This window comes from Candidatus Ozemobacteraceae bacterium, assembly GCA_035373905.1.
Classification (GTDB): Bacteria; Muiribacteriota; Ozemobacteria; order Ozemobacterales; family Ozemobacteraceae; genus MWAR01.
Map to the genome: position 1 here is coordinate 1 of DAOSOK010000029.1, position 57,671 is coordinate 57,671.

42 protein-coding genes, 1 tRNA gene and 2 pseudogenes (1 of these 45 running past the window's edge) are annotated in these 57,671 nt (G+C 62.1%); 29 read left to right on the plus strand and 16 right to left on the minus strand.

Annotated features, from left to right (window positions below):
* Nucleotides 1-86 precede the first annotated feature (86 nt).
* The 7 genes from PLU72_14190 to PLU72_14220 form a co-directional block, all read right to left on the minus strand.
* A complete protein-coding gene (locus PLU72_14190; protein ID HOT29330.1) occupies nt 87-1,523 on the minus strand; it encodes an FAD-dependent oxidoreductase in 1,437 nt (478 codons plus the stop codon).
* Nucleotides 1,520-2,383 carry a hypothetical protein gene (locus PLU72_14195; protein ID HOT29331.1) on the minus strand — a complete coding sequence of 288 codons (864 nt, stop codon included), beginning with the start codon at nt 2,381-2,383 and terminating at the stop codon, nt 1,520-1,522. The genes PLU72_14190 and PLU72_14195 overlap by 4 nt, the downstream gene beginning before the upstream one ends.
* Before the next feature lie 568 nt (nt 2,384-2,951).
* Nucleotides 2,952-3,794: a DUF2877 domain-containing protein gene (locus tag PLU72_14200; protein ID HOT29332.1), complete on the minus strand. Its 843-nt coding sequence runs from the start codon at nt 3,792-3,794 to the stop codon at nt 2,952-2,954.
* Between the two features lie 24 nt (nt 3,795-3,818).
* A complete protein-coding gene (locus PLU72_14205; GenBank protein HOT29333.1) occupies nt 3,819-4,262 on the minus strand; it encodes a superoxide dismutase [Ni] in 444 nt (147 codons plus the stop codon).
* Between the two features lie 238 nt (nt 4,263-4,500).
* Nucleotides 4,501-6,903: a xanthine dehydrogenase family protein molybdopterin-binding subunit gene (locus PLU72_14210; GenBank protein ID HOT29334.1), complete on the minus strand. Its 2,403-nt coding sequence runs from the start codon at nt 6,901-6,903 to the stop codon at nt 4,501-4,503.
* Entirely contained in the window at nt 6,893-7,390 is a 498-nt protein-coding gene (locus tag PLU72_14215; protein HOT29335.1) for a (2Fe-2S)-binding protein, read from the minus strand. The genes PLU72_14210 and PLU72_14215 overlap by 11 nt, the downstream gene beginning before the upstream one ends.
* Before the next feature lie 23 nt (nt 7,391-7,413).
* Complete coding sequence (locus PLU72_14220) at nt 7,414-8,229, minus strand: FAD binding domain-containing protein (protein ID HOT29336.1); 816 nt, start codon at nt 8,227-8,229, stop codon at nt 7,414-7,416.
* A 139-nt stretch (nt 8,230-8,368) separates the two neighbouring features.
* Here PLU72_14220 and PLU72_14225 point away from each other — a divergent pair, with 139 nt between their 5' ends.
* From PLU72_14225 to PLU72_14280, 12 genes and pseudogenes are all read left to right on the plus strand, one after another.
* Nucleotides 8,369-14,491: an adenylate/guanylate cyclase domain-containing protein gene (locus PLU72_14225; GenBank protein HOT29337.1), complete on the plus strand. Its 6,123-nt coding sequence runs from the start codon at nt 8,369-8,371 to the stop codon at nt 14,489-14,491.
* A 291-nt stretch (nt 14,492-14,782) separates the two neighbouring features.
* Nucleotides 14,783-16,315, plus strand: coding sequence for an acyl-CoA synthetase FdrA (gene fdrA / locus PLU72_14230; GenBank protein HOT29338.1), 1,533 nt, complete (start codon nt 14,783-14,785; stop codon nt 16,313-16,315).
* A 5-nt stretch (nt 16,316-16,320) separates the two neighbouring features.
* Nucleotides 16,321-17,797 (plus strand): annotated as a pseudogene (locus PLU72_14235) (DUF1116 domain-containing protein).
* Between the two features lie 140 nt (nt 17,798-17,937).
* Nucleotides 17,938-18,729, plus strand: coding sequence for a cyclase family protein (locus PLU72_14240; GenBank protein HOT29339.1), 792 nt, complete (start codon nt 17,938-17,940; stop codon nt 18,727-18,729).
* Between the two features lie 95 nt (nt 18,730-18,824).
* Nucleotides 18,825-19,082, plus strand: coding sequence for a type II toxin-antitoxin system HicA family toxin (locus PLU72_14245; GenBank protein HOT29340.1), 258 nt, complete (start codon nt 18,825-18,827; stop codon nt 19,080-19,082).
* A complete protein-coding gene (locus tag PLU72_14250) occupies nt 19,075-19,284 on the plus strand; it encodes a type II toxin-antitoxin system HicB family antitoxin (protein HOT29341.1) in 210 nt (69 codons plus the stop codon). The genes PLU72_14245 and PLU72_14250 overlap by 8 nt, the downstream gene beginning before the upstream one ends.
* Nucleotides 19,285-19,374: 90 nt before the next feature.
* The gene (locus tag PLU72_14255) at nt 19,375-19,728 is read left to right on the plus strand and encodes a PAS domain-containing protein (GenBank protein HOT29342.1); all 354 of its coding nucleotides are present in this window, start codon (nt 19,375-19,377) and stop codon (nt 19,726-19,728) included.
* Nucleotides 19,729-19,980: 252 nt separating this feature from the next.
* Nucleotides 19,981-21,615, plus strand: a complete 1,635-nt coding sequence (locus PLU72_14260) for a YiiX/YebB-like N1pC/P60 family cysteine hydrolase (GenBank protein HOT29343.1) — start codon at nt 19,981-19,983, stop codon at nt 21,613-21,615.
* Between the two features lie 68 nt (nt 21,616-21,683).
* The gene (locus tag PLU72_14265; GenBank protein ID HOT29344.1) at nt 21,684-22,895 is read left to right on the plus strand and encodes an MFS transporter; all 1,212 of its coding nucleotides are present in this window, start codon (nt 21,684-21,686) and stop codon (nt 22,893-22,895) included.
* Between the two features lie 91 nt (nt 22,896-22,986).
* Nucleotides 22,987-24,144 carry a hypothetical protein gene (locus PLU72_14270; GenBank protein HOT29345.1) on the plus strand — a complete coding sequence of 386 codons (1,158 nt, stop codon included), beginning with the start codon at nt 22,987-22,989 and terminating at the stop codon, nt 24,142-24,144.
* A 144-nt stretch (nt 24,145-24,288) separates the two neighbouring features.
* Nucleotides 24,289-27,186: a PP2C family protein-serine/threonine phosphatase gene (locus PLU72_14275; protein ID HOT29346.1), complete on the plus strand. Its 2,898-nt coding sequence runs from the start codon at nt 24,289-24,291 to the stop codon at nt 27,184-27,186.
* On the plus strand, nt 27,183-30,245 hold the full coding sequence (locus PLU72_14280; protein HOT29347.1) for a SpoIIE family protein phosphatase: 3,063 nt from the start codon (nt 27,183-27,185) through the stop codon (nt 30,243-30,245). Before PLU72_14275 ends, PLU72_14280 begins: the two co-directional genes overlap by 4 nt.
* 9 nt (nt 30,246-30,254) lie before the next feature.
* Here PLU72_14280 and PLU72_14285 read toward each other — a convergent pair whose 3' ends face one another.
* From PLU72_14285 to PLU72_14300, 4 genes are all read right to left on the minus strand, one after another.
* Nucleotides 30,255-32,309: a HEAT repeat domain-containing protein gene (locus PLU72_14285; protein ID HOT29348.1), complete on the minus strand. Its 2,055-nt coding sequence runs from the start codon at nt 32,307-32,309 to the stop codon at nt 30,255-30,257.
* The gene (locus PLU72_14290) at nt 32,296-32,592 is read right to left on the minus strand and encodes a hypothetical protein (GenBank protein HOT29349.1); all 297 of its coding nucleotides are present in this window, start codon (nt 32,590-32,592) and stop codon (nt 32,296-32,298) included. The genes PLU72_14285 and PLU72_14290 overlap by 14 nt, the downstream gene beginning before the upstream one ends.
* A gap of 181 nt (nt 32,593-32,773) precedes the next feature.
* Nucleotides 32,774-33,712, minus strand: a complete 939-nt coding sequence (locus tag PLU72_14295; protein HOT29350.1) for a serine acetyltransferase — start codon at nt 33,710-33,712, stop codon at nt 32,774-32,776.
* A gap of 86 nt (nt 33,713-33,798) precedes the next feature.
* Nucleotides 33,799-34,566, minus strand: a complete 768-nt coding sequence (locus PLU72_14300) for a hypothetical protein (protein HOT29351.1) — start codon at nt 34,564-34,566, stop codon at nt 33,799-33,801.
* A gap of 179 nt (nt 34,567-34,745) precedes the next feature.
* Here PLU72_14300 and PLU72_14305 point away from each other — a divergent pair, with 179 nt between their 5' ends.
* The 5 genes from PLU72_14305 (at nt 34,746) to PLU72_14325 (ending at nt 39,832) form a co-directional block, all read left to right on the plus strand.
* A complete protein-coding gene (locus tag PLU72_14305; protein HOT29352.1) occupies nt 34,746-34,979 on the plus strand; it encodes a hypothetical protein in 234 nt (77 codons plus the stop codon).
* 2 nt (nt 34,980-34,981) lie between these two features.
* Nucleotides 34,982-36,478, plus strand: a complete 1,497-nt coding sequence (locus tag PLU72_14310) for an AAA family ATPase (protein ID HOT29353.1) — start codon at nt 34,982-34,984, stop codon at nt 36,476-36,478.
* A 294-nt stretch (nt 36,479-36,772) separates the two neighbouring features.
* Nucleotides 36,773-37,024, plus strand: coding sequence for a FeoA family protein (locus PLU72_14315; protein ID HOT29354.1), 252 nt, complete (start codon nt 36,773-36,775; stop codon nt 37,022-37,024).
* An 11-nt stretch (nt 37,025-37,035) separates the two neighbouring features.
* Nucleotides 37,036-39,333 (plus strand): ferrous iron transport protein B, encoded by a 2,298-nt coding sequence (gene feoB / locus PLU72_14320; protein HOT29355.1) that lies wholly within the window; start codon nt 37,036-37,038, stop codon nt 39,331-39,333.
* 16 nt (nt 39,334-39,349) lie between these two features.
* The gene (locus PLU72_14325) at nt 39,350-39,832 is read left to right on the plus strand and encodes a metal-dependent transcriptional regulator (GenBank protein HOT29356.1); all 483 of its coding nucleotides are present in this window, start codon (nt 39,350-39,352) and stop codon (nt 39,830-39,832) included.
* A 135-nt stretch (nt 39,833-39,967) separates the two neighbouring features.
* On the opposite strand, the gene PLU72_14330 is transcribed toward PLU72_14325, so the two are convergent.
* Nucleotides 39,968-40,420: a hypothetical protein gene (locus PLU72_14330; GenBank protein ID HOT29357.1), complete on the minus strand. Its 453-nt coding sequence runs from the start codon at nt 40,418-40,420 to the stop codon at nt 39,968-39,970.
* Between the two features lie 190 nt (nt 40,421-40,610).
* Entirely contained in the window at nt 40,611-40,769 is a 159-nt protein-coding gene (locus PLU72_14335) for a hypothetical protein (GenBank protein ID HOT29358.1), read from the minus strand.
* Between the two features lie 231 nt (nt 40,770-41,000).
* On the opposite strand from PLU72_14335, the gene PLU72_14340 reads away from it, so the two are divergent.
* The 6 genes from PLU72_14340 to PLU72_14365 all read left to right on the plus strand — a co-directional run bounded on the left by PLU72_14340 (nt 41,001) and on the right by PLU72_14365 (nt 51,313).
* Nucleotides 41,001-41,678, plus strand: coding sequence for a cytidylate kinase-like family protein (locus tag PLU72_14340; GenBank protein HOT29359.1), 678 nt, complete (start codon nt 41,001-41,003; stop codon nt 41,676-41,678).
* A gap of 14 nt (nt 41,679-41,692) precedes the next feature.
* The gene (locus PLU72_14345) at nt 41,693-43,126 is read left to right on the plus strand and encodes a PQQ-binding-like beta-propeller repeat protein (protein HOT29360.1); all 1,434 of its coding nucleotides are present in this window, start codon (nt 41,693-41,695) and stop codon (nt 43,124-43,126) included.
* Between the two features lie 19 nt (nt 43,127-43,145).
* Entirely contained in the window at nt 43,146-43,817 is a 672-nt protein-coding gene (locus PLU72_14350) for a cobalamin-dependent protein (protein ID HOT29361.1), read from the plus strand.
* Complete coding sequence (locus PLU72_14355) at nt 43,814-44,848, plus strand: uroporphyrinogen decarboxylase family protein (GenBank protein HOT29362.1); 1,035 nt, start codon at nt 43,814-43,816, stop codon at nt 44,846-44,848. Before PLU72_14350 ends, PLU72_14355 begins: the two co-directional genes overlap by 4 nt.
* The gene (locus PLU72_14360; GenBank protein HOT29363.1) at nt 44,845-46,716 is read left to right on the plus strand and encodes a SpoIIE family protein phosphatase; all 1,872 of its coding nucleotides are present in this window, start codon (nt 44,845-44,847) and stop codon (nt 46,714-46,716) included. The genes PLU72_14355 and PLU72_14360 overlap by 4 nt, the downstream gene beginning before the upstream one ends.
* A 256-nt stretch (nt 46,717-46,972) precedes the next feature.
* Nucleotides 46,973-51,313 carry an acyl-CoA dehydratase activase gene (locus PLU72_14365; protein HOT29364.1) on the plus strand — a complete coding sequence of 1,447 codons (4,341 nt, stop codon included), beginning with the start codon at nt 46,973-46,975 and terminating at the stop codon, nt 51,311-51,313.
* Between the two features lie 309 nt (nt 51,314-51,622).
* Here PLU72_14365 and PLU72_14370 read toward each other — a convergent pair whose 3' ends face one another.
* Nucleotides 51,623-53,047 (minus strand): hypothetical protein, encoded by a 1,425-nt coding sequence (locus PLU72_14370; GenBank protein HOT29365.1) that lies wholly within the window; start codon nt 53,045-53,047, stop codon nt 51,623-51,625.
* Between the two features lie 9 nt (nt 53,048-53,056).
* Nucleotides 53,057-53,689 carry a hypothetical protein gene (locus tag PLU72_14375; protein HOT29366.1) on the minus strand — a complete coding sequence of 211 codons (633 nt, stop codon included), beginning with the start codon at nt 53,687-53,689 and terminating at the stop codon, nt 53,057-53,059.
* A gap of 294 nt (nt 53,690-53,983) precedes the next feature.
* Here PLU72_14375 and PLU72_14380 point away from each other — a divergent pair, with 294 nt between their 5' ends.
* Entirely contained in the window at nt 53,984-54,364 is a 381-nt protein-coding gene (locus PLU72_14380) for a desulfoferrodoxin (GenBank protein ID HOT29367.1), read from the plus strand.
* Between the two features lie 245 nt (nt 54,365-54,609).
* Here PLU72_14380 and PLU72_14385 read toward each other — a convergent pair whose 3' ends face one another.
* Nucleotides 54,610-55,686, minus strand: a complete 1,077-nt coding sequence (locus PLU72_14385) for a hypothetical protein (protein ID HOT29368.1) — start codon at nt 55,684-55,686, stop codon at nt 54,610-54,612.
* Between the two features lie 200 nt (nt 55,687-55,886).
* Between PLU72_14385 and PLU72_14390 the strand changes: the two genes are divergently transcribed.
* The 5 genes and pseudogenes from PLU72_14390 to arsM all read left to right on the plus strand — a co-directional run.
* Nucleotides 55,887-55,959, plus strand: a tRNA-Ala gene (locus PLU72_14390).
* Between the two features lie 221 nt (nt 55,960-56,180).
* Nucleotides 56,181-56,459: pseudogene (locus tag PLU72_14395) on the plus strand (metalloregulator ArsR/SmtB family transcription factor).
* A gap of 193 nt (nt 56,460-56,652) precedes the next feature.
* Nucleotides 56,653-56,892 carry a thioredoxin family protein gene (locus PLU72_14400; protein ID HOT29369.1) on the plus strand — a complete coding sequence of 80 codons (240 nt, stop codon included), beginning with the start codon at nt 56,653-56,655 and terminating at the stop codon, nt 56,890-56,892.
* Nucleotides 56,893-57,023: 131 nt separating this feature from the next.
* Nucleotides 57,024-57,467, plus strand: coding sequence for a thioredoxin family protein (locus PLU72_14405; GenBank protein ID HOT29370.1), 444 nt, complete (start codon nt 57,024-57,026; stop codon nt 57,465-57,467).
* 92 nt (nt 57,468-57,559) lie between these two features.
* Nucleotides 57,560-57,671, plus strand: the start of a protein-coding gene (arsM, locus tag PLU72_14410) for an arsenite methyltransferase (protein HOT29371.1). The gene runs 755 nt beyond the window's last position; only the first 112 of its 867 coding nucleotides appear in the window; the start codon lies at nt 57,560-57,562; its stop codon lies off the right edge, out of view.

The window sequence follows — 57,671 nt, forward strand, 5'->3', positions numbered from 1 at the left end:
CTCAGGGCGAACGGGTGGCTTTCATTCTGCAGGAATCAATAACATATGAGACGAGGAGTAACCGGTCACGTCCCCGGGGCTTCAGCTTATTTCCGAGAGGCGTTTTCCTGGTATTCGTCGTCGGTATTGAGGGACCAGACGTCGGCTTCGGGCGCCACGCCGACGAATTTTCGCGCAGCCGTCAGGCCGGTGGCAATCGAATGGTCCATGTTGTTGTATTTGTACAGGCCCGCCCGGCCGACGCAGGAGAGGTTCTCGAGGCCGGATGCGAAGGTTTTCACCTTCTCGTATGCCTCCTGGAAGCCAAGGAAATACGTCGGGTAGCTTTCGGTCTCGCGCGTGACGAAGCTTCCGAGAATCCGTTCAGGGCGCAGGAGGTTCATCATCGCGAGTTCGCCGGCGGCGAGGGTCTTGAGTTCGTCGTCCGGGCGGTTCCACAGATCGTCGCCCCTGAACGCGAAATACTCGATGCTGATCACGCTCGTGCCGGGCCTTGCGGCCATGCGAGGACTGAAGTTGTTGAAGTTCGCCATGCGGGCCATGCGGACCTCGGGGGCGTGAACGTAGATCCACTGGTCGGGAAAGAGATCCGTCCCCTCCGCTACAATATTAACCGTTATATGATCTCGGTAATACAACGTATCGATCGCCCGGCGCACGTCTTCGGGAACCGCCGGCTCGAGCATGCCGAGCATCAGCGTCAACGGGATACCGGTGAACACGTGCCCGGGGCTCACGACAAGCGTGGTTCCGTCGGCCGCGCGGGCCTCGATCTCCGTGACGCGCATCCCTTCCCGGCGGATTTTCGTCACATCCGTTTTCAGGAGGAGTTCCCGCCGGGCGCCGGATGCGCGCTCCCACATGCGCTCGTACATCATGCCGGCGCCAAGCAACGGGTAATCGAACTCGTCGACGAGGGTTTTCGCCTGCACCCGCTGCTTGAACAGGGCGTTCGTGACGACCGTCTTCAGGTCGATGCCCTTGATGCGCTGGGAGGCCCACTCGGCGCCGATCTCGCGGCAGGGAATCCCCCAGACCTTTTCGGTGTAAGTCTTGAAGAACGTCTCGTACAGTTTCGTTCCGAATCGGCCCGAGACCCACTCTTCGAAGGTCTTCGCCTCGCCTTTCGCCCCCCGGAACTGCGAGGCGGCATAGGAGAGCATCGACGTCACGGATTCCCGAAGGCCCAGATTGCGAAGGGCATCGACGGCTTCGAGCGGGTATCTGAACAGTTTCTTTTTGTAGAAGATGCGCGTCAAGCGCTGAACCGGCAGGAACTCGTCGCCGAGCAACTCGTGCCAGAGGGCATTGATCTCGCGGCTTGCGGTGAAAAAGCGGTGAGGGCCGACGTCGAACCGGTTCCCATCGAAAACCTCCGTGCGCGAGAGGCCTCCGGGGATGGGGTGCCTGTCGAGCAGCAGCAGTTCGTCGCGACCGTGGCGGGCCAGTTCCAGCGCAGCGGCAAGCCCGGCCGGGCCTGCGCCGAGAATGGCAATTTCGGTCGATCGTCGGGAAACGTTCATGGCCGGCTCATGAATTCACTGCGAATGCGCTGTTCGAGGCCGACATGGTTACCGCCGCCGAAATCGAGCTTCGACCGGGAAACCGATTCGGAATGCTGCGGGATTCCGTCGGACAAGCGGACCCGGATCTTCCCTTCGGCAGTCCCGTTGATGGAGGCGGCGCCCGGACTGGCGGGCGGCAAGCTCACGAGCTGCGTCTCGAACGTAATGTCGGCCACCCCCGCGGTCCGGTCGACGGAGGCCAGCGTGAACGTCGCAAGGGACTGGCAATCGACCGTTTCGCTGTTCGGATCGGGCGATACGGGAATGACATGGGAAGCGACCCAGGAATCGCCTGGACAGACGCGCCCTTCAGGATATTCGAGAAGGGAGACCTCATAGAATTTCCTGAATTTCTCCGGCACGCCCTCGGCGGATGCAATTACGCACTTACTGTCCAGCGTCAGCCGCACGGGGTAACCGGGCGCAGGAAGTCCGCTCGCGAACAACGTTTCCGTGATCTGCTCCTGCGAGATGTCCTTGTTCGCAGCCCCGGGTTCGTAATAGGCCATCGAGGCGGTATGCGCCGTCAGAGTCTGAATGACGGCATTCCCGATACCGGGGCCAGTCTCTGAGTCCCCGCCGAGCGTCATGAGGCCCATCAGGGTCGTCTTCGGGATCAGCAGCATGTCTACTTCCATCCGCGACTGCACCTCGATCGAAAACGAGCTGACGCTGAATAAGGCCGGAGAAAGTCTCAACAGCAGGGTTTCCGTCGCTCCAGACGGAACCGAAAGACCGTCCGAGGCGAAACACGCGCCGGCACCGAGGCACCAGATCACCGCAAGGACAGTTTCAACCGCTAGTCGAAATGATTTCACTGGTGAACGTCTCCCATTTTTCATCTGAAGAAAAGAAGCATACCAATTTTTCGCACGCTCCGCGAATCATTTCTCCCGACCGATTCCTGCTCGTCTCACGAGTTATTGAGTCCTGCATATCAAAACCAGCTTCGCGTCTCCATTCGTGCTGAGCTTGTCGAAGCACGAACAGCCACTTGCCGATGGTTCCTCATTTCGCCCTTCGACAGGCTCAGGGGGAACGGGGTCATCATTCGATGCGGATACAATATATATTACACTTGATACGAGTCGCCCAACATATGAAACTCATAGTCATAGCATTCCGGGCAGGACCTCATGGTTCTGGCGCAGTCGCAGGGCGGAAAATTCGCCAGGGTGAGATCGAACGTCGCCCCCAGGAGTTCGGCTCGTGCCCTTTCCCTCACCTCCGCCCACGACGGCGGACACCGTTACGATCGCCCACGCCGTTCTCGGACTGATCCCTGGCGGCATTGCCCTGAGGAGGAAGCCGTTCATTCCGACCGGGTGCAGGGTATCGACCTGTTCAGCCTTGCCTGCCACGATCTTCGCCGTGACACGCGACAACTCATTCCCGCGCAGATTCCCCCGGGGAATACGATTTCGGCACGCCGGCCTCGAGCCTGAGGCAGACGCCAGCGAGAAGGTCGGTTCCGGATGTGTGCCCGATGCCGGCGACGCGCAACACGTCGGCGGAGCGGCATGTTCTGCCCGCCAGCGAGGCGAGAAACCGCTCGACGAGGAGAGAAGATCGGCCTCGCTCGGCGAAACGCAGTTGCCAGATGCTCTGGATTGTCGTCTTCCCAGCAAGGCGCTCGATCAGGTTCGATGCCGGCGCGATCAGCTCGCCGCCAAAGAATCTGTCGGCCAGGAGGGCTCCGCAACAGAAGTCGTCCCAGGCGGGAGTGAGCCCGGCTCCGCCGCCGAACCAGCCTTCGACGCCGGCGAGATCCGCAGCACCCCGTGCGAGGGCCTCCCTGAGATGCGAAACGGGCGCCAGGAACTCGGTATCCTCTCCTTCGAGAAACGCTTCTCCAACGTGTGAACGTCTGCCGCAGAGCCTGAGCGCCTTCCGTATCGCGGCGGCGATTTCGGCCTCACGCGCAGGCGAAAGCCGTCGTTCGACGAGCGCGGGTGCCGGCAGGGATTCGCCCCAGGCAGACTCCGACCTGCCGATGCGGAGTCCCGATGCGTCCGCGACGACCGGCATGCCGGGCTCGAGCATCGCGAAGAGGGAGTCTTCGATTCTGATCGCCAAGGGGTGCAGATACGCCTCCTCGGTCATCAGCGTGAGAAGGAACCCGTCGCACGGGACATCTGCCGCGCGACGAAAGACCGCACCCACGCGGCCCGCAAGAGGAAAGGCCGACTCCGCAACGAAGTCGGCCCGTCTCGCGCACGTCGGCGCCACGATCAGTTCAGCGCCTTGTCGTCACTACTTCGAGAAGTACAGCGCACGGAACTCCTTTGCGAGTGTCCTGAGGTTTTCGACGTTCTTCAGGTCGGTGGTCTGTTTGCATTTCATCGCGGCGATCAGCATCTGGTGAAGAATCGCTATGCGCTTGTCATACTGCTTGTCCTCGGGTTTCACCCGTTGGGTCATGAAGTAGTAGGTGACGATCTCGCTCAGCTCGTCGGCATGCTGGTCCTTGTTGTTCACCCAGCGGACGATCTGGTTGTAGTCGGTTTCCTTCGCCTTTCCCAGCTCGATGACGAGATTCATCGACTTTTCGATCGTGCCGATATGCTCTTCGATCAGATTCATCCGAAGCTCGTCATCATAGATGCCGCACGGGATCTGGCAGTGGGCCGAAACCGGCGCGCCCGAGGCCAGCGCGAACGAGAAGATCGCCAACAGACACACGAGAACCCTCTTCATAGTATCTCCTTTATATTTTGAATGATATTTCATTTTTGCACGACAAAGCCAATTGTACGTTCCCATTCGTGCTGAGCCTTTCGAAGCACGAGAATGCTCTCTCCTCCGTCGGCAGGATCAGGACAGGCTTCGACAAGCGCAGGGCGAACGGGCGTTTTCATTCTGCGAAACTCAACCGTAAAAGACCGGACGGTCAGGCGCCGCCCCTTCATCGGGGGCGACGCCCTCAGTGATCAGATCACTTTTTCTTTTTCTGGACGGACGGAACGGTGGCGACCTTCTTTTTCCCGTGAAGGGCGCGCCAGACGTCCTCGACCCGGATGGGCATGTGGCTCAGGTCGGCGCCGCACGCGTTCTGGATCGAGTTGCCGAGAGCGCCGCCGATCGCGATCATCGGGTGCTCGCCGACGCCGCGCGCGCCGTAGGGGCCGTCGACCTGAGTCGTCTCGATCGAGAAGCACTCCATCTCTTCGGGCAGGTCGAGCGAGGTCGGGATCTTGTTGTCGGTAAACGACGGGTTGAGAAGCCGGCCGGCCGCATCGTAGATGTAGCCTTCGCACATCGCAGTGCCGAGGCCTTGCATCACGCCGCCAATGATCTGGCCGCGCACGCAGACGGGGTTGATGGCCCGGCCGCAATCGAACGCCGAGGCAATCTTCAGCACGTCGTATCTGCCGGTCTTCTCGTCGACGGCGACGATCATCCCGTGCGCGCCGTAGGTCCAGTCGAGGGCGGGCTTCCCCTGGCCCGTCGCCTTGTCGAGAAACGTCAGGCCCTGGGCGATATATCGGCCGACCCCGACGAGCGGACCGCCGACGCCGTTACCGTTCGGATACGCATAACCGACAGACATCGACTTGAACGTGACGAACTGGTCGGGATGATGTTTCAGGAAGACCTTTTCATGGTCGTGATCGAGATCGCAGACGTTGGCCCGAAGCACCTGGGCGGCGCACTCGTAGGCCTTCGCCAGGAGATCCTTCGCGGCGAGGATGCAGGCGTTCCCGGACAGGACGAGGCCCTTTGAGGCGACGGTCTGCCAGTCGTACGGGTCGTGGTCGGTATCCTTTTCCATCGGCAGGCGAACCATCGAGACCGGGAATTTGAGCGCCTCGGCGACGATCTGCACGAGCGAGGTGTAGGTGCCAGCGCCGATCTCGGTCAGCGACAGGCTGACATTCACGGTGCCGTCCTCGTTCATCTTGAGGATCGCGCAGGTGCCGGTGAACGACGGCATCGCGGGGGCCTTGTGGAGCCCGACGACGGCCTTGCCGATCTTCAGCCCCTCCTTCTGCATGCGTGCCTTCTCGGCGGGCGTGATCTTCCCGTAATGTATAGCTTTCGCTACAGTCTCGAGGCACTTCGAGACGTTGCCGGTATGGTCGGTGATCTTCTCGCCGGTGATGGTCACGGAGCCCGGCTTCAGGGCGTTGGCCAGCCGGAACGAGAGCGGGTCCATGCCGATCGTGCGGGCGCACAGGTCCATGTGGCGTTCGAGTCCCCATGAGAACTCGACGTGGCCGAAGCCGCGATACGCGGTTCCCCAGGGTTTGTTCGTGTACATCGTATAGGCGTCGACCCAGGCGTTGGGATACTCGTACGGCCCGCCGGCCGAGTACCCCGAGGCGCGCGTAACGTTCACGGCGTAGTCGGCGTAGGCGCCGGCGTCCCAGTACATCGTCATCTTCTGGGCGACGATTTTTCCGTCCTTCCTCACGCCGGTCTTGATGTTGTAGGTGAGGCCGGAGCGGCACGGAAGCAGGCTGAACTCCTCCTCGCGCGTCGCCGTGATCTTCACGAACCGGCCGCCCGCCGCCCGGGAAAGGCAGCTCGCGAGAGGCTCGAGATGGATGCCGGCCTTTCCGCCGAAGCCGCCGCCGACGTAGGGAATAATGACCCGTATATTATTGTGCGGGATCTTGAACGAGTAGGCGAACAGGTTCCGGACGGTGAAGGGCGATTGGGCCGAGGTGTAGATCGTGACGCGGTCCTTCACTTCCCAGCGGCAGACGCAGACGTGGGTCTCCATCGGCACGTGCTGGACGTTCGGGTTCGTGTATTCGCGTTCGATGACGTAATCGGCATCCTTGAACCCCTGTTCGACGTCGCCCTTGCGCAGCTTCGTGTGGTTCGCGATGTTCGTTCCGGGAACCGGCGTGAAGGCGGCTTCGACGAACGAGTAGTCCTTGAGATCGGGGTGGACGAGCGGCGCCTTTTTGTCGAGGGCCTTCTTCGGGTCAAGCACGGCCTCGAGAGGCTCGTATTCGATCTCGATCAGCCGGGCCGCTTCCTCTGCCAGCTCGGGCGTCTCGGCGGCGACGGCGGCGACGGCCTCGCCGAAGTGTCGCACGACATCCTTGGCGAGGATGTATTTGTCGACGATATACAGGCCGACGCGGTAATCGAGATCCTTCCCGGTCAGGACGGCGTGAACGCCGGTCAGTTTCGCGGCTTTCGCCGTGTTGATGCGCTTGATGCGGGCGCGCGCGTGGGGGCTGCGCACGACTTTTCCATACAGCATGCCGGGCATCACGAGATCGCCCGTGTAGAGCGCGGCGCCGGTCAGCTTCTCGACAGTATCGATGCGGCCGAAATCGCGGCCGACGGTTTTGAGGTCCTTGTGCGGCACGTCATGAAACACGCTTCAGTTCCTCCTTCTTCTTCAGCTGGCCGGTGGCGTCCTGGACGGCCTCGATGATCTGGCGGTAGCCGGTGCAGCGGCAGAAGTTGCCTTCGATGGCCTCCTTGATCTGCTCTTCGGTCGGCTTCGGATGGACCTTCAGCAGGGACTTCACCGACATCAGCATGCCGGGCGTGCAGAAGCCGCACTGGACGGCGTGGTTCCGGTGGAAGGCGTCCTGGAGCTTGCTCAGCTTGCCGTTTTTCGCCTCTCCCTCGACCGTCTCGATCTCGGCTCCGTCGCACTCCGCGGCGAGCGCGAGGCAGGAGTTCACGGTCTTTCCGTTCAAGAGAACGGTGCATGCGCCGCACTCGCCGGCGCCGCAGCCTTCCTTCGTGCCCGTGAGGCCGATGTCATCGCGAATGAAGTGCAGCAGGCTGCGATGGCCCGGCACGTCGCGCTCGTACAGTTTTCCGTTGATCTTCACCTTGATTCTGTGCATCTGCATGTTGTTCGTTCCTTTGCCGATGCTCACTTGAGCGTTGCCATGAGTTTTTCGACGAAGGACTGGACCATCGCGAGACGGTATTCCTTCGAGGCGCGGATGTCGTCGATCGGCTTGACGGTTTTCAGGGCCTCGTCGACCACGGTCTTCACCGAGGCCGAGGCGGGCAGTTCCTTCAGCGCGATCGGGGTCGGGGCGCAGGAGCCGACACCGACCCGGAGGGCTTTCGCCGTCTTCACCATCGCGACACTGACGACGGCCAGGTCGTGGCCCTTGATGCGCTTGAGTTTTTCCATCGCCCCGCGCGCGCCGGCCATGGCGGCCGGCACGATGATGCGCTGGACGACCTCGTCGGGCTGGCGCTGGGTCTTTTTCACGCCGGTGAAAAACTGCTCGAGCGGGATGATCCGGGTCTTCTTCTCGGAAGCGAGCTCGATCGAGGCCCCGTAGGCGAGCAGGGAACAGCCCATGTCGGCGCAGGGGGAAGCCGTGCAGAGGTTTCCGGCGATGGTGGCGCGGTTGCGGAGCTGCGGCGAGCCGATGTGCCCGGCCGCCTCGGCCAGCAGGGGGAACTTCGCCCTGACGGTCTTGTCGTTCATCAGCTCGACGCAGGTGACGGTCGCGCCGATGGAAAGGCCTTCCTTCGCGTCCCAGCGAATTTTTCTATATTCATCGACATATTTCACGTCGATGACGGCCTCCGGAACGTTGTGGCCGACGCGGATGTCGACCAGGAGATCGGTGCCGCCGGCCAGCAGTTTCGCGCGGGCGCCGAGCTTCTTCAGCGTCGAGAGAAGCTCCGTGCGGGTGCGCGGAGCAATGTATTCGAACTCGTGATGCATTCACTACTCCTTCCCGGAATGTAATTCTCGTATGGGGAATTCTACGGGAGCCTCCTCACCATTGGCAAGTTTTCCCCGGGAAGGAGGTTCTCGCCGAGTTCTGGAATCCTTCGCCCTTTTCTGGTACCCTCGATCTCTGATGAGAACGGAACCGGACCGCCCCCGCACCCACGTCGTCGCGTCCCTCCGCTCGCTGTTTCTGCCGCTGTTCCTGACGTTTCTGCCCGTTTTCCTCCTTTGCAGGGAAGCGGACCTGTGGCAGGCGGAGAAGCGCAGGGAGGCATCGGAGGCGTGGCACGACGTCGCGCGAAAGACGGCTGCCCGCTGGGAGCGTGCGTCGAAATTCACCTTCTGGGCGGAGACGGCCGCGGCGCGCTTCCGCAAGCACATCGAGAAGCGTCTCCCGGCATCCGCCGTCATCCCGGCCGACCAGAACCTTCTCGCCGACGCCGCATCGGACGCCATGCGCCGCGCATTGCCGCGCGGCCTGCCCGAACCGTCGACCTGGCTGTTCTCGCTTTCCGCCCGGCCGGAAGACCTCCCGAAGCCGTGCATGGGAAGCGGTCTCCAGAGCCGTCTCAACAGGCTCATCGGCTCTATATTGCATGAGATAGATCGCCGCAACCGTTTCGAACCCGGTCGTCCCCGGCCGCTTGCGTGGAAACAGGCCCTGGACCGGCTTTTCGGCTTCGGGGTGTCTCCCGAACTGTTCGACGACTCGTCACGCGGCCGGGCGTTTCCGGTCATCTTCCAGAACGGGTATCACATCTGCGTCTGGGATTTCATCCAGGCCGACGGTCAGGATGTCGCGGCCTTCCTGATGCTTCTTCCCTCAGGCCTGGACGACGCGGACACGGCTCGCCGTCTCTGTTTTTCCAACTGGCGATTCATCGCCGGGAACAGCCGCCTCGAGCCCGTCTTCATCCCGTTCCCCAGCGAACCCGCCCAGCCCAAACGAATCCGTGTCAGGCCTGGCTCGCCGCTGTTGCACACGCCGCACATCAGGCGCTTCATCCTCGAAAAAGCTTCAGAAATCCGCCTCGAAGAGCCGAGTAGGCAGGACCACCGCTCTCCCGAAGACATCGGCGTCTGGTACAAGACCCGGGATATCTACCGGATGAGCGGCGAGATCCGGCTTCCCGACCGGGATATCCGTCAGGCATTTCCGGCGGGAGACCGTTTCCTCGCCTGCTGGAGCTCGCTCGACGTCCTTTCTGGCGGCCTCGGGCTCCTGCTCGGCCCGGCTCCGGAAGCCGCGCTTCCGTCCCCCCGCCCGGCCGGATCGCCCGCGATTTTCATCTGGGCGCTTCTGTGGCTTCTCTTCCTTGTCCGGTCAGGCCTTTCCGGCGCCCCTCCGGCATTCGGCATCCGCTCACAACTGGCATTCTGGTTCCTGTGCCTGGCATCCGTCCCTCTCATCATCGCGCTCAGCGAGACCGGCAAGCTTCTCATCGACCTTCGGAGCAATCTTCTGCGCGAATACGACCTGGAACTCGGCCAGGCGCTGCAGGAACTCGAAAACGAAGACTCCATCCTGACGCGACGGTTCGCCGACATCTGCAACCGGCAGACCGGGAACGCATCCATGACGATCGACCTTCGCGCGCGCCAACTGGCGAGACAGCCCGTCGATGACATTTTGAACCTGCTCTGGAAGGATCTTTCGGGGCTCGGCATCCCGATCCGCAGCCTGTTCCTCTTCGGGCACGGCCAGTTCGAATGGAGCAGAAACGACACCGCCATTTCCCCCGAACTCGGGGTTTCCCTGGTCAACTTCATCAAGCCCATCTCATACCGCCTTCTGAAGACCCTCTCGCCCGATCTCGAAGCCAGGGTTCCCGCCGCAAGATCCACCGGGACTTCCACCAGGCTCGACAGGCTCGTCACCGCCGACGTTCATCAGCTGATGCAGAAAAACCGGCAGATTGCGGAAACGATGGCTAACAACAAGAGAATGCTCAAATTCCATCAATTCCTGAAAATAGACGGCGACACCTGGTTTCTGCTCGTTCTGATCTGGGAGCAATGTGATGCCTATATCCGCCACATCCGCACCCGCATTTCCGCCATCTCAGCAAAATACGGGGTCGATCTCGAAATCACCCGGCACACCACCTTCGGGTATCATCCCGTCGTCCGCTCCGGCAAGCCGCTTCGGGCGCGAGAAGCCGGCACGCGTTCGACCAGCCGGGACCGCATCATGTCGGTCCGGAGCACCCGGCTTCCCGGCTTCGTCCTTGCGGCATCCAGGCCTCTCGCGCCCCTACGGCAGCGGCTTTTCGAAGAAACGAGCTGGGTCATCGCGGGAATTTTCGGAAACCTTCTGTTGATCATTCTCTCGGGAGGCCTCCTCGCCGCGTGGCTGACGACGCCGCTCAGGAAAATGGCGACAGCCCTCAGGGAAGTCGCAGCCGGGTGCCTCGACAGGAAGCTCAACCTTGCCCGCGCGGACGAACTCGGCCAGGCAGGCGATACGCTCGATGCGATGACCGAGTGGCTGCGCGAGCGACGGGCCATGAGCATGTTCGTCGCCCCGCAGGTCATGGAAGCCGTTGCCGACGGTGCGGCCTCCGCTCACACGCCCCGGCGGAGAACGATCGTCGCGCTGACCTCCGACATCCGGAATTTCACCACGATTTCCGAAACCCGCCCGCCGGACGAAGTGTTTTCCGCCCTGAACCGGCATTTCCGGGTCATGACTCCCGCGATCAAGAAACAGGGCGGAGTCATCGACCGCTTCATCGGCGACGCGATCCAGGCCGTGTTCTATGATGATCCCACCTCGGACGCTCCGCCGGCCGCCCAGCGAGCGCTGTCAGCCGCCCATGCCATGATGTTCGGGCACCGGGCGCTCCAGCATGAGCGCGCCGCAGCCGGTCTCTTCACCTATGAGATCGGCATCGGGCTGGCATCGGGAGAAGCCGTCTGCGGCGTTCTCGGGGCCGAAGGCGTTCGTCTCGACTACTCCGTGATCGGCGAGGCGGTCACGTCGGCGGGAACTCTCGAAGCAGCCTCCAAGGCCGGCCGGGCAACGCGGATCATCTGCGACTCGGCCACGGCGGCCGCCGCCGGTGTTTCCGGGATCGTCATTCCGGTATCCGGGCATCCGGAGGCCTTCGAGGTGGCGGACGGATTTTCGCCCGGTGTGATCACGAACGACCGTACCGACCGCGAGTCCACCGTTTCCGCGCATTCCATCGGCATCCCGCAACCGTCACCTGGCGGAGATGCCGGCTCGCCACACCCTCGGGCGAAAGGCGCGAGCTTGTATTTATATGCTGTTCTATTTTTACTCGTTTCCTTTCTTCTCTACTCTTCTTCCAGGTCCCTGACGTCCTCGTTCCGCGAACGTTCGGCCGCTCTCGAGCGGGCGGCCCTCCAGCACGACCTGCGGCTCGCCGCATCGACCAACATTCCGGCCCTTCACATCGCCAACCACCTCAGGATGATGCTTCTCGAAGACGATCGAAGGGGAAGAGGACAGACCGCCGGCTCTGGGGCCATCGTTTCCCGCTTCCAGGCGCAGATTCAGAAGGCAAAACACATCTACCCTGCCCTTTCCTGGTGCCTTCTCAGGCATTTTCCCGAACGGGATCCCGACTGGAATTCCATCTCACTCTCCAGTACGGAGGTCGTGGAGACGGGCGGCACGACATTCCTCGGAAAGGCATCGGAATCGGCAGCTCTGTTTTCGATGCTCAAAGTCCTGCTGACAAACGGAAGAACGGCACAAGCAGCATCGCCCGTCGTCCAGAGTCTCACCCGGACGTGCTTCCCCGCGATCCAGGATCAAGGATATGCACTCGCGTTCGAGTCATACGGGCATTTCAACGAATGCAACCTCTTCGGAATCCAGGGGTTCCTGATGTGGCTTCCGCTCGTATCTCCCGGATGGTGGGAACAGTATCCGAACCTCGTCGAATCAACCCCGTCCGGACAACCCCCAGCCGAGGTGTGGTGGAAGGGGATGCAGGGGGCAGTTCTGTTGTTTCTGCCAACCGCGTCGCTCGACGAAACGTCGGGTCTGCTCGCACTGACGAACACGATGCTCGAACGGGGAACACGACTGATATTCCTTCCACGCGAGGGTTCCCTCGCAGGAGCGATCGGGAGCGCGACCTTCGACATTCCCTTTTCCGGAGCACATGCCGTCATCGATCGCAAACAGACCGATATGGAACGTTTCCCCGAAATGATCGGCGCTCGCCCGATTTCGCCCCCGCCCTTCTGGATGACGCTTTTGGAAACGCTTCTGAAGGGCCTTTCGGGCTTCATGACGCTGTGCGCCCTATGCCTGTGCCTGGTCGATCCGTCACCCCGTATCGGGGCATATCTTCCGAGAAAGATGGTTCCGCTTCTCGCAGGCGCGTTCGTCCTGACCCTGGCGCCCTCCCTGCTATCCGCCTGGATGGCCGGTGAACGCCGGACGATCGAGTGGAAGGCGCGCCTGTTCGACGAAGTCTCCGAGAACCTTGCAAGCGTTCTGACGAGCCTCGACGAGGGGGCCGCTTGGTATATCTGTCAGAATATGTCAGTCTTTCGCCGTCTCTCGACGAGTATTTCCCTCCGGGAGCGTCTGAACAAGGCTGGAACGGCGAAGGATACGCCGGAGCAGGAGAAAGCCATCTGCGAACTCCTGGACGAATTCTTCCGTCTGTCCCTCCGGTCCGGCTTTGCCGCTGGCGTCATGCAGTTCCTTGGCCCGAAGGGCATCAGCGTCGTCAATGCGGGAAAAACCTCGTCGATTGATTCGACCGTCATACGCGATATTTACGGCAACATCCATTCGCAGGTCATGCGGAAGATTTCGCCTCGATATTACCCGACGGACGACTCCACCGACGAAAACAAGCGGATGCTGGAGGATCTGAAGGGCGAGGAAGTGAAATATGTTCTGCTCTCCCTGCTTTCCGCTTTCGACATTGCCGGGATGATGTCCGCACCGATCCAGTATCAGCTCATCACCTGGGGCCTGAACATGCACGAGTCGTTCCGTATCCATCTGCCCGACGATCAGGGACGGCCGCAGTATGCCCTGCAGGTCCACCTCGCGGACGACATGCTCCTGCATCAGCAGCTTCGAAACTGGATTGAACTGCAGCATCGCCCAGGCGCGACGCTCATATCGCTGGCCCGCGACAATCCGCGCATCACCATGCCCTTCTCGACCCTCACCGCCCGCCAATCCTTCGAGGGCAACAGGCTCACGGCGGACGTCAACTCATATCCCTCCCACCCCAGGGAAGCCACCGCGGACCTTCTCGCGGCCGCTTCGCCCATGACCGTGCACACCTTCATCGGCCGCGACGGCTCGACCGAGCTCCTCCTGTCACGCCTTGGAACCAGGCAGCGGGAATACGTTCTGAAAGCACGGACCCCCTACGCTCCTCTGGTCGGAAGGATCGACCGCGACTCGGCGACACGGCGCGGTTTTCTGGTTCTCGTATCATTTCTTATGATATATATGGCGTTCCGCACAGCCTCACGGTTTCTGAACCCCGTCCAGGCCCTCGGCCGCGCAGCCGAAGGGATCATGAATGAGCGGTTCGACACGCGCCTTCCCGCCGATCGGACCGACGAGTTCGGCGAACTCGCACTCGCCTTCAATACGATGGCCGCCGGTGTCGAGGAGGGACGGCGCCTCCGTTCCTTCGTTTCGGATTCGGTCCGCTCCGCGGCGAGCGACGAGTCCAGGGGCAGAGCGGCGATGGCAGGTGAAAACCGATCCGCCGCGATTCTCTTCGCCGCCCCGGCCGGATTCGCGGCGTTTTCGCGCGCCCACCCGCCCGAAGCGCTTGTCATCAGGCTGAACCGGTATCTCGCGCTGATGGCCGGGGCGATCCGCAGGAACGGCGGCGAGATCGACAAGTTCATCGGGGAAAAGATCCTGGCCGTCTTCGATGCGGAGAGGCACGGCGGCATCGACGAAGCGACGCGCGCCGCCGCGCGGACGGTGACCGCCATGCGGCAGGCCATGCATGACCTCGAGCGTGAGTTTCCTCTTTCCCTCGGCGTCGGCATCGCGTCTGGCCCGGTCCTGGCCGGCATCATGGGGACGGCCGAAGTGCGGCTCGAATACACCGTCATCGGCGACACGGTGAACACGGCCGCCCGCCTGTGCGATCTCGCCTCGAAGGGGGGCGGCGGCACCGTCATCGACGGCACCGCGGCGGCGGCCATGCGCGACTCCGAGATGACGGCCGTCGGCGAAATTCTCGTCAAGGGCAAAGCCCGCCGCGTCTCGGCCTTCCGGCTCGTCTAGCCGGACCTTCAGAATCTCCCCGTGCGCCCTGAGCCGATCGAAGGGCGAGAGCCGCTCATGCTTCGACGGGCTCAGCACGAACGGGAAGGCTGCAGTCTTTTCATGAAGAATCCGATTGCGCGAAACGCCTCCTGCCGGATTATATAATTTTCGATATTTATTTCCTTTTCGTTTCCGGATGATGACAACGGTATGTGAAAGGGGTATCATGCCGGTGTCCGGCGCCCCGGCCCGCGGGTTTTGCGCAGGCTCTGAGCCCCGGCAAGAGACGATATGTTCAAGGAGCATGGAATGACGATCCGTCACGTGATCCGGAAGGAAACCTATTTCGACTCGGTCACGCTCATGCAGATCACCAACGAGGTGAAGAAACTGCAGGGCGTCGAGAACGCCGTCGTCGGCATGGGCACCGACTTCAACATCGACAGCCTGAAACGGCTCGGCCTGTATTCGGACGCGTTCGCCGGCATCACCCCCGCCGACCTTCTGCTGTGCGTCCAGGCAGGGGATGACGCGGCCGCCGACGCGGCGCTCGCTGCCGCAGAGAAACTGCTCACCACGCGCAAGAAGGCATCCGGCGCAGGAACGGCTTTCGTGCCGCCGACGCAGGAGGCCGCCGCAAAGCAGCTTCCCGATGCGAACGTGGTGGTGATTTCGGTCCCGGGCGCGTGGGCGGCACGCGAGGCGGAGATCGCCCTCCGCGCCGGTCGGCACGTGATGCTGTTTTCCGACAACGTGACGGTCGAGGAGGAGCTGAAGCTCAAGACGCTCGGCGTCGAGAAAAACCTTCTCGTCATGGGTCCCGACTGCGGAACGGCCCTGATCAACGGCGTGCCTCTCGCGTTCGCGAACGCCGTCCGCAGGGGCGACATCGGCATCGTCGCCGCCTCCGGCACCGGCCTGCAGGAAGTGACCAGCCTTATTCATACGATGGGCTATGGAATCACCCAGGCGATCGGCGTCGGCGGCCGCGACCTCTCCGAGAAGATCGGCGGGAAGATGACCCTGATGGCGGCGCACGCGCTCGGCGAAGACCCCGCGACGAAGGTCATCGTGCTGATCTCGAAGCCCCCGGCGCCGTCGGTTCTCGGGCCGCTGTACGCCGAGCTGAAAAAGATCCGCAAGCCGATCGTGGTGTATTTCATCGGTGCCGACCCCGAAGCCATCAGAAAAGAAGGCTTCACTCCCGCCCACAACCTGCAGGAAGCGGCGCAGAAGGCCTGCGAGCTTTCCGGCGGCAAAGCGGTCGCCGTTCCCATGACCGATGCCGATGCGGCCGCGAAGGCGGACGGCCTCCGGCTTCCCGGGAAATACCTGCGCGGCCTCTACAGCGGCGGCACGCTGTGCGACGAAGCCCAGCGCCTGCTCCACCCCGTTCTCGCCGACCTGTATTCGAACACCCCCGTCAAGGGGTGCCAGATGCTGCACAGCGTCCATAAGAGCGAGAAGCACACGATCGTCGACCTCGGCGACGACGAGTTCACGCGCGGCCGCGCCCACCCCATGATCGACCCCACGCTGCGCCAGGAGCGGATCGTCATCGAGACCGCCGACCCCGACGTTGGCCTGATCGCGTTCGACGTCGTTCTCGGCTACGGCGCCCACATGGACATGGCCGGTGAGATGGTCGCCGCCATCGAGAAGGCCCGCAAGGCCTCGGGCCGGAAGCCGGTCTTCGCGGCCTGCATCTGCGGCACCGCGGACGACCCCCAGAACATGCAGAAACAGAAGCGCACGCTGGAAGACGCGGGCGTGCAGGTGTTTCCGTCGAACGTCGCGCTGATTGCGTTCGTGAAGCGGGCGATGGCGGGGAAAGGAGTCTGAGAGCGATGTCGAGCCTGAAAACGCTGTTCAACGAGGATGTGAAAGTGTTCAACGTCGGCATCCCCAGCTTCGCCGACGATTTGAAGCGCCAGGGCGTGCCGGTCGTGCACGTCGAGTGGCGCCCGCCGGCCGGCGGCAATAAACGGGTGATCGAACTGCTCGACCGCATCAAGGCGTGGCAGGCCGAGTATCAGACCCAGGCGAAGTCCTGACGCGAGGAGAACGACGATGGCAACGAAAATCAACGTGCAGGCAGCCAACAAGGAAGCCATTTCCCGTATTCAGACCGCCGTGCCGGTGCTCAAAGGTTTGGGTATAGCGAAAGATATTGTTCCCGGCATGAAAAAGAACCTGATCCTGCATGCCGGCCCGCCGATCACATGGGACCGCATGTCCGGTCCGATGAAGGGCGCCGTCATGGGCGCGCTGATCTATGAGGGTTTCGCGAAAACCCCGGAAGAAGCCGAGAAGGTCGCCGCGAGCCCTGAGATCGAGTATGCGCCGTGGCACGAGCATAACGGCGTCGGCCCGATGGCGGGCGTCGCGACGGCAAGCATGCCGGTCTGGATCGTCGAAAACAAGACGCACGGAAACCGCGCCTACTGCACCCTGAACGAGGGGCTCGGCAAGGTTCTCCGGTACGGCGCCTATTCGGAAGAGGTCATCGCGCGCCTGAACTGGATGCGCGACGTGCTCGGCCCCGTCCTGCGTGAGACGCTGGAGATCAAGGGCGAGATCAATCTCAAGAGCATGATCGCCCAGGCGCTCCAGATGGGCGACGAGGTGCATAACCGCAACCGCGCCGGCACCTCGCTGCTGTTCCGCGAACTCGCCCCCGCCCTGCTCGACACGAGCGCTTCCCCATCTGACAAGAAGCGGGTGCTCGAGTTCATCAACGGAAACGACCACTTTTTCCTGAACCTGAGCATGCCGGCCGCGAAGGCGATCCTCCAGTCTGCGGAATGGATCGACGGCTCGACGATTTTGACCGTCATGTGCCGCAACGGCACCGACTTCGGCATCCGGGTCGCCGGCCTGAAGGACCGCTGGTTCACCGCCCCGGCCCAGGTGGTCAAGGGACTGCTGTTCCCTGGCTTTTCGGAGTCGGACTGCAACCCGGATATCGGCGACAGCGCGATCACCGAGACGTGCGGCATCGGCGGCTTCGCGATGGCGGCCGCGCCCGCGATCGTCAAGTTCGTCGGCGGATCGGCGAGCGATGCGCTGAACTACACCCAGAAGATGTACGAGATCACCGAGGCCGAGTCGACGACGTTCCAGATCCCGTCGCTCGACTTCCGGGGCTCGCCGACCGGCATCAACCTGCTGAAGGTGTGCGAGACCGGCATCCTGCCCCAGATCAACACCGGCATCGCCCACAAGCAGCCGGGCATCGGCCAGGTCGGCGCCGGCCTGGTGAACCCGCCCATGAAATGTTTCGAAGACGCCCTCGAAGCGTATGTCGAAACGTATGTTCCCTGAGGACCACCGCTGAGACGCGGAGAACGCTTCATCACAAAGGCACAAAGATTAGGATAATGGTATGTATAAAATTTTCTTCTTCGTGTCTTTTGCGTTGAAATAGAATTCGAACTCAAATTCCAAGGAGTGAAGGAAGCAATATGAAAGCACCCAAGATGTATGATTTGACCCAGCGACTCAGCATTCACACGCCGCCGTGGCCGAGCTACATGCCCCTGCAGGTCCAGTATTTCAAGCGCATCGCCGGCGCCCACATGGGCCAGGGCGCGAACGGCCAGATCATCAAGACCAGCAACCACGTCGGCACCCACATCGACGGCGAGATTCACTTCTGCGCCAACGGCCGCACGATCGGCGACACGCCGCTCGAGGACTTCTGCGGCGAAGGCGTTGTGGTCGACATCTCCGACTGCGTCAGCGACTACTCGCTCTACTCGCCCGAGATGCTCGAAAAGCGCGCCGAGATCAAGAAGGGCGACATCCTGATCATCAACACCGGCTACCACCGCTACGGCTGGGATCAGAAGGAAGCCGACGAGGTGCGCTACATGGTTCGCCACCCGGGGCCAAACCCCGATTTCCACAAGTGGTGCGCCAAGATGAAGTTCAAGTGGATCGGCGTCGACTGCGGCTCGGCCGACCACCCGATGAACACGATCCTCCGCCAGTGGCACCCGAAGGCCTTCGAGGCCGCCGAGAAGAAGCTGAAGAAGGATTACGGCAAGGCCTGGGACGAGATGTTCCCCTATGACGAGTATTACCAGGTCATGCACCTCAAGATGTTCCCCAAGGGCATCATCCACGCCGAGAACCTCGGCGGCGAGATCGACAAGCTGAAGAACAAGCGCACCTGGATCGGCCTCTTCCCCTGGCGCGCCATCGAACTCGAGTCCTGCATCAGCCGCATCGTCGCCTTCGACTTCGGCAAGTAATCCATTCGTTCATCGAGCAGGTCCGGGCAGCATGTTCCCGGACCTGTTTCGATGAAGATATTGAGCATCCGGAAAATGCTTGGTAAACTGATCACGTGACTCAACAAAGCAAAATTCTCTGGCAAATCCTCCGAGGGCAGGCAGATAACAACATTTCCTTTTCTGACCTTTGCTCACTGCTGGCTCACCTTGGATTCGCAATGCGTATCAAAGGTGATCATCATATATTCCATAAAACAGGTGTCGTCGAGATCATCAATCTTCAACCAAATGGCAATCAAGCGAAGGCCTACCAAGTGAAGCAGGTCAGAAATTTGATTCTTGAATACCGGTTAGGAAACATCGATGAGTAAATACGAAATCATCCTGTATTGGAGCGATCAAGACCAGGCCTATATCGCTGAAATCCCTGAACTGCCCGGCTGCATGGCCGATGGGCCGACATATATTGCCGCCCTTCAAAATGCAGAAGTCATCATCCAGGAATGGATTGAAACAGCGACAGAACTTGGCAGAGAAATTCCCTTGCCCAAAGGCCGCCTGAAATACGCATGACATCCCAATTTCGGATGTATTCTTGTCATCAGACAATCAGCGAAGAAGACACACATTCGAGAATAGCATAAGGAATTTTTCATGCAGAATATGGAATGGGTGAAGGAGTTCGGCGGGGCGGTGACGGTTTGTGACGCGGACGGGGTCATTCTGAGCATGAACGAGAAGGCGTGCAGGACGTTCGCGAAGGACGGCGGGGCCTCGCTCGTCGGGAAAAGCCTGTATGACTGCCACCCGGAAAAGGCGCGGGCGAAGATCCGCGAGATCATGGAAAAGCGCGTCACGAACGCCTACACCATCGAAAAAGCCGGTATAAAGAAGTTGATATATCAGGCACCATGGTATAAAGACGGCGCGTTCGCGGGCCTCGTGGAATTGTCCATCGAAATTCCTCTCGAGATGCCACATTTCGTCCGCACCCCGCCTTCGGCCTCGGAAACCTGACAGGCGAAGGAACGTTGCCGGAACCGAGGTATTGATTTCTCCATACCAAAAGCCCATTTTCCGTTCCCGTTCGTGCCGAGCTCGTCGAAGCACGAGAGGCTCTCGCCCTTCGACAAGCTCAGGGCGATCGAGTGGCTTTCATTCTGCAGGGCTCATGAGGTTGCCATGATCTCCTCCCGCGATGTGGGCATAATTTGTCAATTCGGGAATAAATCTGTAGAATGAACAGATAATCGTCATCAGGGGGCATTTGTGACACACAGGACAGTATTGGCCGCGGCATTCGCTTTTTCGGTCGCGTTCGGCTATCCGGCGTGCGCGGCACCGGCCTCGGGGGCGATCGTCGAGTCGGGGCCGGCGCTCAGCCTTTCGATCGAACAGCCCGCGCAGTATCAGAAAGTGCTCAAGACCGACCTGGCCCTCTTCCGGAAGAGCGCGGAACAGCTCGAGCGATACTGCGAAAACGTCCTGACCGATACGTCCTTCATCGCCCGCGCCGGCGTCGAGACGGCGGGGCTTTCGCCCCAGCAGCTGCGCGGCGTTTACCGGTTCTGGTCGTCGTTCGGCAAACACCTGGACACTCTCGAAGCGATATCCGACCGCTGGCACCGCGGCTGGGGCAAGTCCCTGTTCGACAGCCAGGTCAGGGAAGGTTTCGAAGGGTATTTCCTCGGCATCAACGCGAAGATCAGCCGCCTGCTCGCCGTTTCCCGGCTGACGCATTATCTCGCGAAGCGGAAGAAGCTCCGCTCCCTGTTCGACGAGGCCGTTCCCGAATACAAGATCCCGGCCGAAAGGCTCACGCATCACGCGCTCGGCGCCGTGAGTCCGCAAAGCGTGCTGGCGTTGTATCAGTTCCACACCTCGCACCAGGAGCACGCGGTGCGCTTCTATCAGGGTTCCTCGAAGGAGTTCCGGCCGGCCGTCGACACCGACGGAACGTTGATCCGGTATTTCGAAGGCACCAAGGACATTCTGGACGGCCTGATCCTGCGCATCGCGAAAGATCCGACCTGGTATAAATATGCGTTCGGCTCGTTCGCCGAGGACGCCATGAACCTGATCTCCCCCATGCAGGAGGCCCTGTTCACCTGGGTCGGCGACACCCGCGTCAAGAAGAAGGAGACACGCCTGATCAGGCCCGAGCAGGTCGACGAGATGGAGGCCTTCCTCCAGCCAGGCGACATCATCATCGAGCGGCAGAACTGGTATCTCTCGAACATCTTCCTGCCCGGCTTCTGGCCGCACGGGGCGCTGTATGTGGGCGACGCCGCAAAACTCGCACGGTTTCTCGACGGCGATCCCCAGGTCAGGGCGTATTACGCGAAACGCCGCTTCGCCGGCTTCATGGACTGGTTGCAGAAAACATACCCGGAAAAGCATGCGAGCTTCGTCAAAGCCCCGGCGAAGGGCGAGCACCCGAAATGCGTGCTCGAGGCCATCAGCGAGGGCGTGGTGCAGAACACCCTGCGCCACACCTGTTATGCCGATTATATCGCCGTCCTGCGGCCGCGCCTTTCGAAACTCGACATCGCGCAGGCGCTCGAAGCGGGGTTCTATTACAACGGCCGGCCCTATGACTTCGATTTCGACTTCTACACCGAATCCGACCTCGTCTGCACCGAGTTCGTCATCAAGTGCTACGCTCCGTTCAGAAGCAAGAAAGGCCTCGTCTTCCCCACCGAGCCCGCGATGGGGAAACAAGCCGTGCGAGCGGACGAATTCATCCGGACGCTCGAACGGGAAAAGGGCTCGCCGAAAGCCCAGCTCGAGTTCGTGTATTTCCTGCGCGGCATTGAAAAGGCCGGGAAGGCGGTCGTCGCCGACGAGAAGGCCCTGATCGAGTCTCTGAACTGGCGCGGCGGGCTTCCGGGGCCCAAAAACTGACGGAAGGCGGCCCGGCAAGCCCAGGCAGTCGTTTCAGCCGCGCATGCACGCCGGGATGAGCAGGCACCATGGCGAGGACATCCCATCCCTGGTTGCGCATTTTCCTGCCGTTCGCGGCGGGATACTTCCTGTCGTATCTTCTGCGCAACGTCAACGCCATCATCGCGCCGGAGCTGATGAGCGAATTGTCTGTCTCGGCCGCCGACCTCGGACTTCTCACCTCTGCCTACCTGTTCGCCTTCGGGGCCTTTCAACTGCCGCTGGGCATCCTGCTCGACCGGTACGGCCCGCGCCGCGTCGAGACGGTCCTGCTGCTGATCGCCGTCGTCGGCTGTCTCCTGTTTTCGCGGGGGCATGATCTTCAGACCCTTGCCGTCGGCCGCGCCCTGATCGGCCTCGGCGTCTCGGCCTGCCTGATGGCGTCGTTCAAGGCGTTTTCCCTGTGGTTTCCGCCGGAGCGGCTCGCCTCGCTCAATGCCGCCGTCATGGCCGCCGGCGGGCTGGGCGCGTTGACGGCGACGTCTCCCCTCGCCTGGGCCCTCGAACAGACCGGGTGGCGCGGCATCTTCCTCGCGCTCGCCGCGCTCGCCTTCGCGGTCGCGACCGGAATCTTCACGACTCCCGTCAGACAGGCCGCCGGCACTACCGAGACCCCCGGCGAGCAGCTGCGTTCGATCGGCGGCATTCTCGCCAGTTCCGCGTTCTGGCGCTACGCGCCGCAGGCCGCCCTCGTCTCGGGGGGCTTCATGGCGCTCCAGGGACTCTGGGCCGTCCCCTGGCTGATGACGGTCAACGGCTGCACGCGGGATGCGGCCGCCTTTCACCTTCTGCTGGTGAGCCTCGCCATGCTCGTGGGTTTTGCCGGGCTCGCCGTCGCGGTGGAACCGCTCTCGAGGCGCGGTCTCACCCCGGAACAGATTCTGGTCGGCGGCATCGGCGCGGGGGTCGCGGTGATGGCGCTGATCATCTTCGACGCCGGCCCCACGCAGCTTTTGTGGTTCTCAATGGGCCTGGTGTTTGCCATCAGCAACCTCTCGTATGCCCTGTTGAGCGAGAAGTTTCCGTCCCACCTCTTTGGCCGCGTCAACTCCACCCTGAACATCTTCGTTCTCGGCGGGGCGTTCGGCATCCAGTGGGGCATCGGCATTCTGGTCGACGCGTTCGGCGCCGCCGGATTCGCTCAATCTGCGGCTTTCCGCCTCTCCTTCGGCGCCCTCCTGGCCGTCCAGGTTCTCGCCTGGATCGTTCTCCTGTTCCCCGGGAAAAAGAAGGCCCGGTAGTGGTGTGCCAGAGCGGCATTTGACGCTTCCGGCATCCGTACGTACAATTGTTACAATCGAAACGAATCAGCCTCTTTCGGGGAGGAGCAGTATGAAAAAACATGGCTTCGTCAGAACGTTCAAAGCGGCATTTCTGATCGTCGGGCTCGTCCTGGCCGTCGCGGCGGCCGCCACCGCCGGCGTCATCGACAACGCGAAGTTCGTCATGAACAACGGCGCGGAGATGGTCAGCCACTCCCGCAACATCACATCCGGCGTCCGCGAGCTGTACCGCGAACGGCAGTCGGTGCGCAATTTCATCGACAGCGCCGCAACCCTGATCCAGGCATACAAAGGGCTTTCCGCGAAAAAAAGCACGGACATCCCGCAGATTTTGAAAATAGCTTCTGCTATTGATACGCTCGTCCGCGAATACAATTACATCGCGCCCAAGGCGAAGGGCGTCTTCACGAAGATCAAGCCCGACCTGAAGTTCTTCGAGTCGATGCAGGAAGTGAAGAGCGTCAACCTCGGCAACAACACGTCGCAGCTGCAGATCAGGACGATTTCCGACAGCACGCTCGGCAACCTCTCCGGCCTCGCCGGATGGTCCCGCGTCTGGGATTCGATCAAGGACAAGCCGTCCAACCTCTTCCGCTGGGGCCGCCTGAGCGACGAGTACAAGCTGGGCAAAGCCGAGGGCGGACTCGCGCTCAAGGCCTGCCAGATCGCGATGGAAGGCATGTCGTATTACGACGAAGCCGATAAATCTCTCAGCCAGCTCCTCGACATCCGCAAGCAGATCAACGGCATCGTCAGCGGCGACCTGAACGCCATCCTGAACGTCGGTTCGACGATCAACAGCATCCAGAGTGCCGGCGGCTCGGTCGACCGACTTTCCAAGCTCATCGACAGCGCAACGCCGCGGTTCACCCAGCGGTTCAACGAACTCAACGCCGCCCAGGATGCCTATCTCAAGGCTCATCAGGCATACCAGGCAAAATACGGAGTCACCGTCGGGAAAACGGCCACGACCGCCACGACGACCACACCCCGCACGACATCGCCCCAGACCGCCACGACTTCCGCCTCTTCAGGCGGCGCCGCGGTCGATCTGAAGAGCGCGATGGCGGCGTATCAGAAAGCCTACCAGGAGTATACGGCCTGCGTACAGAATTCCCAGTCGACGCAGGACCAGATTCAGGCCGCGATCGAAAAACTCCGGACGGCACGCGACCGGTATGAGCGCGCCAAGGCAGCCGGAAAATAACGGAGCCACGAATCATCCGCGGGGCGCCATGACGGCGCCCCGTTTTTATTCGTGCCGTATTGAAGCGATCCCCGCCCCGGGTTACACTGTCGCCAGAGGATCAGGAAGGCACCAGACAGGATGACTCCAGGAAGAGGCCCCGCCGTGCGACGCGCGATCTCGCTTGTCACGTTCGCTGCGGTTCTCGTTCTGATCCCGTTTTTCGCAACCTGGTCTATCCTGGGCGTTCTCGAGAGACGCGAAACGAAGCTGGTCCTGGGAACCGCATCCGAAGACCTCCAGGAAATCACCGCGCATCTTTCCCGCCTTGCCCATCCCGAAACGGCCTGCCTCGAACTCGCCGAGCGTCTTTCCCGCGCCATCACCTGGAACGGCGATCTCAGGGGGACGCTGCGCGAATGGCCGGCCGACGCGGTCAGGCTGTATCTGTTTGATTCCGCCGGAAAACGCGTTCAGCGGCCGGGCTGCAGTACCGGCATGACCGTGGCCTCCGAGCGCGCCTTCGGCCTGGTACTCCGCGCCGCCCGGGAAGGACCGTTCCAGCTTTCCGCGATGGAGAAAAGCCAGGCGGAGTCGTTTCTCGGGGGCCACCAGATGATCCCTCTGCTTTCGTCGCGGCCGAATCATCTTCACGACTTTTCGTTCACCGGCCTGGCGCGGTACGTCGGCTGGTATCAGCTCCAAGCCCGGCCCGGCGGCATTGCCGGACACATCCTCCTTTTCATCGACCAGAAGAAGATCGACCCGTTCCTGCTCGCCGCGCGCGCGTGCTCCCGGATCGACCGTCTGGCCGGCGGCGGTCATGCCTTCGGATGGCTCGACCTGAGGAACAGTCGCCACTCCGGACTCGGCGGCGGCAAGCCACTTCCCGCACCTCTCGCGGAAAAACTCCGACGCCTCCGGTTGAAGCCGCTGTATCGCGGCCGCAGCCATCTGCTCGCCCTGAGCGACACGAACGACGGTGTTCGCCTGTTCGGCATGCGCCGGACACCGGTTCCGTCGGATCTCATTCTCCGCCTGCGCAGCTTCCTCGTCGTGATCCTTCTCGAGCTTTTCCTGGTGCTGATGTGGGCGGTTTTTTTCGGCCAAAATCTCGTCGTTCCGCTCCGTCTCCAGCTTCTCGGCTGGTTCGGCATCGCGGGCGTCGCAGGGCTTGCCGCCCTGATCGGGTTTTCCCACGTGTACGGTCAGGCCAGCCAGGCATCGCTCATCCGGGACAACCAGAACACCGCCGTCCGTCTTCTCCAGAGCATCGACGCCGATTTCAGCCCGGCCTTCGCCTCCTGGGCGCGGGCATACCGCCGGGCCGCCCGCGACATCGAGCGGAGCATCACGGGCGAGCCGGCTTCAGGCAGTATTTCCTCTCTGGAAGCCCACCTCCAGCCCTTTGCAAAGACCCGGAATTTTTCGGCGGCATTCCTGTACGACACGACAGATATTCTTCGTTATAAATTCATCGCGTCCCCCGACTCGACGACGGGAAACTTCGCCAACGACCAGCCAAAGATCATCCAGGCCCTCGCCCAGAAAGCGATGGACAAGTTCAACTCCGTCCCGGACGAGGCTTCGGAGGAGACGACGACCGGATCGCGCAACATGCTCAACGTTCTCCTGGCGCGCCCCGTTGAGCAACTCATCAGGTTGCGGGGCACGCTCCAGCCGATGACTCTCCACGGAGTCAACGCCACGGTGTTCCTCGACCTGCTCTGCACCTCCGACGGCCTCGCGACGGCCGCCCTCGTCATTCTGCACGATACGGCGGTTCTCGAGGAGAAGCATCTCTCCGCCACCGCAAACAATCTCGAACGGAACACACAGCACCGACTCGTCGCCCTCTCGAAGCGCAGTTCCGGCAATCTCCCCGCCGTGCCCCCGTCCGGGCTTCTGCGTGAACCGGATCTGGAGCGACTCCGGGAACTGCTCGACCTCACCGGGGCGACGCAGCACCGACTCGGCCGCATCGGGGGCGAGCGCATGCTCGTAACGGCCATTCCGGGGCGCGTGATGTCGGATTACCACCTGTTCCTGCTGACCCCCTTCCAGCCGATCGACGACGCCGTGCGAGCGGTCTCCACGCGCATCACCCTCCTGGCTTTCGCCGGCACCGGCTTTTCCCTGCTGTTGGCCTGGATGTTCGGCGGCATGCTGCTGGGACCGATGCGCATCCTCACCGAAGGCATCGACCGCCTGGTCCGGATGCGACTTGACGAACCCGTCAGCGTCGGCACGGGCGATGAACTCCAACGGATCGGCGACGGCGTCACCGCCATCATGGAGGACCTGCACGAGCGGTCGCTCGCGAAGACCGTCCAGGAGCAGCTGATCTCGGGCCGGCCCATGACCGGCCCCGGCTGGCATCTTCAGGGCTGGAGCCGCTCCGCATCGGATATCGGCGGCGAGATCTTCGACATGCTCCCCCTTCCTGACGGGCGGATCGCGTTCATGGTCGGCGACGTCGCGGCGCGCGGCGTCAGCGCCGCTCTCGTGATGGCCATGGCGAAAACCGCGACGCGCCTCTTCCTCGACGAGGAGAAGGCCACGCCCACGGTCGTTCTGAGCGAGCTCGACAGGTATTTCCGCCTCCACGCCCGCCGGCTCAGCCGTGTCGGAATGCTGCTCGGCATCCACGATCCGGCGACCGGATGTCTCCGGTATGCCGCGACGGGCCGTCTGTTTCCGATCCTGCTCGCGAGCGAAGCGGCGCCAAGCCTGCTGGCCGTCGACGGAGACGGTCTGGGCGCAGGCTCGAGCGGCCGTGCGACCCCGGAACATCAGCTGACGCTGGCACCCGGTGACCGGCTCGTCATCTGCACCGATGGGGTCGTCGACGCATGCGACCCGGCCGGCCGGGCAGCCGGCAGCGCGGGAATTTCCGACCTGCTCGACGGCCTCCGCTCCGAGGAGCCGGAGCATCTCGGCGGAAGGCTCTGGGAGGCTCTCAACGCATGGCAGGGCGGGCAAACTCCGGCGGATGACCAGACCGTTCTCCTCCTTGCGGCCCTGCCCGTCCATTCAGACCAGACCGGAGAGGAATCGTCATGATGCAGGCCTCGCCTCCCCGGACATGCCGGCAATCGCCTGGAATCGCAACCCTCGGCCAGTGGTTGTTCCGTCTTCTTCTCTGGCTGGGCTTCCCCACGCTCGTCATCGGCGTCGCTCTCGACATCGGCGCCGATTCAAGCCGCCGGGCGGCCCGGAACGCCGTTTTTGGCGGGATGGAGCGTGCGTTCACCGAACTTCAGACGGAAGCGGACTCCCAGATATTTTTCCAGCGCGAACTGGAAGACGTGTTCGCTTCCGTCCGCGGTCTCGCGGCCCGTCCGGACGCCGTCGATGCCGTCGTTCGCGGCTTTTCCGGGAAATGGCCGTCCGGCTCGATCGATATCCACGTGTTCGGCGGCTCGGGAACGCTGATCCAGCGCCGCACCTCGCCTCCAGACATCCAGGAGTTCATGGACAGGATCAGGCTCGACTGGACCCATCATCTCGAGGTGCCCGCCACGATCACCCAGCGGCTGAGCCAGATCCTTCCCGCTCCGGAGACGCTCATGCGCGCCATGAAGGGCCGGCCCGGAAAGGCCATCCAGCTCGGCGGTTCCCTGGCTTTCAGCTGGGGATTCCACGTGTTCCAGGACGGCATTCCCGAACAGCGCATCGCAGGCATGCTCGCCTTCATTCATCAGCAGAAACTGCCCCCGCGCTTCATTCCCGATCGGGTGCGACAACGACTCGGGCTCACCGACACCGTCATCGCTGGAGACGAGGAGACGGACGTTGTGATTCCCGGCACGGCGCGGCGGATGCCGCTGGTCGAACTGAAGCGGTTGCAGTCGCTCGCGGCGGACGACCGCATCGTCCTGGAAGACAGGCTCGTATCGCTGAAACGTCTCGACGACACCACTCTGGTCGTCTCTTCGGCGCCCGACCCCGGGTATCCGAAGGGCTTCCTCCTCGCCGTCGCCGCATTCCATATTCTTTTTATTATATTTATCGGTATTAAATCTTATACCCTCACGTTCGGCGGCGCGAGCGTTTCGTTTCCGGTCTGGGGAAAGCTGCTGCTGTTCTTCGGCCTCGGTTTCGGGTTCCCGCTGCTGCTTTCCTCGGGCCTCGCGCATCTGTATCTCGAGGAACGGCGCGAGGGGATCCCCGAAGAACTGTGCCAGGAGGCATATCGGCACCTTTCGGCTGTCGACGCGCGCTTCGCGCCGTATCTCACTCTCCGCCGCCTCCAATATGACCGGATGTGCCGGGATGCGGAACGACGTTTGAACCGCGCGGAGCTCGATCTGGGAGCCTTCCGGCAGATGTTCGACGAGTTCCGATTCGATGGGATGCGGATTGTTGCCTCAAGCGGCCAGTCGTTGCAGACGGCGAGGATCATCCTCGCCGAGATGCGGCGGTGCGTGAGCCTGCCGAAAACCGAACGCGTGAGGCTGTTCCAGAGTTTCGTCGAACGGGGCCTGATCCCGACGCCCCTCGAGGTCGAAGCGATCATCCACGGCCAGGAGGCGCTGGACCGGGACACCGCCGAAGGCTCGCGAGTCGAGAACATGATCGCCCGGGCCGCCGTCCAGGCCGGCAAGCTCGCCATGGACCAGGCGAACGCCGACCGGGGGCTGAGCGGCGCGCGCCAGTCCAGCACGGCGGACATGGTCGTCGACAGCGTCCTCGAGGATGACGCGAAGGAGCTGATTCAGGGAGTCCGCACGGGGCTGCGGAAATTCGTCTCGGTCTCGAGCGGCGCATCGATCGCTCAGCTGTATATCGACGTCATTGCCGGACCCGCCGGCGACGCCTGGTATGCGATTTTCATTTTCCACAACCTGATCACCCTCGAGATGAATTTCCTCGAAACTCTCTTCGCTCGCGGTGCCTCGGATGGGTATCGGCCCGACGCCGACTCGCCGCTGAGGCTGTATGCCGTCTCTTGGCATCACCAGGGTCTCTGCTTTCCAAATCAGCAGGACCACCGGAGATTCTCGAAACTCCTGGCGCGACTCAACCGCTGCTCAAACGCCGTTTCCCTCACGATGGATATCGACGGATCGCCCCATCTCGTCTGCGCCCTTCCCGCCACTGCCCTGAAGCATTACGCCCTGCTCGCGATCGTTCCCGTCGCCGAGCTGGAGCGACGCTTCGGCGAGGTGTCCGCGCGGGTCTGGGGCTGCGTCGCGGTCCTGGCCCTGTTCGGGCTGGGCGTTCTCACCGCCTTGTGGTATCGCGTTGTCACGCCGATCGCCGCGATCACGGCCGGTCTCGAGGCGATGAAGAAGGGCGGCTACGACAGCCCGATCCCCGTGACAGGCACAGACGAGCTCGGCCAGATGTGCGCCGCCGTCAACCAGGCGATGGAACGGTTGAAGGAGATGGAACTCGCCCGCACCGTGCAGGCGGACCTCCTTCCGCAGAGCCGTCTGGACCTCGGCCCATACCTCGTGCAGGGCAGAAACAGCATGATCCAGGCCGTCGGGGGCGATTACTTCGATTTCATCCCCCTGCATCGGGGGCTGACAGCCGTTATCCTGGGCGACGTAACGGGCCACGGCGTCTCGGCGGCCCTCGTCACGGCGATGGCCAAGGCCGCGTTCACGATTCTGTGCCCGCGCTATCCAGACCAGCCGGAAGAAGTGCTTCAGCGGCTGAACAGGTTGATGCTGAATATCCTGAACCGGTCCAAGATGATGAGTTGTTTTCTGGGCATTCTCGATGTGCAGGCCAGGCGCATAATGGCGGCAAACGCGGGCCAGTGTTATCCCATCCTGATCCCTCACGACGGCGCCTCGGCCCAGGTGGCCATGCCGTCCCAGCCTCTCGGAACGCGTGCGAAAGCCGTGTTCAAGCGGCTCGATATCGATCTGCGAAACGCCGGCCTGCTGCTGTATTCCGACGGTCTCGTCGAGGCGATGAGCCCCGACCGAATCATGTTCGGCTACGACAACGTCACGGCCGCCGCCGGACAACTCAGACGGGAAACGGGGCGCAGAATTTCAGCCGACACCGACCTGCTGGCCCCGCTGTTTGCCCGACTCCAGGCGCATATCGGAACCGGCAGCTACAGCGACGATGTGACGCTGGTCGTCATCATGCCGCGCGACTGACCGTCCTGTTCATCCCGGTTTCCGCTCCATCGACTGGAGGAACACGATCGCCTTTCGGGCAACTTTCCGGTCTTCGTCCGGTGCCTGGCGGACGAATTCGCGAAGCGTGGGGATATAGGCGGGATTTTTCTGGTAGGCCATCGCGAGCAGCACCTTGCGGCGCACCTCGGAGGACGGGTCGCCGAGCATCGCGACGAGCAGACGCGAAACCGCATCGCCTTTCATGCGCGACAGGACGAACACCCCGCCGGAGCGCACGCGCTCGTCGGGGTGGGACGGCAGGCGTGCGAGCCCTTCCAGAACGAGCCGCGGGCCAAATTCGGTGAGCGCCGCCCGGGCCGCCTCGACGAGCACCGGAACGTCCGACTCAAGGAACGGGCAGACGACCGCCACCGACTCGGAGCCGCCGTTGATCTGCAGGCCCTGGATCGCCGAAAGGGTCACACGGTGGTCGGGGTGATAGAGTAATGTCGACAGAATTTCCGAGACGGCCGGATCGTGGTAGTGTCCCATCTCGCGAGCCATGAAGGCCAGTCGCACCGGGTCGGGCTTCATGGTGATGTATTCGACGAGCGCCGGCAGGTGTTCGGGATTGCGCATCTGGAGCAGTTTTCGCAACTCGCCGTCGGTGATCGCCAGCATGCGCAGTTTCGTCACCAGGTCTTCCGTCATGGATGCGTCGGAGAGATCGAGCGTGACGTCGCCCGCCTGGGCCGGATCGATGACAGGCGGCGGAGGTGGGGGAGGCGCCGGCTCGCGCACGTCGAGCGGTATCGGCCTCGACGTCGCCTGACGGACGAGGTTCTGCCAGACGGCCTCAGCCTCACGCCCGGGCAGATGCGGGGGCCTGGAAGGCGCGAGACCGCCGGGTCCGAGATTCGCCGCCGCCAGATCGATGGCCGGAAGAACCTCCGTGGCCCGGGCATGGGGAATATGCGCGGCATGTGCCGCGGGAGTGGATGCGGAGGGTTCGCTTCGTAGCGTCACGTCGGGCGGCGCCACCGTGGCCGGCCCGGACGTCAGGGCGGGCGGACGTTCTGAGACCGGCACGGAGGACTCCGTGACAGGCTCTTTCGCAGGTGCGCGCGCCTCATCGGCAGGCCCGGGTATCGGCTCGGGCGCCTGTTCGGGCTTCATGTCGGGCCCGGGCTTTTGGTCAGTTCCCGGAACCGTTTTTCTCGAAGCTTGTTCCGTGGTCTTAGCCGCCGCCGGCGAAATGCCTGCCCGGGCAGCCGGACGAGGTTCATCGACGGCGTTCGATCCCGAAGGCGCCTCACTCTCCCGAGCTGGCGGAGCCCCGCCCAGGGCGTTGGCGAGCTCTTCTTCGGCCTGGCGCCTGCGTTTTCGAGCTCGCGCGACGGCGAACCCGCCTCCGAGAACCAGAGCGAGGATGCCCACAAGACCATACCAGTTCTTCTTCGCCCAAAACTTCCAATAGACGGCGCCGGCCATGGCCAGGGCTCTCTTCGAGTCCTTCGCCTTCGCCAGATACGTCAGGGCCTTGGCGGCATCGGGCGTTTTCCGGTTGGCCCAGGACATGCCGAGCGCCAGGTTTCCGACGGGGTCGGCCGGGCTCTCTTCGAGCAGCGCCTCCGCTCGGTTTCCGACATCCACCCAGTTGGGATTTTCCGTCTGGATGAGCGCCTCGAGCAGAATCTGCTTCAGTCTGAAGGAAACGGCAAGCGCGGCCTCGTTTTCCCTGACGAAATCAGCAGCGGCGTCGAATTTTTTCCCGGCAAGCAGCCCTTCCGCCTGCTGCTCGATCTGGTCCAGGTCTTCCGGAGGGGACGGCAGGTGTTCCTCGGGAACCGGCTTTCCTTCTTCCGCGGTGGGCGCGGCGGACTCCGGCGTAGAGGCGGACGATTCGGGAGAACCGACGACGTCGAGATCCTTGTCGAGGTCATGAGCAGCCTTCACTCCCGCCTTTTCTCCGGCCGTCGCCATGCTGGCCGGAACGGGCCCATGGGGAAGTCCGCCGAGGATGAGGAAGATCAGCAGCAAGGCCGGCCACGCGTATTCCCCTTGGCCACGTGCCGATGTATACGTTTCGTTATCGCCGTTCATCTCGCCTGCCATACAGCACCTGGCGATGGACATCGCTTTCCCGCTTGAATGACGCCTCCATATCGGCGATGCGCTGCGGAAGCGATTCGATGCTTGGATCGGCCCGCCCCTGCCAGGGATACCTGCCGGAAATCCATGTTCCGGCGCGTTCGCTCGTCGCCCGGGCCGATGCCGCACGGTCGAGCTCAATTTCACGCTCGTAGCGCGCCGGGCCCGGATCCCCCCGACGGCGGCAACCGCTTCCCGTACAGAGAAGCGCGATGCAGGCGAAGAGAATCGTCACTCGGGTTCTCATCTCCGGTGTTGTCGCTCTCGACTCACGATCGTTTCCAGACATGGCTCAGAAACACCGTTTCGGCTGAACGATGGATTTTGTTAACCCCTTTCGGGGAATCCCCGCTCAACGGCATGCAGAATCGTCCGTCCCGTCACCGTTCGAATCAGCGCGTCAGCGCGATACCGTATCATTCCGGGCTGACGACGATCGCTTCCTGGGAAGCCTGCCGGGCGCTCGTTATCCTGTGCTGCGGTTTGGCCATGAGCACACGGGTTTCGGGCGGCACCGACTCGGTGAGCCAGACGTTGCCGCCGATGACCGAACCGCGGCCGATCACGGTGTTTCCGCCGAGGATGGTCGCGCCGGCATAGACGACGACGTCATCTTCGATCGTGGGGTGGCGCTTCGCATTGCGGATCACGTTTCCCTGGGAATCGCGGGGGAAATTGAGCGCGCCAAGCGTTACGCCCTGATACAGGGTCACCCGGTCGCCGATGACGGTCGTTTGTCCGATCACGACGCCGGTTCCGTGGTCGATGAAAAAGCTGCGGCCGATCTTCGCCCCGGGATGGATGTCGACGCCGGTCCGCGCGTGGGCCCACTCGGTCATGATGCGGGGAATGAGAATCAGCCCCTGCTCGCTGAGATGGTGCGCAATGCGGTACACCGCGATCGCCTCGAGCCCGGGATAGCTGAAAATGATCTCGTCGAAGCCCGAGGCGGCGGGATCGTTCCGGTACGCCGCCCGAACGTCGTCCTCGAGGATGTTTCGGATGGCCGGCAGGTCTTCGATGAACGTGCGTGCGATCAGAGCGGCATAGCTTTGACAATGTTTGCAGGCGCGGTGGGCGAACCTGCACGAATGCTGCGACTCGCGCAGAACCTGGGCCTGGAGTCTCTCATACAGGGTCGCGACCCGGAAGCCGACCTGGAGCTCCATCGACTCGAAGGAGAGCCTCGAGTCGCCGAAATACCCCGGAAAAATCAGGAACAACGCGTCTTCGAGAATCTGCGCCATCTCCCGTTTGTCGGGAAGCGGGCTCGCGTCGAAGTGCTGCACTCCGTCGGCACCGTCGGCCAGCCCGGCCATCACCTTGTCCGTGAGCTTTTTCAGCATCGGGTTCATGGGCATCCTCCCTCTCCGCTACCGGCGCGCCGGAATGAAAAGCGCCCCGGAGACTGTGCTCTGCCGGGGCGCGCCGTTTCCATCGGTCACTCGACGATGATTCGTCCGTTGATCTCGCAATAGACCATGCGATCGTCGACGATGAGCATGCTTTGCTCTGCGCCGGTCGCGGCGTCCCCATAATAAAGTCTCCAGTATATTTCCTCGCCGCCGGCGGTTTCGGCGTTGAAGCGCTGAACGCGGATGTCGCCGTTTTCCGTCTTCTCGGGGGCGTATTTTTTCCAGAGCTGGGCCACGCGCTGGGGCGCCTCGTCGAACGCGACGGCCGCCGCCGTGATCTGCCCTTCTTCGACCGCCGACAACAGGGCCTCGAGAACCGTGGCGAGGGCCTTGTCCTTGCCGGTCGGATCGCCGTCGACGAACGTGAAGATCATCGCGGCTTTTTTGTCTTTGCGAATGTTTTGATACAGGGTCTCGGCGACCTCGCCGTTTTTCCGGACGGTCCGGAAGCGGTAAAAGTCGGTGCGGATGGTGGGTTGCCGCACATCGAGAAACATGCCGTATCGGGAAATGCTGACTTCGGCATACTCGGCTTCGTGGCGAGCCCACGCGTCGATGACCCATTCGGGGACCTGGCTCATGCCGACCAGGGCGACCTCGATACGGCCGCCGGCGGAGCAGTCAAGAAGCCGCTCGATCGTATTCTTCAGCCCCTCGCGATGGGATACCGTCTGAGCATTCCGCTGGATCTCGGCGATATACCCCGCGTCGAGGGAGGCCAGCGTATCGGCACGCACGGCCGGGGTCATCAGCAACAGGCCGGTTACGGCGGCGGCAAGAAGCATTTTTTTCATGTTTGTCATCCTCCAGGATGTCGTTCTTTTTTTCGTCTTCGTTTTTTGTAGTCGATCAGCGTATCACAACAACGCGGTTCCGTCAACCAAAAACGTGATTTTTTCTGTTGCGCGGGCCGCGATATCTCCCCTATAATAGATGATCGACAATCACCTTCATCCGTTGGAGGAGACAGATCATGAAACACGAAGTCACCGCCGGAACGCCCCGCGAAACACTCACCCGCACGGCATCCGGAATGCTGATATACTGCCGCGAACTCTTCGAAAAAGATCTCTACAGGCACCAGATGCCCCAAGTGCGGGGCGAAGAACTCCAGCTGGCCGCTCCCAGGCCGCCCTCGCCAACGGCCGTGAAACCGGCCACCCCGGCCACCGTCAAGAAGCAGCGCGGAACGACGGCCCGCCCGTGAGCATGCCCCGAACGGCCGGCATTACCGCGCTCAAACGGGCGCTGATGGCCGGCACTCCCGTCATCGCGATCAGCAGCTGGGAGGAAGAACAGGTCATCGCGACGCTTGCGGCGATCTCCCGCTCCGTCTTCCAGAGCGACAAAACCCTCACGCAGTGGGATCTCCAGGCAGGCCTCACCGCGGGCGATCTGAACCAACCGGGCGTCACGACCCCGGAAGCGGCTCTCGAGGCCGCGGTTCGCGCGACGGAACCCGGTTTCTTCGTGTTTCGCGACATCATTCCCTTCCTCGAGAAGCCCGAGATCCAACGCCGGCTCCGCACCGTGAACACCGCATTTCGCGGACAGAACCGCTTTCTCTTTCTGCTCGGCGGCGACATCCATCTCCCCGTCGACGTCCGCAAGGACGTCTATCTGCTCGACTTCGGCCTGCCTGACCAGGCAGAACTCACCGACCTGATCGAGCGCGCCTTCGCATCCGCGACCAAGCGGGGAGCGGAAAACAAAATGACTCCGGAAAACCTGGCCGCCGCGGCGACGGCTCTCCAGGGGTTTACGACGACCGAAGCCCAGCAGTGCCTCACCAAGCTTCTCTGGGGCGTGAAAGTCATCGACGGTTCGATCGTGAAGCAACTCCAGGAGGAAAAAGAGCAGCTCGCCCGCAAGGAGGGCATCCTCGAATACGTCCGGACGGACTCCTCCCTCGAAGACGTGGGCGGACTCGAGAATCTCAAGAACTGGCTGACGAAACGACGCCGGCTGTTTTCCCCGGAAGCGGCGGCGGCGGGGCTCAGACCCCCGCGCGGTCTGCTGATGATGGGAATATCCGGCTGCGGCAAATCGCTGTCGGTCAAGGCGATCAGTTCCCTGTGGAACCTGCCGCTGTTCCGACTCGACATGAACCAGGTGTATTCCGGCCTGCACGGTTCGCCGGAAGGCGCGTTCCATCGGGCGATCAAATCGATCGAGGCGATGGCGCCGGCCATTCTCTGGTTCGACGAAATCGAGGGCGGCATCAGCAGTTCGACGATGAAGGACGGCAGCACCGGCTCGCACATTTTTTCGGCGTTCCTCACCTGGATGCAGGAAAAGAAGGCCGACGTGTTCGTGGCCGCCACCGCCAACCGCATCGACCTGTTGCCCGCCGAAATCATCCGCAAGGGGCGGTTCGACCAGGTGTTTTTCATCGATCTGCCCAACGACCGCGAGCGCGAGGAGATTTTCAAGGTTCACCTCCAGCGGCGCGGCGTCGATACCGCAACGTTCGACCTCACGCTTCTCAGCGTCTCGACCGAGTTCTGGAACGGCGCCGAGATCGAGCACGTCGTCGAGGCGGCCATGGTCGAGGCCTTCGACCGGGGGGCCCAGTTGACGCTCGACGATCTGTACACGATCATCCGCGGCACGGTTCCCCTCTCGCGCACAATGGCCGAGCAGATCAAATTCATCCGCGCCTGGGCGAGCGAGCGAGCCATCTCCGCCTCGAAATCCGACAAGTAGGCGCACGCGGCCCGTTTTTGAAGCCCGCAGGCTGAATCCCCCGTCGCCCTGAGCTTGTCGAAGGACGAGCGCATTTCGCGCTTCGACAGGCTCAGCGCGAGCGGGAAGGCAACATGCCTTGTATCATGCAGGGATCAACGGCACACACATCGCAACCCCGTGTACACAATTTGCCTTGCGCGTTGAATGTTTTTGGTGTATAGTAATGTTAGATGAAGCTAACAATGTGTCACGGTTGAAACATCCGGCGACCGATCTGGTTGGGCGGCGCGAGCCGCAGGAGACGAAACAGGCATGGTAAAGATGAACGTCACGCTTTCCGATCTGCCGATCGGCGAGACGGCGACGATCAGAGACATCGACGCCTCCACCCCGGCGGGAAACCGTCTGCTCGAACTCGGGTTCATTCCCGGCACGCCGGTCACGGCCCTCCAGCGGGCACCCATGGGCGATCCCGCGACGTTCTGCATCCGGGGCTACTGCATCGGCCTCCGCCGCAGCGAATCCTCTCTCGTCAGCATCCATCCCGTCAGGCGAGCCGCCTGAACGGCAGCATCATGGAGCCGGTCCGCGTTTTCCTGGTCGGCAACCCGAACTGCGGCAAGACGAGCCTTTTCAACGCCATCACCGGCGAGCGCCGTCACGTCGGCAATTGGCCGGGCGTCACCGTCGACCGCATCGAGGGCTTTCGCCGGGTCGGCGATCGCGAACTGGTCGTTTCCGACCTCCCGGGAACGTATTCGCTGACGCCCGCAAGCCCCGAAGAACGGGTCGTTCTCGATCAACTCGACGAGATAGCCGGCAACACGATGCTGAATGTCATCGACGCGGGAAACCTCGAGCGCAATCTCTTCCTCACCATGCAGCTGCTCGAGCTCGGTCTGCACCCCTGGCTCGTGTTCAACTGCTACGATGCCCTCAAGGCCTCCGGCGCCAAGCTCGACCTCGAAAAGGTCGCGAGGCTGACCGGCTGCAGGGTGTTTGCGACCGTCGCCCGAACCGGGGAAGGCATCCCGGCGCTCATCGCAGCGCTTTCCGAACCGTCACCGGCCGGCCCATCCGACAACGGCCTGACCGTCATGCGGCTTCCCCGGCCCTGGCAGTCGGCCGTGGAAACGGCGATGCCCTCGCTCTTCCGGCAATCCTGGCCGAATGCAGCGCCCTCCAGGCGGCTTCGGGCGATCCAGGCTCTCATCGGCCAACCGTCGCCGGACGCCCATCCCGAAACGGAATCGGCGCAGGAGCTCGAGCCGGTCCGGGCGAAACTGCTCCAGGCCCTCGAGTCCGCCGGCGAGTGCGTGACCGGCGCCGGAGGTCTGCCGTGCCGCCTCGCGACCGACCGCTACGATCGCATTTCCCGCCTCCTGAAGGCGACCCACAAGGCCGCACCGTCTGCCGAAGACCGGGGTTCCTCGGACCTCGACCGCATTTTCACCCACCGGCTCTGGGGCATCCCCGTCTTCGCCGCGCTCATCGCCCTGATGTTCTGGACGACCTTCTCGCTCGGGGCGTATCCGGCCGACGCGATCGAAGCCGGCATCGAGCATCTCCGGGGGCTCGGCGCCGCGCACCTTCCGGACGGCCTGTGGCGCGATCTTCTTCTGGACGGCATCGTCACGGGCCTCGGCGGCATCCTGGTTTTTCTTCCAAGCGTGCTGATTCTCTTCCTCTGGATCTCGCTTCTCGAAGACTCCGGCTACATGTCGCGCGCCGCCTTTCTCATGGACAGACTGATGCAGGGAATCGGCCTCCATGGCCGCGCGTTCGTCCCGCTGCTGATGGGTTTCGGCTGCAACGTTCCGGCGATCATGTCGACCCGCCTGCTCGACGACAGGCGCCAGCGCCGGCTTGTGACCCTGCTCATGCCCCTCGTCGGCTGTTCGGCGCGGCTGCCGGTGCTGGTTTTATTCTGTGGAATATTTTTTCCCGAACGACCCGGGCTGACACTTTCGATCCTGTATTTCATCAACCTGCTCGTGCTCGTCACGGTCGGCAGACTGCTCAGCCGGTTCATGCCGCCGCTCACCCAGGCGCCGTTCATGCTCGAAATGCCGCCCTACCGGCTTCCAACATGGCGCAGCGTGAAGTCGATGCTCTGGGATAAAGCCTGGCACTTCCTTGAAAAAGCCGGCGGCGTAATCCTGGCCGGTACGATCCTTGTCTGGAGCCTGACGGCGTTCCCCCGCGACGTCGTCTACAGCCGCCCGTATCAGGCCGAGATCGCAGCTCTGAAAGCCGCCTCGCAGACCGCAGAGATCGCCGAACGGATCGCCGGCCTCGAAGAGTCGCTGGCGCGCGAAACGATGGAACGCCGCTACATGGGAAGCCTCGGCCGGGCTCTCGAGCCACTGGTGCGGCCTCTCGGCTTCGGATGGCGCGAGGCGGTCTCGCTCGTGCCGGGATTCCTGGCGAAGGAGAGCATTGTCTCGACGCTGTCGGTCCTGTACAAGCCCGTCGACAACGATCTCGGAACGGCTATGCGCCGCGAGGGGATGACGCCGATGATCGGCTTCCTGTTCATGCTGTTCACGCTGCTCTACGTGCCGTGCCTTCCGACCGTCGGCGTCATCTGGCGCGAGACGAAGTCGGCGGGGTTCACCCTGGTCGCGACCCTGCTCCCGGGCGTCCTCGCCTGGTCGCTGACCCTGATCACGGCGACCATTGCCGGAGTCACCAGAACGGCCCCGGCCGCCTCTTCCCCACCAGGCGACACGGTCGTGATTCTGGTTTCGATCGTCTTCGCCGTGTGGTATCTTGTCCGAAGGCTTCGCGCCGACCTCGGCGGAGAAACCCCGTGTGCCTCGTGCAGAGGAACGAGCTGCCGCGTCGTCCGTTCCGACGGCGAAAACCCATGACAAGGCGGTTGCCCGAATGAAGGAACCAGGCGAGTCTCAACGTTCGAAAAAAGGGCTCTCGAGCACGCTCGAGTCGTACCTCGAACACATTCACGAGCTCCAGCGCAAATACGGCGCCGTCCGCGCCACCGATATCGCCTCGGCGATGGGTTGCACCACGCCGTCCGTCACCAACGCGCTCCGACGTCTGGCGAAACTCGAACTGATCAAATACGAAACCTACCGCCCCGTGACCCTCACGAAGCTGGGCGAATCGACGATCAGAAGGCTCAATTCCCGTCATCGGGTCCTGGCCGACTTTTTCCTGAACGTCCTCGAGCTTCCGGAAGAACTCGCCGAGGAAGAAGCGTGCAGCCTCGAGCACAAGATCTCCCCGGCCACGATCGCGCGTCTCGCCGATTACATGGAATTCCTTCACCAGGATCTCGGCGACGCGACTCTTCAACGCCGAAAACGCGATTTCGCGAACTTCAGGAACAGAAAGCAGAGTAGCCGCTGAATTCCATCCCCCGCCCCTTAGCCAGCGGTTGGGCGCAAGACCGTGGCAAGCGGACTCGCTAACGGCAGCACAGTATTATATATTTCGATATATTGCATAAGAAATTCCTGCAAAGCGCAAGCGGGCCTTTTTCGTTCAGATGATGCCGCCCATGCCGGCCAGCACCAGACTGTAGACGACGCAGAGGCCGAGAGCCGTCAGGCAGTTGAAGACCGCCCCCGTGGCCGGGTGACCGGTGCGCAGCCAGCGCGTCATTTCGTCGTCCTGCGTGTAGAGGACGCTCTCCGGGGCAAGCCCATCCATGGCCGCCAGGAGGCCGGCGAGATCGCGAGCGCGCCTGTGAACGCGGAAAGCCGCGACGTGAAACGAGGCCACATGGCCGGAGGCAAACACGCCGACGCAAGCGATCAGCAAGGCGGGAAGAGCCTTGTCTGAGGCGTTCGTGACGAACCAGCCGGTCATCGCGGTCGCGGCCCCGAGATAGAACTTCAAAAACTCCTCGGCCCGGCCGTGAAGGGTTGCGGCAGCCTCTTCCGACTGACGCCAGAACTGGATCAACGTCTCCCGCTTCGTCGCGACGTCCCCCATCGCATCCGCCCCCACTGAAAAATTGCGACGTCGCCGGCTCTTCCGGTCTCGCCTGCCCAGCCGACGCCCCCTCCGGAACATTCCTGATCATTGTAGCGCATGTCGCCCGAAAATTCAGTCGGGGAATTCACGGGATAAAACGCGACCGCCCCGGATCATACGTCCGGGGCGGTCGCATCGGAGATCTCTCTCAGTGAGTCGTCACTGACGCCATTTCACTCTGGAAGCGGGTGTAGACTTCATACGTCGACAGGCGTTCCAGGAGATCCTCTTCCTGGCTTTCCATCCAGACCAGGAAATTGTCGTCGGTCATCAGCTCCGTAATTCCCACCATCGCGGGGTGCACCATACTCGTTGCTTCCTCCTCGGCTTCGCGAAATTTTTCGTTCCAGGTAATCTTTCGTACGTTTTCGTTCGATTCCGAAGAGGCTATCGGCAACTTTTTTTCTTTTTTTGAGGGTTACCCCGCATCTCCGCTTCGCATGCGTCATGTCTTGCTTCATTCGGGGCGTTTCGTATAAAATGACTTCGGAACCGCAAGAAATTCGTGGTTCACATCTCAGAGAGGAAGAGGAAAGACATGCCTGTTATCACGATTTCGAGAGAGTTCGGCGCGGGCGGTGCGTTCATAGCCCTCAAACTTGCGGAGGCAATCGGCGGCACGTGCATCGAGAAGGAGATCATTCACGAGATCGCTCAGAAGATGGGCAAATCCCGCGAAGAGCTGAACGATTTCGACCAGGATACCTACAACCGGATCGGCGCCTTCTTTCAGGAAGCCCTCGCCAGCATCGCGAAAGGCGGCCGGGTGTTTCACCCCTTCGGCATGGCCCCCCTCGAATGGGAAAGCACGAGTTACTATGTCCCATCCTTTCCCGATCAGGAATACAAGCACGAGGAGTACATCGACGTGCTGACATCCGTCATCAAGGAAATGGCCGCGAAGGGGAACGTCGTCATCCTCGGCCGCGGAGCGAGCCGCATTCTTCAGGATACCCCCGATACGACGCATGTTCGCATCGTCGCCGATATGAAAGACCGCGTCGCACGCGTGATGGACGAACAGAAAGTCGACGAGGCGAAAGCAACCGAAATCATCGAGAAGAAAGACGCCGCGGCGAGCGCGTTCATTTCCGACTTTTTCGACGTCGACTGGAACGACCCGCACCTGTATCACCTCACGGTGAATACCAGCCGCATCGCTCCTGAAGCCGCCCTGCCGCTTATTCTCGCGGCCGTCAAGCGGCCGGCTGCATGATCTGAATCCTCCTCATGTCGCTTCGTTCCTTCAGCCTGGCTCTCATCGTCTGCGGAATCCTGGCATACGTCATCTATTCGTCCGAACCGCCGACGAGCGAGCTCTGGAGGGTCAAAGCGGCCGGCGAGATCACGACGCAGCCCGCCGAGGTCGGCGGCAAGGCCGTCTTCCTGGTCCGGCAACAGCAGATCGCCGCGATAGATCCTGACGGAACGTTCACGGGGCCGGTGCCGCTCGACGCCCCAGCCCGTCATCCTCTCGTCGGCATCGCTTCCGGCGTCCTGGTCTCTGACCGCGAAGGTGGATACACCTTCTATTCATCCTCCCTGGCCAAGCTCTGGAAGCGCGCAACGCTCTCTCCGTCAGACCTTCAGCCCGTTGCCCTGCCCGGGAACAGGCTGGTGGTCGCCGGCGCGCCCGACGTGCTGTTCGGACTCGACGGAACGACCGGCGAAGCGCTCTGGGAAAGCCATTTCGACGGCACCGTGATGCACGTCGTTCCGGGCGAGACGATCGCGGCGGTATACGGATACGACGATCTGAAGAAACCTTCATGGAAGATTTGCGCGATCGATCCCGACGACGGCTCCGTCGTCTGGAAACATCCGGAGCCCATCAGCGACGATGCGCCGGTTGTCTATGGCAACTACTTTATTTTCTGCGACGTCGAGGGCCGGCCGGTCGCCGTCAGTCAGGAAACGGGCAAGGTGGTCTACAGGCACGACTCCGACGGATACAGGATCGCCGGCATCACCGGAAACGCTCTTCTTCTCCTGGCCGCCGGCGGCACGCGGATGGACTACTGCGACCTCCCGTCCGGCACATCCTGGAGCGTCACGCTCCCCTCGCCCCTCCTCGGAGCGCTCGCCGTCGGCGACGCACTCCTGTTCGTCGACGGCCGCAGCGTACGGTGCATCGAGGCCCGCACAGGCGTCATCCGCTGGCAGCGCAATCTCGGCAAGACGTTCGACTGGTTCGTTCATGAAAACGCGCTGGGCATCACTTACAAGGACAATTTTCTCGCCCGCCACACCCGGGTGACGCTGTTCACCCCCGACAAGGCGAGGCCCGTCTGGACGGCCATGGATTCCGGCCGGTTCTACAAGCCGATGTCATCGACGCGCGGCGACCTGCTCGTCTGCCGCAGCGGCAACATCCGCCTCATGCCCTATCCCGAACGAACTCCCGGTTCCGAAGTGCTTGCAACCGAAACCGTCGCGTCGATTCCGGAGAAAGCGTTTTTCACGATGCCGCCCCTTGCAACGTCTTCCGCTCCCCTCGCCGCCTCAACATCCCTGATCCTTCCGGCTCCTGCTTCTTCATCGCGAACAGCATCGGCAGCCTCTGAGGTGATTTCCTTCACAGAACCGGAAGCACAGGCGCTTCCGCCCCAGCCTGCTCCGGCTGCCCGAAAGCCCATTCCCCTCGCATCTCCCGCCGGGTGGTGACAACCACAGGAGAACCGCCATGGTTTCCGAAACCTCGGTTGAAACGATTCAAACGTTTTATGATTCCCTGCTGGCCCTCGACCGAATCGCCCTGGCCAGACATCTGCACGAGTATGTCCCGGCAAGCCAGCCGACCCGGTATGTGGAAGAGATCGTCGTTCCCGCACTGGAAAGCATAGGAAACGATTGGGAAACCGGGAAGATATCCCTGGCCGAAGTGTATATGAGCAGTCGCCTCGCCGAGGAGCTGATCGACAGCCTCTTCACGACCCAGCATCTCGTCCGGCGCGCGCAGCCCCGCCTGGCGGTCGCGGCCCTGCAGGATTATCACCTGCTGGGAAAACGCATGGTGGCGACCGTTCTGCGCTCGGCAGGCTTCAAATTCGAGGATTACGGACAGGCTGATGTCAACGAGCTGGTGACCCGCATGGAACGGGACCGCATTGAAATCATTCTGATCTCCGTGCTGATGCTCCCATCAGCATTGAAAGTGAGGGAGCTCCGCGAACGGCTTTCGCAATCGGGCAACAGGGCGAAAATCGTCGTGGGAGGCGCCCCGTTCCGTTTCGACAGCGAACTCTGGCGCGAGGTGGGTGCCGACGCCGTCGGCCTTTTCGCTTCGGACGCTCCCAGGCTGGTGGATGAAATGGCCGAAGATCTCGCCAGGCAGAAAAAAGGAGATCAGGCATGAACTCGTTCGAGCGGGTCATGACGACCCTCGGCCACCAGGAGCCCGACCGGGTTCCGTATTTTCTCCTCCTGACCATGCATGGCGCCAGGGAACTGGGGCTCTCCATCCGGGAATATTTTACGTCTCCCGAAAATGTCGTCGAAGGGCAGTTGCGCCTTCGCCGCAAGTATCGGCACGACTGTTACTACGGTTTCTGGTATGCACCCATCGAAGTCGAAGCCTTCGGCGGCGACGTCATCTTCCTCGAGGATGGTCCGCCCAATTCGGGAACCCCGCCCATCCGGCGGATTGAAGACATCGCGCGGCTCAGCCCGCCGGATATCACACAAAATAGAAAATTGCAGAATGTCCTGACCGCCATTTCACGGATCAAGGCGAAATCCGGAAACGATGCACCGATCATCGGTGTCGTCATGTCGCCGTTCTCCCTTCCGGTCATGCAGTTGGGCTTTGATATATATATTGAATTATTGTTCGAACACCCCGACCTTTTCGAACGGCTCGTCGCGGTGAACCAGGAGTTCTGCACGAACTGGGCGAACGCCCAGCTGGCCGCCGGTGCCACGGCCATCTGCTATTTCGATCCGGTCTCCTCGCCGACGATTGTCCCTCGCGAGAAATATCTGAAGACGGGGTTCCAGATCGCGAAGAGCATGCTGGAAAGCATTCATGGGGCTTGCGCCATACACCTCGCGTCGGGTCGGACGGTTCCCATCATCGACGATATCGTGAAGTCCGGGGCAAAAGTGCTCGGCGTAAGCTGTGACGACGATCTCAGGGCAGTGAAACGAGCCTGCGAAGGCAGAATCACCATCCTTGGAAATCTGAACGGGATCGAAATGCGCCGCTGGACCCCCTCGGAAACGGAAGCGAAGGTGAAAGAGGCCATCGAGATTGCCGGCCCCGGTGGAGGCTTCATTCTTTCCGACAATCACGGCGAAATTCCGTGGCAGGTTCCGGATGACGTGCTGATGACCATTTCAGAGACCGTGCACCGCTTCGGACGATACCCGCTGACCGGGAACCGATGACGGACAAGATCGGAATCGCGGTCTGCAGCCATTTTTTTCACGAGCTGGAGGCGGCGATTCGTCTCGAGGGCTGGAATGGGGTTGTTCCCCTGCTGTTTCCCTCCTTCTGCGGCAAGCCCCCCCTGACTCGGGAAGCGCTGAAAAGCCTGTCTGCCGGGCAGGGAAAGGCATGTTCGAACATCCACATCCTCGGCGGAAATTGCTGCAAGAAGCTGTCGGTAGAACTCCCGCCAGACGAATCGTTCAAGATTCATGTGTTCAATCCCTGCTTTGCCATGTTTTCCGGAGAAACCCAGATTTTCGAACTCTGCAGCGAGGGGGCCTATCTGGTTACCCCCGGCTGGCTCGCCTGCTGGCGGGAGAAACTCCGATACGATGGTTTCGACCAAGATTCAGCCCGGCAGTTTTACGGCGAAAGCCTCAAGTCCATTGTTCTTCTCGAAACCCTTCTCGATCCGCAGAGCGAGAGCCAGGCAAGAGATTTCGGTGAATACGTGAACCTCCCCTGTCGCACCAGGAAGGTCGGCCTCGAGTATTTCCGGCTGCTGTTGCGGGACATCATTGGATCCCAGGAATTGTTCAGAGTTACCAGGACATCCGAAACGTCTCTCAAGGAAGCCCGCTGCCGGATCGCGGAGTATTCGATGATGTCCGATGTCCTCGCGCGACTTGCCAGGAGCCATGACGAAACGGAAGCGTTCGCGTCCATCCTCGAACTTGTCCAGACCCTATTCGCCCCCCGCCGGGTCAACCATCTGAAATGGACCGACGGAGCGCCTGCGTCGGAAGTGACGAGCTTCCCGTCCCTGCATGAAAATGAACGTGACGCAGCGAGGACACGCCTGGCGGGCTACTCGAGCGAGTACGGGAGAACCGAAGATGGAGAAGGCTTTTTCCTGAAATTCTCGCATCGCGGCGAGAGCCTCGCGACCATCGAGCTGCAGGGAATCGCCTTTCCCAATAATATTGATAGATATATAAACTCCTGCCTTTCGTTCGTGCCGGCAGTCGGGCTTGCGTTGGCAAATATCAGGGCATATACAAAACTGGAAACACAGCTGACGGAAAACAGGTCTCTCCTCGCAACGCTCCAGAACGATATCGAAGCCGCGGGAACCATTCAGAGAGAGCTCCTCCCTTCCCCCGGCGAACGATTTCCGCCCCTGGAGGTCAGCTGGTATTTCAGTCCCTGCAGCACCGTCGGTGGCGATCTGCTGAATATCATCCGGCTCGACAGAGACCATGTGGCGTTCTACATGTTCGATGTCGCGGGTCATGGCGTCCACGCGGCGCTCAGCGCCGTTTCAATCCACGAGATGATCTCGTCGTTCCTCCGGCAAGGAAGCAGCGAGGGCATACAGGCACCGGAATCACTCAGGCCGAAGGCTGTCGCCGAAATACTGCACGAACAATTCATGGCGAGAAAGCACGGATATTTCACCCTGACGTACGGCGTTATCGCTCTCAAAACAGGGATCGTGAAATACGTCAGGGCCGGCCACACACCGCTTCTCCTGAAAGAGGCCGCTGGAACGCTTCGTATCCTGGACGCCGGGAATTCACCGATCAGCATGTTTCCGGACGCCGAGTTCACGGAGCAGGAACTCCTCCTCCGGCCAGGCGACCGCCTGCTCCTGTATTCCGACGGGATCACGGAGGCGATGCGCTTTCCCTCACTCGAGCTCTACGGTGACGAGCGCCTCCACGCCATGATGTATTCCACCGAGAACCTGAGCGTCGACGCATGCGTCTCCGAAATCATCCGCGACCTGGACTCCTGGCTAGGCGAAACAAAGCCGAGAGACGACATCAGCCTTCTCGCCATCGACATGGGTTCGGCGCAAGAACCGATCCGCAGAAGACGCTGATGGCTCAGATGAAATCCTGAAATCTCACCCCGGCACTCGCCATTGCCGAAATTGCGATGCAGGGCCGGTTTGCGAACCACTCCTACGGATAGAGAACGGTTGTTTTGTGGTGAAACAGCCTTTGTATCTTTGTGCCTGTGATTCAGCGGTTGTGAACCTGATGCGCTCGCCCTGTGGGCATGATCCGCGTTTGCTGCGAGGCGTCGGATCGTGGTAGAATATCGGCTCCCTGAGCGTAGTATCGTTGGAGGCAAGAATGAGTCACAAGGCTTTGACCGTCGGGTTCGACATCGGTTCGGTCAGCATCAACACCGTCATCTGCACACAAAACGGCGACCTGCTCGCCGAGCTGCCCTACCAGCGCCATTTCGGCCGCACGCTCGAACTGTGCGCCCGCACGCTGGCCCAGATCGAAAAAGAATACGGCCCCGAGAGCGTTTCCCGAGTCGTGTTCACCGGAACCCACGGCGAAGCCATCGCCGGCGCCGTCAATACGTATTTCGAGATCGAGACGACCGCGCAGACGCGCGGTCTGCACCGGCTGATGCCCGAAGCCCGCTCCGTGGTTTCGATCGGCGGCCACGACTCGGCCCTGCTGCTCGTCTCGGCCGCGAAAGATGGCTTCCTGCTCGAGGATTTCAAGCTGAACGAGGCCTGCGCCGCCGGCACCGGCAGCTTCATCGACCAGCAGGCCGAGCGCATTTTCTCCGACCACCAGGAGTTCGAGAAGATCGAAGACCCGCAGAAGCGCATCGAGGCGATTCTCCAGAAGTTCATCGCCGAAGGCCGCGCCTCCGACCACCCCGCCAACGTCGCCTGCCGCTGCACGGTGTTCACGAAGTCCGACATGATCCACCTGCAAAACAAGGGCATCCCGGTGAAGCACATCATCGCCGGCCTGCACGAGGGCGTCGCGAAGAACTTCAAGTCGACCCTCATCAACAACCGCACTCTCGCCGAGCCCGTCGCCTTCATCGGTGGTTACGCCACGAACGACCTCGCCCGCACGGCGTTTTCAAAGATTCTCGGCGTGAACGTCGTCGTCCCTCGACACCACACCGGCGTCGGCGCCCTCGGCGTCGCCCTCTCGGCCATCGCTTCGGGAAACGGCCGCGCGGTTCGCAGCGCCGAGATCGCGAGCCTCAAGAGCGACGCGGCGTTCAAGGCCCCGACCGTCTCCCCGCTCTGCCAGAAGCTCGCCCCGTTCACCCCGTGCGGCGAATCTGCCGGCCTGCCGTCCGGCAAAGATAAAATAGACGTTTATATGGGTTTCGACATCGGCTCGACGACGACGAAACTCGTGCTCATGGGCCTCGACCACCGCATCATCTACAAGCGGTACATCCCGACCGAGGGCCAGCCCGTCACTGCGATCAAGAAGTGCCTGACGCACATGAAGCAGCAGATCGACGTGTCGCGCGTGAACGTGCTCGGCGTGGGCACCACCGGCTCGGGTCGCGAAGTCGCGAACCTGTTCGTCGGCGCCGACGACGTCGTGAATGAGGTCACCGCCCACGCGCGCGGCACGACCCAGTTCCGGCCCGACGTCGACACGATCTTCGAGCTCGGCGGCCAGGACGCCAAATACACCTCGCTGAACCAGGCCTTCGTCGTCGATTTCCGCATGAACAAGGTCTGCGCGGCCGGCACCGGCAGTTTCCTCGAGGAGACCGCCAACAAGCTCGGCATCGACATCGCCGGCGAATACGAGAGCCTCGCGCTCGCCGCGAAGACGCCGTTCAAGCTGACCGAGCGCTGCACGGTGTACATGGAATCCGACCTGATGTCCTACCTGCAGATGGGCGCGGCCCGCGAAGACCTGCTGGCCGGGCTCTCGCGCGCCGTCGTCCACAACTACCTCAACCGCGTCGTCCAGGACGGCAAGATCGGCAAGGTGATCAGCTTCCAGGGCGGCCCCTCGCTGAACAAGTCGGTCGTGGCGGCCTTCGAAGCCGTCGTCGGCAAGCCGATCGTCACGCTGCCCCACCGCGAGGTGATGGGCGCGATCGGCGCGGCGCTGCACGCCCGCGACGAGGCCGAGGCGGCCGCCCGGCGCGGCGAGACGGTGAAGCCGAGCCGGTTCCGCGGCTGGAGCGTCGTCGACGCGGCGTTCACGCACACCGAGGAAGTCTGCAAGCGCAACCCGAACTGCCACAACCTGTGCAAGCTCCAGATCTACCGCATCGGCGGCGACGAGGCCGTGTACGGCGGCGAGTGCGGCATGTATGAGTCGCGCGCCAAGGCTACCGTGCGCGCTCCCGACTACAACCGCATCCGGCAGAACCTGTATTTCAAGGCCATGCAGGGCAAGTATCGCGTGCTCGACGAGGAGCCGGCGCAGACCGTTTCCGCCGAAGGGAAGAAGCGACCGACGCTGGGCATTCCCCGCTCGCTCAGTTTCTTCCAGATGGGGCTATTCTGGGTGCACCTGATGGACCGCCTCGGCTTCGACGTCGTGATCACGCCCGAGACCGACAATCGAATTGTAGATGCCGGTATAGAAGCGATGACCTGCGAGGCCTGCTTCCCGGTGAAGATCTCGCACGGCCACGCGAGCAGGCTGAAGGGCCGCGTCGACTGGCTGTTCCTGCCCATGATGATCGAGATGGAGGCGCCGGCCAACAAGAAGGGCTACTACTGCCCCTACCTCGAGGCGAACAGCTTCATGCTGAAGGCCGCGCTCAAGCTCGACGACAAGACCACCCTCATGCCCGCGATCTACCTGAAATACGGCCGCGACGGGCTGGTCAAGGCGTTCCGCGAGGAGTTCGCCCGGGTCGGTCTGCCGTTCGACCAGAAGGCGTTCGCCGCGGCGTATGACGAGGCGTGGGCCGCGCACACGGCGTTCATCCGCGAGCTGCGCTCGCTCGGAAAAACCGTGCTCGAGAAGCTCGGCGACCGGCGCGCGATCGTCGTCGTCGGCCGGCCCTACAGCGCCTACGACTCGCGCACGAACCTGAACCTGTTCGCCACGTTCAGCCGGCTCGGCGTCATCGCGATCCCGCAGGAACTGCTGGACCTCGACCCGATCGAGATCGAGGACGACTACCCCAACATGTACTGGGGCTTCGGCGACAAGATTTTAAAAACTTCACGATATATAAATAACGACAAGCGGCTGTTCGGGCTGTATCTGACGAGCTTCTCGTGCGGCCCCGACTCGTTCATCCTGCACTTCTTCAACGACGAGATGAACCGCACGGGCCGGCCGTATCTCGAGCTCGAGCTCGACGAGCACTCGGCCGGCGCCGGCGTCGAGACGCGCCTGCTGGCCTTCATCGACGTCATCAAGAACCAGCGCGACGTCCGCACCCTGCCCCAGGGCGTCAGCGTCATCGCCCGCAAGGCCCGGGCCCCTCTGCAGGGACGCACGATCTACCTGCCCAAGATGTCGCAGGGCTCGTATGCCCTTGCGGCCGCGTTCGACGGCGTCGGCTGCAAGGCCGAGGTGATGCCGACCTACACGACGGCGGGCCTCGAGTTCGGCAAGAGCAACACCTCGGGCAAGGAGTGCTTCCCCTGCACCGTCACGACCGGCGACATGTTCGAGACCGTCACGAAACTGCGCGAGCAGGGCCGCGACGTCGAGAACGAGATCGCCTTCTTCATGCCCGAGACCGAGGGGCCGTGCCGGTTCGGGCAGTACAACTACCTGCACCGCATGCTGCTCCAGCGGTACGGCTGCGGCGGCATCCCGATCCTCTCGCCCAGCTCCGAGGACAGCTACCGCTGCAAGGGCTTCTTCTCCGACGAACAGGCGGGCCAGTTCCGCGGCCTCGCCTGGCAGGCGATCGTGTACACCGACATGATCGAAAAGTCGCTCTGGCGCGTGCGGCCCTACGAGAAGGTGAAGGGGACGACCGACGCGGTGTTCGCCGAAGCCCTGCGTGAAGGCGTCGAGGCGACCCGGGCAGGCGGAGGATTAAAGCTGATCAAGGCCGCCCGCCGCGCGGCCGCGAAGTTCTCCGCGATCGAGCGCGATGAAAAGACCCGGCCGCTCGTCGGTATCGTGGGCGAAATATATGTTCGCACACATAACGAGAGCAACCAGGAGCTCGTCCGGACCCTCGAGTCGATGGGCTGCGAGACGTTCACCAGCTCGATCGGCGAGTGGATCGACTACACGACCCACACCAGCATCGAGGACGCGCACGGCCGCTGGAAGGACAGCCGCACGTGGGACAACGGCCGCGAGCTCGCCAAGTCGTGGCTGATCGGCAAGGGACAGCGCATCGTCGCGAAGATGCTGGGCCTGCCCTTCGCGAAACTGCTCCACGGCCGCTTCGACCACTCGACCGAGCACCTGCTCGACCTCGTCGAGGGCATCTTCTCGAACCACATCAACGGCGAGGCGATCCTCTCGATCGGCGGCGCGTTCGCCTTCCGCGAGCACGGCTTCGACGGCGTCGTGAACGCCATGCCCTTCACCTGCATGCCGAGTACAATAGCAAGCGCTATTCTCAAGGTCCACATGCGCCGGAAGATGCCCTTCGTCGACATGGTCTACGACGGCACGATCCTTCCCAACCGCAACACGAACCTCGCCACCTTCGCCTTCCAGGCGAAGCAGCAGCAGGAAGCCCGCCGCAACAGATAAAACAATCACCACAAAGATACTCCGTTGAAAAATGTTCTGTTTTCAGGAACGCATCCGCAGATGAAGGGCAGATAAGAACGAACGTCTGAAACGAGCTTTTTTTCGCCAGGGATCGGAAACTCCGGGGGAAGAAGGTTTTCAGCGTTTCATCCGCGAAATCTGCTTCATCAGCGTCATCTGCGGATTGGTTCTCGAAGTGAAACATACATACCAGACACGAAGACACAAAGGTTGTCATTCAATCTTTGTGTCTTCGTGCCTTTGTGGCGAATGAATTTCCGTGTCGCGCCGGCCTCTTGTGGGAGTGACTTACAGGGCTCCCTGGGCGGCGTTGTCCAGCACTTTCCAGACGTCGATGGCGGCGGGGAGGGGCTTGCGGAGTTCGGAGAGGGAGAGCACCGGCCCTTTGCCCGTGTTCATGCGGAGCTGGAACGCCTTGATGTTCACGCCGTTTTCCGTCTTTTCGAGCTGGCCGATCGGGAAACTGACCGAGAACGCATCGGCGGCGCCGACGACGACGCTCCAGTTGTCGGGCAGTTCGGGCGCGGCGTTGAAATTCGACATGTCCAGGAACATGAGGCGGTCTTTCTGGAAACGGACGAGCAGTTTCGCATTCACCTCGATCGGGCCGTCGCTCTCACGGTATTTTCCGACGACCCACAGCCGGGTCGTTTCGGTCGCGGCGGGATCGACGAGGGTGCAGAGCACGTCCGAGGGCAGCTCCTCGATCGTGCCGATCGCTTCGCGCTCGAACATGAGATCGAGCGGCGCCATCGGCACGGGCGCGCGCGGCGCCATTCCAAGCTTGATATACAGACGGTCTTCGCCGTTCTCGAAGGCGTAGCCCTGCCGGAACGTCCAGAGTTCGGGCGCCCGAAACAGGAACTCGGTCTTGCCGGTGTCGACAAGCTTCTGCAGGAGGGGTTTCACCTCGCCGAGCAGTGACGCGTCTTCGGTGGCTGCGCGGATCAGGTCTTTGAAGGCTTCGAGGACGTCACCCTGGATGATCGCGACGCGGCCGGCACGGAGCAACAGGGCGGGAGACGGCTTGCCCTTCTCGAGCGCCGCCTGCAGTTCGTCCTGCACCGCGGCCGCCAGGCCCTCGTCGTCGCGGGCGAGGATGTCGGGGTTCAGATCTGCGGCTTTTTCCAGGGCATCGATCGCCGGGCCGTTCTCCTTGCGCGACCAGTGGGCCATGGCGAGATCGAACAAGGCTTCGGGCTTGTTGCCGGCAGCGGCCTCCTTCGCCTTGGCGAGCTCCTTGTCGCCGGCCCGGGGCCGGATCTTGCGCACGGGCTCGACGTAGGGCCTGGGCTTCGATTCGCGAATCTCGAAATGTCCGACTTCGGGCCCCCAGTGCCAGTTCGTGTAGACCTCCTCACGCGGGAAGAGGCGCCCCGTCAGCCGGCGGTTGTCCGATTTGCGCTTCTCGTTCGCCTCGCGCTCGAGCCGCTCGCGGCATTTTTTCACCCAGAAGACCGACAGCAGATCTTTCTCGTCGAGGGCCCGCATCGACTCGAACACGGCCTGCGCCTCTTCGTACCGGCGCCGGTTGAAGAGATCCTGGCCGGCCGAGAACAGGCGCGACATTTTCACGCTCAGCGGCGTGCGCGAATAATACGTCAGGTCGGGCGAGTCGGAGGTCATCGGCACGGTCTCGACCGCCGCCACGCCCCCCGTGAGAGCCAATCCCAGGGCGGAACAGATCAGGAAGCGTCTGGATGGGAAGTTCATAGGCTCAGTTCATTCACCTTCGTCCTGCGGTGCCATACCACCGAGAATATTTCGCATATCGGGGCTCTCGATGAGATTCTTCATCTTGTCGTTGTTCATCAGGAAATCGTAGTCGCCGCGCTGAATCGCCTCCATGATCTCGGGGTCCTGGAGGACGTTCTGCATCGCCTCGTTCTGGCCAAGGTTGGAGATGTTGTCCATGAACGAGCCGTCCATCAGCATCGACTGGACCTGGCTGTCGACCGTCTTCTGCTGCTGGCGCAGATCGTCGGAAGCCGGGCCTGCAGCCCCATCCTGCGCGGGCGGGGCCTTTTCCGGGGGAACGCCCTCACGGATCGCCGGGCCTCCGGGCTTCACGTGACCGGCGGTTGCCGGGGTCAGTCGGGATTTCGGCGAAGTCCGGGGCTGTCCGTTCTCTGCCGCCGGCTCGTCGCCCATCGTCAGGGTGAGAACCTTGTCGGCCGGAATTTTCACCTCGCCGAGGGCTTCCGTCTTCAGGAGATAGACGCCGTTCTTGAACTCGACCAGTTCGCCGCGGAGGGTCGACGCGTCCTTGAGCGTCATCGTCACCCTCGGCTCGGCGGCTGTTGCTGATACGACTGAAACGGCAAGGGCGACTGCCAGGGCGATAATCCATCGCATATCGTTCACGTCCTTCCACATCACCTGGAACATCTCGTGCCGCTAGTCTATCCCGCATGGCTCAAGCTCGTCAAATCCCCGGACGCCGGGCGATACCTGACGCACTTGCATATTCGACTTTTATATATCATTAGTTTTGCAACAAGAGAAAACACATGGCACCTAAAACTGGCTCCGAAAGAGCGTTTCCAAGCCTTCTCGGCATTTTCTTTTTCGGCGTATTGACCCTGCCGGACGCGTCTCCTATAATATCCGCAATCCGGCATGACGAATTTTTTTTGAGGGGAGCGAATCATGATCCAGAGAAACGAAATATACAAGTGCTCGCACTGCGGGAACATCGTCGAGGTCGTCCACGGCAGCGGCCCGGTGGTTGTCTGCTGCGGCGAACCCATGGCGAAACTTGTCGAGAACACCGTCGACGCGTCGAAAGAGAAGCACGTTCCGGTCATCGAGCGCCAGAACGGCGGCATTCTCGTGAAGGTCGGCAGCGTCGCCCACCCGATGGAAGAGAAGCATTACATCGAGATGATCCAGCTGATCGTCGACAACAAGGTCTGCACCCAGTTTCTGAAGCCGGGCGACAAGCCCGAGGCTTTCTTCCCCGTTTCGGCCGCCGCCGTGACCGTGCGCGAATACTGCAACCTGCACGGTCTCTGGAAGAGCGAAGGCTGATCTCACGCGTTCTCCCCGGGCCAACGATAGGGTAACGTCAGCAATCCGGAGGGAGGACGCAGCATGCGCGACGTCATTTAGACAGCCGCGGGGGCGGCTGGCCTTACGGTCTGCCGCCCCCGCCATACGCCTTCGACGAAGCCTGCGTTTTCTTTCCGCGCCACGATCGGGCCGGTCACGCTTCCACTGCAAGGGAAGCAGACCGGCTCGACTTGTCCGTCTCTGAAACCCCTCAGCACGCGCGATCAGTATCTCCGTTTCGGGCGCATGTTCCTGCGGCGCTCCTTCTGCACCGTCTTCGGGGCGGGATCGGGAACCGGGAACGTGAGATGGCCCGACCTGGAGGCGCCCGAAGGATCGGAACCGGTGAGCGAGATCGTCCCGCCGGAAGGCAGGCCGTCGTCACGCAGGATCAGTCCATCCATCTGGAGCAGCATTTTCCATGGGCGGCCCCAGGCGTCAAAACCCTCGACGGTCAGTTTGCCGTCCAGAACGCCGGTCTGGGTCATTGAACCGCGGATCACGACGCCGCTCCGGCCGCGCGCCCTGAACGCGAGGTCGGCATGAATGTGGCCGGCAACGGGCCGGATGCGGCCGTCGAGGCGGGTCTGGAACGCGCCGTATTTTCTATATTCCCAGGCATCGTATGAGCGGTCACGGACGACCGTCTCGTCGGCCCGGGCTTCGAACCTCGGCATGACGGGGAACGCCCCGAGCCCGAGCAACGCGGCGCAACTTTTTCCCGTGGTGAGAACCTGCCCGAGAGCCTCGTTGCTCCGGGGTTCGTCGACAAGGCGCCGGAGAGCGGCGAGGCTTCGGGAAAGTCTCCTGACGACAGCGGCCTGTTCCGTCGTCAGGACGATTCCCTCGGAATTTTGCGGCATCCCCGTTCGGACGGACTCTCCTGGTAATGCGGGAAGGACGGACATCGGGGGCGGCGGCGGGAAGGCTGAGGAGGAGGGGGGCGCCAGCGGCGAGGGCGGCGGGGGAGGCATGACGGCGGTGACCGGCGGCTGGAAACTCTCGGACCCCGGCGCGGATTCGGCTTGAGGCGGGGCCGAGGCGACGCCCGGAAGCGAGGAAACGGCCGGGAGCGCGCCGCTGACGGGCAGAGGCGGCGGGGGAGGCGCGGGCGGCATGGTCTCGTTGCTGAGCAGCGGGGCATCGGGCGTGGGCGGAAGCGCCGGAGCCGGAGGACCTGGCTGGGTCATGGCCGGCGGCATCTGGAACGCCGGCGGCGGTTCCGTGACCGTTTCCGCTGCCAGAGCGGCGGGCAGGAGGAGGGCGCAGGCAACCGCGGCGCGCCACGTCGTGTTTCTCATGCTGATTCCCCTTCACTGTGTGATATTGCGACAGCCGTGTTTCTCAAGCATACCCGGCACTCTCCCGTCTGGCAACAATTTCATCACCCGTTCCCCCCTCAACCGATTCTGGCCGGCGCCTGCCGCACACAGCCGCGCACACTCTCAGAAATTGCCTCTTGAAAATCAAAGTGTCCTGAGGTATACTCAAATTCACCCAAGGGGCTGTAGCTCAGCTGGGAGAGCGCGACATTCGCATTGTCGAGGCCGTCGGTTCGATCCCGATCAGCTCCACTGAAGGACAATCTCAGATTGTCTGCAAAATTCTAAGAAACCCGCTGATAAAGCGGGTTTTTTTGCTTTCATTGAGCCCTGCGGAATGAAAATTACCCGTTCTCCCTGAGCTCGTCGAAGGGCGAGAGGCCGTCGCGCCAATCATGGGGCCGCGTGTATCCAAACGACTCGATCGCGAGGATCTCTTGACACCACGCTGCTATTTGCGTAATATGGAAAATATGAATTCAAAACCTTGCTGCGATCCGAAAAAACTGCGCCGCCCGGTGCAGATTTTGAAAGCTCTCGCCCACCCCGTCCGGCTGTATCTCGTCATGGAACTGGCCCACGGCGAAAAGTGCGTCAACGAACTGACCGGCCAGGCGTGCTGCGACATTTCCACGGTTTCGAGGCACCTCAGCCAGCTGAGGAACGCGGGCATCGTCGACGATGAAAAGCGTGGTCTCCAGGTGTTCTATCGTCTGCGCGCGCCCTGCCTGCTCGATTTCATATCATGCCTCGGCAATGTCCCGCTCGGTCATACCGATCTCACCGACAGCGAGACGGCGGATCTGCTGAACGACGCGTGCAGAATCTCCGCCGCCCGGCAGAATCAGGCCCCGGCGAAGCAGCGGCGCGGTGCGAGCAGTAAACGATGACATCCTGAACGCCATTCCCCGCATGTCAGACATCAACCGAAAAAAAGGAGACTCTATGAAAATTCAGATTTTGGGTACGGGCTGTGCAAAATGCAAGAAGCTGGCTGAAAACGCCGAAACGGCCGCGAAGGAGATGCAGCTTTCTTACGAACTGGTGAAGGTCACCAATCTCCAGGAGATCATGAAATTCGGCGTCATGATGACGCCGGCCCTTGCCGTGGACGGGAAGGTCCTTCTGACCGGCAAGGTGCCCGAAGCGGCAGCGATCAAGCCGCTTCTCGAAAAGATTCAGTAAAGCATCCTCCATCATCTTCAGCCGACGGAGCAACCATGAAATTTTCATCAATAGTGAAGTCTATAGCTTTTGTCGCAGGAACACTGTTTGTCGCACATCTTTTCGATGGGGGGACGTGTTCATGCGGAAGCATGATCACGCCCGCGACGGCGCAGGAAGCCTCTGCCACGGTCGAAACTGCAGCTCCCGCAGCAGCGCCGGTTTCATCCACGATCGATGCGGTGCAGGCGACACCGGCCCCCGCCGGTGCAACCGGCACGGAAATCTCCGCAACGGCCGTTCCGACCCCTGGCCCGAGGCCGAAACTGGTCGATCTCGGAGCGGGGAAGTGCATTCCCTGCAAGAAAATGGCCCCGATCCTCGAAGAGGCGAAGAAGCTGTATGAGGGGAAGGCCGATATCGAATTCATCGATGTCTGGGAGAACAGATCGGCCGGCGAGCCATACGGCATCCGCATGATTCCGACACAGATCTTCTTCGACGCAACGGGCAAGGAAGTCTTTCGGCATGAAGGCTTCTTCCCGATGGAAGACATCCAGAAACAATTCGAAAGCATGGGTGTGACACTGCAATAAGGAATGACGATCGGCACGAGCATCGCACGCCTCGGGACCCATGCAGGGCTCCGGTCGAACGATGAATACCACTTCGTATAAACGAGGATAACATGGGAAAGAGTGTTCCACAGATAGATCCGGAAGCCATCAGGGAGCGCGTGAGAAACGGGTATGCGGCGATTGCCGTGGGAACCACGTCCTCCTGCTGCGGCTCGGGCGCGG

Bases quoted from the DNA above. Each gene is read 5' to 3' on its own strand.
- PLU72_14190 (HOT29330.1), bottom strand. From the start codon at position 1,523: ATGAACGTTTCCCGACGATCGACCGAAATTGCCATTCTCGGCGCAGGC.
- PLU72_14205 (HOT29333.1), bottom strand. From the start codon at position 4,262: ATGAAGAGGGTTCTCGTGTGTCTGTTGGCGATCTTCTCGTTCGCGCTG.
- PLU72_14215 (HOT29335.1), bottom strand. From the start codon at position 7,390: ATGCAGATGCACAGAATCAAGGTGAAGATCAACGGAAAACTGTACGAG.
- PLU72_14220 (HOT29336.1), bottom strand. From the start codon at position 8,229: ATGCATCACGAGTTCGAATACATTGCTCCGCGCACCCGCACGGAGCTT.
- PLU72_14225 (HOT29337.1), top strand. From the start codon at position 8,369: ATGAGAACGGAACCGGACCGCCCCCGCACCCACGTCGTCGCGTCCCTC.
- fdrA (HOT29338.1), top strand. From the start codon at position 14,783: ATGACGATCCGTCACGTGATCCGGAAGGAAACCTATTTCGACTCGGTC.
- PLU72_14240 (HOT29339.1), top strand. From the start codon at position 17,938: ATGAAAGCACCCAAGATGTATGATTTGACCCAGCGACTCAGCATTCAC.
- PLU72_14250 (HOT29341.1), top strand. From the start codon at position 19,075: ATGAGTAAATACGAAATCATCCTGTATTGGAGCGATCAAGACCAGGCC.
- PLU72_14255 (HOT29342.1), top strand. From the start codon at position 19,375: ATGGAATGGGTGAAGGAGTTCGGCGGGGCGGTGACGGTTTGTGACGCG.
- PLU72_14265 (HOT29344.1), top strand. From the start codon at position 21,684: ATGGCGAGGACATCCCATCCCTGGTTGCGCATTTTCCTGCCGTTCGCG.
- PLU72_14270 (HOT29345.1), top strand. From the start codon at position 22,987: ATGAAAAAACATGGCTTCGTCAGAACGTTCAAAGCGGCATTTCTGATC.
- PLU72_14280 (HOT29347.1), top strand. From the start codon at position 27,183: ATGATGCAGGCCTCGCCTCCCCGGACATGCCGGCAATCGCCTGGAATC.
- PLU72_14285 (HOT29348.1), bottom strand. From the start codon at position 32,309: ATGAACGGCGATAACGAAACGTATACATCGGCACGTGGCCAAGGGGAA.
- PLU72_14295 (HOT29350.1), bottom strand. From the start codon at position 33,712: ATGAACCCGATGCTGAAAAAGCTCACGGACAAGGTGATGGCCGGGCTG.
- PLU72_14300 (HOT29351.1), bottom strand. From the start codon at position 34,566: ATGAAAAAAATGCTTCTTGCCGCCGCCGTAACCGGCCTGTTGCTGATG.
- PLU72_14305 (HOT29352.1), top strand. From the start codon at position 34,746: ATGAAACACGAAGTCACCGCCGGAACGCCCCGCGAAACACTCACCCGC.
- PLU72_14310 (HOT29353.1), top strand. From the start codon at position 34,982: ATGCCCCGAACGGCCGGCATTACCGCGCTCAAACGGGCGCTGATGGCC.
- PLU72_14315 (HOT29354.1), top strand. From the start codon at position 36,773: ATGGTAAAGATGAACGTCACGCTTTCCGATCTGCCGATCGGCGAGACG.
- feoB (HOT29355.1), top strand. From the start codon at position 37,036: ATGGAGCCGGTCCGCGTTTTCCTGGTCGGCAACCCGAACTGCGGCAAG.
- PLU72_14325 (HOT29356.1), top strand. From the start codon at position 39,350: ATGAAGGAACCAGGCGAGTCTCAACGTTCGAAAAAAGGGCTCTCGAGC.
- PLU72_14330 (HOT29357.1), bottom strand. From the start codon at position 40,420: ATGGGGGACGTCGCGACGAAGCGGGAGACGTTGATCCAGTTCTGGCGT.
- PLU72_14335 (HOT29358.1), bottom strand. From the start codon at position 40,769: ATGGTGCACCCCGCGATGGTGGGAATTACGGAGCTGATGACCGACGAC.
- PLU72_14340 (HOT29359.1), top strand. From the start codon at position 41,001: ATGCCTGTTATCACGATTTCGAGAGAGTTCGGCGCGGGCGGTGCGTTC.
- PLU72_14345 (HOT29360.1), top strand. From the start codon at position 41,693: ATGTCGCTTCGTTCCTTCAGCCTGGCTCTCATCGTCTGCGGAATCCTG.
- PLU72_14350 (HOT29361.1), top strand. From the start codon at position 43,146: ATGGTTTCCGAAACCTCGGTTGAAACGATTCAAACGTTTTATGATTCC.
- PLU72_14355 (HOT29362.1), top strand. From the start codon at position 43,814: ATGAACTCGTTCGAGCGGGTCATGACGACCCTCGGCCACCAGGAGCCC.
- PLU72_14360 (HOT29363.1), top strand. From the start codon at position 44,845: ATGACGGACAAGATCGGAATCGCGGTCTGCAGCCATTTTTTTCACGAG.
- PLU72_14365 (HOT29364.1), top strand. From the start codon at position 46,973: ATGAGTCACAAGGCTTTGACCGTCGGGTTCGACATCGGTTCGGTCAGC.
- PLU72_14370 (HOT29365.1), bottom strand. From the start codon at position 53,047: ATGAACTTCCCATCCAGACGCTTCCTGATCTGTTCCGCCCTGGGATTG.
- PLU72_14375 (HOT29366.1), bottom strand. From the start codon at position 53,689: ATGCGATGGATTATCGCCCTGGCAGTCGCCCTTGCCGTTTCAGTCGTA.
- PLU72_14380 (HOT29367.1), top strand. From the start codon at position 53,984: ATGATCCAGAGAAACGAAATATACAAGTGCTCGCACTGCGGGAACATC.
- PLU72_14385 (HOT29368.1), bottom strand. From the start codon at position 55,686: ATGAGAAACACGACGTGGCGCGCCGCGGTTGCCTGCGCCCTCCTCCTG.
- PLU72_14400 (HOT29369.1), top strand. From the start codon at position 56,653: ATGAAAATTCAGATTTTGGGTACGGGCTGTGCAAAATGCAAGAAGCTG.
- PLU72_14405 (HOT29370.1), top strand. From the start codon at position 57,024: ATGATCACGCCCGCGACGGCGCAGGAAGCCTCTGCCACGGTCGAAACT.